At 69.2% G+C, this 57671-nt stretch carries 47 protein-coding genes, 3 rRNA genes and 1 pseudogene (1 of these 51 cut by a window edge); 36 read left to right on the top strand and 15 right to left on the bottom strand.

All coding sequences use genetic code 11. The features are described from left to right. Positions 1-103 precede the first annotated feature (103 nt). Positions 104-979, bottom strand: coding sequence for an HhH-GPD family protein (locus LK06_RS13605; protein ID WP_039654215.1), 876 nt, complete (start codon positions 977-979; stop codon positions 104-106). Positions 980-1169: 190 nt separating this feature from the next. Between LK06_RS13605 and LK06_RS13600 the strand changes: the two genes are divergently transcribed. Next, positions 1170-1955, top strand: coding sequence for a hypothetical protein (locus LK06_RS13600; RefSeq protein ID WP_174673865.1), 786 nt, complete (start codon positions 1170-1172; stop codon positions 1953-1955). Between the two features lie 242 nt (positions 1956-2197). On the opposite strand, the gene disA is transcribed toward LK06_RS13600, so the two are convergent. Both disA and radA read right to left on the bottom strand, forming a co-directional pair. Next, on the bottom strand, positions 2198-3322 hold the full coding sequence (disA, locus tag LK06_RS13595) for a DNA integrity scanning diadenylate cyclase DisA (protein ID WP_039654214.1): 1125 nt from the start codon (positions 3320-3322) through the stop codon (positions 2198-2200). Positions 3323-3402: 80 nt separating this feature from the next. Further along, complete coding sequence (radA, locus tag LK06_RS13590) at positions 3403-4812, bottom strand: DNA repair protein RadA (RefSeq protein ID WP_039654295.1); 1410 nt, start codon at positions 4810-4812, stop codon at positions 3403-3405. 197 nt (positions 4813-5009) lie between these two features. On the opposite strand from radA, the gene LK06_RS13585 reads away from it, so the two are divergent. Continuing rightward, positions 5010-6734 (top strand): BACON domain-containing protein, encoded by a 1725-nt coding sequence (locus tag LK06_RS13585; protein ID WP_043432558.1) that lies wholly within the window; start codon positions 5010-5012, stop codon positions 6732-6734. A 308-nt stretch (positions 6735-7042) separates the two neighbouring features. Here the strand turns inward: LK06_RS13585 and LK06_RS13580 are convergent, their stop codons facing one another. After that, positions 7043-7795, bottom strand: a complete 753-nt coding sequence (locus tag LK06_RS13580; RefSeq protein ID WP_052270031.1) for a DUF3109 family protein — start codon at positions 7793-7795, stop codon at positions 7043-7045. A 176-nt stretch (positions 7796-7971) separates the two neighbouring features. Here LK06_RS13580 and LK06_RS13575 point away from each other — a divergent pair, with 176 nt between their 5' ends. From LK06_RS13575 to ilvD, 4 genes are all read left to right on the top strand, one after another. Further along, on the top strand, positions 7972-8904 hold the full coding sequence (locus LK06_RS13575; protein ID WP_039654211.1) for a Ppx/GppA family phosphatase: 933 nt from the start codon (positions 7972-7974) through the stop codon (positions 8902-8904). Positions 8905-9110: 206 nt separating this feature from the next. Then, entirely contained in the window at positions 9111-9947 is an 837-nt protein-coding gene (locus tag LK06_RS13570; protein WP_043404404.1) for a sugar phosphate isomerase/epimerase family protein, read from the top strand. Next, on the top strand, positions 9944-10618 hold the full coding sequence (locus LK06_RS13565) for a TetR/AcrR family transcriptional regulator (protein WP_052318851.1): 675 nt from the start codon (positions 9944-9946) through the stop codon (positions 10616-10618). Before LK06_RS13570 ends, LK06_RS13565 begins: the two co-directional genes overlap by 4 nt. A 124-nt stretch (positions 10619-10742) precedes the next feature. Beyond that, the gene (gene ilvD / locus LK06_RS13560; RefSeq protein ID WP_043432560.1) at positions 10743-12596 is read left to right on the top strand and encodes a dihydroxy-acid dehydratase; all 1854 of its coding nucleotides are present in this window, start codon (positions 10743-10745) and stop codon (positions 12594-12596) included. Positions 12597-12642: 46 nt separating this feature from the next. Here ilvD and LK06_RS13555 read toward each other — a convergent pair whose 3' ends face one another. Continuing rightward, entirely contained in the window at positions 12643-14856 is a 2214-nt protein-coding gene (locus LK06_RS13555; protein WP_043432562.1) for a serine/threonine-protein kinase, read from the bottom strand. 179 nt (positions 14857-15035) lie between these two features. On the opposite strand from LK06_RS13555, the gene LK06_RS13550 reads away from it, so the two are divergent. From LK06_RS13550 to proC, 6 genes are all read left to right on the top strand, one after another. Then, positions 15036-15362 carry an SH3 domain-containing protein gene (locus LK06_RS13550; protein WP_039654208.1) on the top strand — a complete coding sequence of 109 codons (327 nt, stop codon included), beginning with the start codon at positions 15036-15038 and terminating at the stop codon, positions 15360-15362. Between the two features lie 138 nt (positions 15363-15500). After that, complete coding sequence (locus tag LK06_RS13545; RefSeq protein WP_043432564.1) at positions 15501-16019, top strand: hypothetical protein; 519 nt, start codon at positions 15501-15503, stop codon at positions 16017-16019. A gap of 293 nt (positions 16020-16312) precedes the next feature. Further along, positions 16313-17110, top strand: a complete 798-nt coding sequence (locus tag LK06_RS13540; protein ID WP_039654292.1) for a class I SAM-dependent methyltransferase — start codon at positions 16313-16315, stop codon at positions 17108-17110. Between the two features lie 88 nt (positions 17111-17198). Continuing rightward, positions 17199-17999 carry an ABC transporter ATP-binding protein gene (locus tag LK06_RS13535; protein WP_039654206.1) on the top strand — a complete coding sequence of 267 codons (801 nt, stop codon included), beginning with the start codon at positions 17199-17201 and terminating at the stop codon, positions 17997-17999. Beyond that, positions 17996-18784, top strand: a complete 789-nt coding sequence (locus LK06_RS13530; protein WP_039654205.1) for an ABC transporter permease — start codon at positions 17996-17998, stop codon at positions 18782-18784. Before LK06_RS13535 ends, LK06_RS13530 begins: the two co-directional genes overlap by 4 nt. 69 nt (positions 18785-18853) lie before the next feature. Then, on the top strand, positions 18854-19666 hold the full coding sequence (proC, locus tag LK06_RS13525) for a pyrroline-5-carboxylate reductase (RefSeq protein WP_039654204.1): 813 nt from the start codon (positions 18854-18856) through the stop codon (positions 19664-19666). A gap of 81 nt (positions 19667-19747) precedes the next feature. Here the strand turns inward: proC and trpS are convergent, their stop codons facing one another. Beyond that, positions 19748-20776: a tryptophan--tRNA ligase gene (trpS, locus tag LK06_RS13520; RefSeq protein ID WP_039654291.1), complete on the bottom strand. Its 1029-nt coding sequence runs from the start codon at positions 20774-20776 to the stop codon at positions 19748-19750. 821 nt (positions 20777-21597) lie between these two features. Between trpS and LK06_RS13510 the strand changes: the two genes are divergently transcribed. The 12 genes from LK06_RS13510 (at position 21598) to LK06_RS13455 (ending at position 34638) form a co-directional block, all read left to right on the top strand. Next, positions 21598-23124: ribosomal RNA gene (locus LK06_RS13510) — 16S ribosomal RNA — on the top strand. A gap of 307 nt (positions 23125-23431) precedes the next feature. Then, positions 23432-26553, top strand: a 23S ribosomal RNA gene (locus LK06_RS13505). Positions 26554-26623: 70 nt separating this feature from the next. Beyond that, positions 26624-26740, top strand: a 5S ribosomal RNA gene (gene rrf, locus LK06_RS13500). The 16S, 23S and 5S rRNA genes sit together here, the layout of an rRNA operon. Positions 26741-26812: 72 nt before the next feature. Then, positions 26813-27457, top strand: a complete 645-nt coding sequence (locus LK06_RS13495) for an HAD family hydrolase (protein ID WP_039657243.1) — start codon at positions 26813-26815, stop codon at positions 27455-27457. Positions 27458-27549: 92 nt separating this feature from the next. After that, a complete protein-coding gene (locus tag LK06_RS13490; RefSeq protein ID WP_052270284.1) occupies positions 27550-28299 on the top strand; it encodes a VC0807 family protein in 750 nt (249 codons plus the stop codon). 93 nt (positions 28300-28392) lie between these two features. Further along, positions 28393-29637, top strand: coding sequence for an MFS transporter (locus LK06_RS13485; RefSeq protein WP_086083321.1), 1245 nt, complete (start codon positions 28393-28395; stop codon positions 29635-29637). After that, positions 29588-30760, top strand: coding sequence for an acetoin utilization protein AcuC (locus LK06_RS13480; RefSeq protein WP_039657242.1), 1173 nt, complete (start codon positions 29588-29590; stop codon positions 30758-30760). The genes LK06_RS13485 and LK06_RS13480 overlap by 50 nt, the downstream gene beginning before the upstream one ends. A gap of 101 nt (positions 30761-30861) precedes the next feature. Then, entirely contained in the window at positions 30862-31677 is an 816-nt protein-coding gene (locus tag LK06_RS13475) for a phosphatase (RefSeq protein WP_039657247.1), read from the top strand. A gap of 130 nt (positions 31678-31807) precedes the next feature. After that, complete coding sequence (locus LK06_RS13470; RefSeq protein WP_039657240.1) at positions 31808-32020, top strand: helix-turn-helix domain-containing protein; 213 nt, start codon at positions 31808-31810, stop codon at positions 32018-32020. A 135-nt stretch (positions 32021-32155) separates the two neighbouring features. Beyond that, positions 32156-32254 carry a 30S ribosomal protein bS22 gene (locus LK06_RS13465; protein ID WP_003948845.1) on the top strand — a complete coding sequence of 33 codons (99 nt, stop codon included), beginning with the start codon at positions 32156-32158 and terminating at the stop codon, positions 32252-32254. 246 nt (positions 32255-32500) lie between these two features. Next, the gene (locus tag LK06_RS13460; RefSeq protein WP_043433709.1) at positions 32501-33562 is read left to right on the top strand and encodes an NAD-dependent epimerase/dehydratase family protein; all 1062 of its coding nucleotides are present in this window, start codon (positions 32501-32503) and stop codon (positions 33560-33562) included. A 14-nt stretch (positions 33563-33576) separates the two neighbouring features. Continuing rightward, a complete protein-coding gene (locus tag LK06_RS13455) occupies positions 33577-34638 on the top strand; it encodes a lysophospholipid acyltransferase family protein (protein ID WP_039657238.1) in 1062 nt (353 codons plus the stop codon). Between the two features lie 157 nt (positions 34639-34795). Here the strand turns inward: LK06_RS13455 and LK06_RS13450 are convergent, their stop codons facing one another. The 3 genes from LK06_RS13450 to LK06_RS13440 form a co-directional block, all read right to left on the bottom strand. After that, positions 34796-36049 (bottom strand): DUF5667 domain-containing protein, encoded by a 1254-nt coding sequence (locus LK06_RS13450; protein ID WP_039650953.1) that lies wholly within the window; start codon positions 36047-36049, stop codon positions 34796-34798. Positions 36050-36298: 249 nt separating this feature from the next. After that, on the bottom strand, positions 36299-37078 hold the full coding sequence (locus tag LK06_RS13445) for an ECF subfamily RNA polymerase sigma factor, BldN family (protein WP_039650955.1): 780 nt from the start codon (positions 37076-37078) through the stop codon (positions 36299-36301). Positions 37079-37540: 462 nt separating this feature from the next. Continuing rightward, positions 37541-38485, bottom strand: a complete 945-nt coding sequence (locus LK06_RS13440) for an HAD family hydrolase (protein WP_071659235.1) — start codon at positions 38483-38485, stop codon at positions 37541-37543. 128 nt (positions 38486-38613) lie between these two features. Here LK06_RS13440 and LK06_RS13435 point away from each other — a divergent pair, with 128 nt between their 5' ends. From LK06_RS13435 to LK06_RS13415, 5 genes are all read left to right on the top strand, one after another. Continuing rightward, entirely contained in the window at positions 38614-38895 is a 282-nt protein-coding gene (locus LK06_RS13435; protein ID WP_174673863.1) for a glutaredoxin family protein, read from the top strand. Between the two features lie 281 nt (positions 38896-39176). Next, positions 39177-39941, top strand: a complete 765-nt coding sequence (locus tag LK06_RS13430) for a redox-sensing transcriptional repressor Rex (protein WP_039650960.1) — start codon at positions 39177-39179, stop codon at positions 39939-39941. Continuing rightward, positions 39938-41671 (top strand): glutamyl-tRNA reductase, encoded by a 1734-nt coding sequence (locus tag LK06_RS13425; RefSeq protein ID WP_039650962.1) that lies wholly within the window; start codon positions 39938-39940, stop codon positions 41669-41671. Before LK06_RS13430 ends, LK06_RS13425 begins: the two co-directional genes overlap by 4 nt. Further along, positions 41668-42627: a hydroxymethylbilane synthase gene (gene hemC, locus LK06_RS13420; protein WP_039650964.1), complete on the top strand. Its 960-nt coding sequence runs from the start codon at positions 41668-41670 to the stop codon at positions 42625-42627. The genes LK06_RS13425 and hemC overlap by 4 nt, the downstream gene beginning before the upstream one ends. Further along, positions 42624-44333 carry a bifunctional uroporphyrinogen-III C-methyltransferase/uroporphyrinogen-III synthase gene (locus LK06_RS13415; RefSeq protein ID WP_039650965.1) on the top strand — a complete coding sequence of 570 codons (1710 nt, stop codon included), beginning with the start codon at positions 42624-42626 and terminating at the stop codon, positions 44331-44333. Before hemC ends, LK06_RS13415 begins: the two co-directional genes overlap by 4 nt. Positions 44334-44394: 61 nt before the next feature. On the opposite strand, the gene LK06_RS13410 is transcribed toward LK06_RS13415, so the two are convergent. Beyond that, positions 44395-45189, bottom strand: a complete 795-nt coding sequence (locus LK06_RS13410) for a DUF397 domain-containing protein (RefSeq protein WP_324618353.1) — start codon at positions 45187-45189, stop codon at positions 44395-44397. Positions 45190-45227: 38 nt separating this feature from the next. Here LK06_RS13410 and LK06_RS13405 point away from each other — a divergent pair. Continuing rightward, a pseudogene (locus LK06_RS13405) lies at positions 45228-45595 on the top strand (ATP-binding protein). A 153-nt stretch (positions 45596-45748) separates the two neighbouring features. Here LK06_RS13405 and LK06_RS13400 read toward each other — a convergent pair. Further along, positions 45749-46744, bottom strand: coding sequence for a phospholipase D-like domain-containing protein (locus tag LK06_RS13400; protein ID WP_043431898.1), 996 nt, complete (start codon positions 46742-46744; stop codon positions 45749-45751). 384 nt (positions 46745-47128) lie between these two features. Here LK06_RS13400 and hemB point away from each other — a divergent pair, with 384 nt between their 5' ends. Beyond that, entirely contained in the window at positions 47129-48121 is a 993-nt protein-coding gene (gene hemB / locus LK06_RS13395; RefSeq protein ID WP_043431899.1) for a porphobilinogen synthase, read from the top strand. Between the two features lie 285 nt (positions 48122-48406). Beyond that, positions 48407-48763: a DUF805 domain-containing protein gene (locus tag LK06_RS13390; protein ID WP_039650973.1), complete on the top strand. Its 357-nt coding sequence runs from the start codon at positions 48407-48409 to the stop codon at positions 48761-48763. Between the two features lie 57 nt (positions 48764-48820). Here LK06_RS13390 and LK06_RS13385 read toward each other — a convergent pair whose 3' ends face one another. Continuing rightward, positions 48821-49639: a DUF4253 domain-containing protein gene (locus LK06_RS13385; protein ID WP_039650975.1), complete on the bottom strand. Its 819-nt coding sequence runs from the start codon at positions 49637-49639 to the stop codon at positions 48821-48823. Between the two features lie 479 nt (positions 49640-50118). Further along, the gene (locus LK06_RS13380) at positions 50119-50505 is read right to left on the bottom strand and encodes a VOC family protein (protein ID WP_039650977.1); all 387 of its coding nucleotides are present in this window, start codon (positions 50503-50505) and stop codon (positions 50119-50121) included. Positions 50506-50577: 72 nt separating this feature from the next. Here LK06_RS13380 and LK06_RS13375 point away from each other — a divergent pair, with 72 nt between their 5' ends. After that, positions 50578-51603: a helix-turn-helix transcriptional regulator gene (locus LK06_RS13375; protein ID WP_078858677.1), complete on the top strand. Its 1026-nt coding sequence runs from the start codon at positions 50578-50580 to the stop codon at positions 51601-51603. 74 nt (positions 51604-51677) lie between these two features. Continuing rightward, complete coding sequence (locus tag LK06_RS13370) at positions 51678-52580, top strand: SAM-dependent methyltransferase (RefSeq protein ID WP_039650979.1); 903 nt, start codon at positions 51678-51680, stop codon at positions 52578-52580. 70 nt (positions 52581-52650) lie between these two features. On the opposite strand, the gene LK06_RS13365 is transcribed toward LK06_RS13370, so the two are convergent. Continuing rightward, positions 52651-53376 (bottom strand): SDR family oxidoreductase, encoded by a 726-nt coding sequence (locus tag LK06_RS13365; protein ID WP_039650981.1) that lies wholly within the window; start codon positions 53374-53376, stop codon positions 52651-52653. A gap of 104 nt (positions 53377-53480) precedes the next feature. Here LK06_RS13365 and LK06_RS13360 point away from each other — a divergent pair, with 104 nt between their 5' ends. Then, complete coding sequence (locus LK06_RS13360; RefSeq protein ID WP_039650983.1) at positions 53481-54341, top strand: LysR family transcriptional regulator; 861 nt, start codon at positions 53481-53483, stop codon at positions 54339-54341. 98 nt (positions 54342-54439) lie between these two features. On the opposite strand, the gene argS is transcribed toward LK06_RS13360, so the two are convergent. Then, complete coding sequence (gene argS / locus LK06_RS13355) at positions 54440-56203, bottom strand: arginine--tRNA ligase (protein WP_039650985.1); 1764 nt, start codon at positions 56201-56203, stop codon at positions 54440-54442. A gap of 150 nt (positions 56204-56353) precedes the next feature. Here argS and lysS point away from each other — a divergent pair, with 150 nt between their 5' ends. Beyond that, on the top strand, positions 56354-57671 hold the 5' portion of the coding sequence (gene lysS / locus LK06_RS13350; protein ID WP_039650987.1) for a lysine--tRNA ligase. The gene runs 422 nt beyond the window's last position; 1318 of the gene's 1740 nt are visible here — the first part of the coding sequence; it begins with the start codon at positions 56354-56356; its stop codon lies off the right edge, out of view.

Genomic DNA, 57671 nt, shown 5'->3' with positions numbered 1-57671 from the left:
CAGAAAATGGGTAAAGAGGATGCCCCTTGTGCTCCCTTTCATCATGGATTATCCGTACGGATACTCCGTAACGGTGGCCGGAAGGCTGTGACTTGGCTTTTCGTCAGCTGAGCGGCAGCCGGTACAGGCCACCCGGCAGCGGCTCCACCAGACCGTCCGTGACGAGCCCGTCCAGCGCGCGGGCGCGCTGCACCGGCTCGTGCCACACCCGGTCCAGCACCGGCTGCGCCACCGGCGCGTGTGCCTCCCGCAGGACGGCGAGGAGCTTGCCGCGCACCTGCCGGTCCGTGCCGGCGTACGTCTGCCCCCGGCGCGGCGGCCCGGTGTGCTCCGGCTTGCCGGCGAGTCGCCAGGCGCACTGGGCGGCGATCGGGCACTGCCGGCAGCTCTCGTTCCTCGCCGTGCACACCAGCGCGCCCAGTTCCATGGAGGCGGCGGCCCACCGGGCGGCGGTCCCCTCGTCCTCGGGCAGCAACTCCCGGGCGAGTCGCCGCTCGGCGGCCGTGGTTGCGTTCGGCGGGTACTGCACACCGGTCACCGCCCGGGCGAGGACCCGGCGCACATTGGTGTCCAGCACCGCGTGCCGCTGGCCGTACGCGAACGAAGCCACCGCGGCGGCCGTGTACTCACCGATCCCGGGCAGTGCAAGCAGTTGTGAGTGGTCCGTGGGGACGTCACCGCCGTGCCGTTCCGCTATGGCGACCGCGGCGCCGTGCAGCCGCAGGGCGCGGCGCGGGTAGCCGAGCCGGCCCCAGGCGCGAACGGCCTCTCCGGGTGCCTCCTTCGCTAGGTCGGCGGGGCGTGGCCAACGGGTGAGCCACTGCTCGTAGACGGGTAGCACCCGGTTGACCGGGGTCTGCTGGAGCATGAACTCGCTGACCATCACACCCCACGGGCCGGCCTCCGGGCGGCGCCAGGGGAGGTCGCGGGCATGGGCGTCGAACCAGGCGATCACGGGGCTGTGAAGCTTCTCAGTCATGGCCTTCCGATCCTGCCACGGGTTGGCGGACCGGAGGGGACATGACGGGTGACGGCGCGGCCACCGTGCGTGGTCGAGGGTGAAGAGGCCTGCCCGTGAAGGTAGTTGCCGGGATGATGATCCGGAAAAGTTGGTGTCCGTGCGGCGGGTGACGCAAGCAAGCGCGACGATCTCTCGTACAGTTTGCGCCGTGGGATCTCTGCGCAATCCGGTCGGGCCGCTTCCCTCCTCCATCTACTGGCGTCGGAGGGTCGTCATGCTGTCGGTGGTCGCCGTGTCGGCGCTGCTGGTCACATGGATCGTCGTCGCCGGCGGCGGGGGCGGCAAGAAGAGCGTCGATCGGTCCAACGGCAAGAATCCCGTGCACACGATCACTCCTGGGCCGACGCCGTCCGGCTCCGCGATCAGCCAACATCCTGGCGGGCGCGACGAGTCGGGTGGCGGGGACTCCAGCGGCAGTGGTTCCGGTTCGGGTGACGGTTCCTCCGGGGCCGGCGGGGTGGGCGGCCGCTCGGAGTCCGGCGGCGGTGGCACCGTCAGTAGGGGCGACACGCTTCCGGCCTCCTCCACGCTGCCCGACTGCACTTCCGGTGCGGTGTCGCTGAGCCTACGGAGCCTGCACAACACCTACTCGCCGGATCAGACGCCGGCCTTCGACGTCACGGCGAAGAACACGTCGTCCGCTGACTGCAAGGTGGATCTCGGGCCCCGGAATGCGGTGTTGACGATCACGCCGGCGGACGGGGACAACGCCTACTGGTCGTCGGCCGACTGCCCCAAAGGCGCGCGGAGCCTGGTGTTCCGGGTGCCTGCGGGCGGGAGCATCACCTATACCGTGAAGTGGGACCGGAAGCCGAGCGTCCCGCAGTGCGGCACGCCTTCCGGGGGTTCGGCGAAGGCGGGGACCTACTTGTTGGAGGGGAAGGCGCCGGGTTTCCGGAAGATGCAGGCGTCCTTCGTGCTGTCCGCCGACTAGAAGGCTCCTGAGCCCTCCAGCAGTGTTTCGAAGGTCCTGTGCGGCGAGGGTGCGTGCCGGGCGCCGTGGGTGCTGTGCGGGACCCTCGAAAAACCCCCGAGTGCCGCGGGAACGTCGCCCCTTGCGACGCTAGTGCCGCAACGGCAGGGCTTGCCGGTGGCCGAGCATCCCCGGGGCGCGGTCACCGCGCGATCGGCCGGTCGTCGCCCGCTGTGGCCGCCGGGCCCGGTGGCCCGGGAGGATCAGACGTACCGCTCCAGGATGGAGGACTCCGCCAGTCGCGACAGGCCCTCCCGCACGCTCCTCGCCCGGGCCTCGCCGACGCCGTCCACGGTCTGGAGGTCGTCGACGCTCGCGGCCAGCAGTTTCTGCAGGCCGCCGAAGTGTTCCACCAGGCGCTCGATGATCGCGCCCGGAAGGCGCGGCACCTTGGCCAGCAGGCGGAAGCCACGTGGGGAGACCGCCGAATCGAGGCTCTCGGGTGAGCTGGTGTAGCCCAGTGCACGTGCCACCGTGCCGAGTTCGAGGAGTTCCGCGTGGGTCAGGGCGTCCAACTCGGACAGGGCCGCCTCTACCGTGCGGGAGCGCTTGGCCGTCGGCTCGGGGACGTAGTCCCGGACCACGAGTTCGCGGTCGGGCTCGACACCGGCGATCAACTCCTCCAGTTGGAGGGCGAGAAGCCGGCCGTCGGTGCCCAGTTCCACCACGTATTCCGCGATTTCGGTGGCGATGCGCCGAACCATCTCCAGCCGCTGGGCGACGGCGGAGACATCCCGGACCGTCACCAGATCTTCGATCTCCAGGGCCGACAGGGTGCCCGCGACCTCGTCCAGCCGGAGCTTGTACCGTTCCAGTGTGGCCAGCGCCTGGTTCGCGCGGGAGAGAATGGCCGCGGAGTCCTCCAGGACGCGGCGCTGACCGTCCACGTACAGGGCGATGAGGCGCATCGACTGCGAGACCGAGACCACCGGGAAACCGACCTGCTTGCTCACCCGGTCCGCCGTACGGTGCCGGGTGCCGGTCTCCTGCGTGGGGATCGTCGGGTCAGGGAGCAGCTGGACGCCCGCGCGCAGGATCTTCGACAGGTCCGACGACAGCACGATCCCGCCGTCCAGTTTGCACAACTCGCGCAGCCGGGTGGCGGTGAACTCGACATCCAGGACGAAACCCCCCGTGCACATCGCCTCGACCGTCTTGTCGGAGCCGAGGACGATGAGCCCGCCGGTGTTGCCGCGCAGGACCCGCTCAAGGCCGTCGCGCAGGGGCGTACCGGGTGCTACGGCGCTCAGCGAGGCGCGCATCAGGCCATCGGAACCGGCACTCCCACCGGACTTTCCGGGAGCTGCTGCCCGGTCGTTGGCTGCCACTGCACTCCTCCGGTCGCAGGTTCTGACGCGCCCCCGTACCCGCACTCGGTTCGTACGGACGGGCGAGACCTGGGCAAAGTCTACCGGCGCTGCTCCGCCTCCCGCGGGGCCTCTCGGCTACGGGACCGAGGCAGCACCCGCAGCGCGTCCCCCATGTCGGCGACCTCCAGGACCTTCATCCCGGGCGGCACCTTGCCCGGATCCGTGGGCACGAGTGCGTGGGTGAAGCCCAGTCGGTGTGCCTCGGCGAGCCTGCGCTGCACGCCCGTGACCCGTCTCACCTCGCCCGCAAGGCCCACCTCGCCGATGGCCACCAGGTTCTTGGGCAGCGGGGTGTCACTGGCGGCCGAGGCCAGCGCGAGCGCGACCGCGAGGTCGGCGGCTGGTTCCGACAGTTTCACGCCGCCGACCGTCGCCGAGTAGATGTCCCGCTTGCCCAGCGCGTGGATCCGGCCGCGCTGCTCCAGGACGGCCAGCATCATCGATACCCGGGAGGTCTCCAGGCCCGAGGTGGTGCGGCGCGGGGAGGGGATCTGCGAATCGACGGTCAGCGCCTGCACTTCGGCCACCAGCGGGCGGCGGCCCTCCAGGGTGACGGTCAGACAGGTACCCGGAACCGGTTCGTCACGGCGGGTCAGGAACAGGCCGCTCGGGTCGGCGAGACCCGTGATGCCCTCGTCGTGCAGCTCGAAGCAGCCGACCTCGTCCGTCGCGCCGTACCGGTTCTTCACACCACGCACCAGGCGCAGACGAGCATGCCGGTCACCTTCGAAGTGCAGGACGACGTCCACCAGGTGTTCCAGGAGGCGGGGCCCGGCGATCGCCCCGTCCTTGGTGACGTGGCCCACCAGCAGCGTGGACATGCCGCGTTCCTTGGAGGCGCGGATGAGAGCTCCCGCCACCTCCCGGACCTGGGCCATGCCCCCGGGCGCACCCTCGATCTCCGGGGAGGCCACGGTCTGCACCGAGTCGAGGATCAGCAGGGACGGCTTGACCTCGTCCAAGTGACCGAGCACCGCGGACAGGTCGGTCTCGGAGGCCAGATACAGGTGGTCGTCGAGGGCACCGATGCGGTCGGCGCGCAGCCGCACCTGGCTCGCGGACTCCTCACCGGTGACGTAGAGGGTGCGGTGTTCCGCGCTCGCGGACTTGGCGGCCACGTCCAACAGGAGGGTGGACTTGCCGACGCCGGGCTCGCCCGCCAGCAGCACCACCGCGCCGGGTACGAGACCGCCGCCGAGCACCCGGTCCAGCTCGGGCACACCGGTCGAGCGGGCGGTGGCCTGCCGGCCGTCGACCTGTCCGATGGGCAGCGCGGAGGAGGTGACCCGACCCGGTGCCGTCGTACGGACCGCGGGTGCGCCGTACTCCTCGACTGTGCCCCAGGCCTGGCATTCGGGGCAGCGGCCGAGCCACTTGGCCGTCTGCCATCCGCACTCGGTGCAGCGGTAGGACGGGCGGTCCTTGGTGGACTTAGAACGGGCAGCCATGCGGAAACCGTAGCCCGCCACACTGACAACGGAGACCGAGGCCACCTGTGGGTGGCCTGGAACCGGCCACCATCCGTTGGGTTCCGGTCACGGAATGAAAGCCCCCTGTCCCCTTATGAGGGATCGTTTCACCCGTACGGATTAAAAGTGCTCAAGGTTCCAGAAGGGGCACTCCGCCGCCGCCTACGGTCGCACGGGTGATGAGCAGCAGTCCGGAGACCACGACCCGCACCACTGGTGCGCACAGGGCGCACCGCGAGGCGCGCGATCGAGCCGCCGCGCGCACCGTAGCCCAGCGGCCGCCGGCGCGCTACGAGCCGTACCTGGACGGTCTGTTCACCTACTGTCTGTCGGTGCTGTGCGACCACGACACGGCCACGGCGGCACTCGGTGACGTCCTCGCCCTCGCCGAGCGGCGCGGGCACCGCGTCCCGGAGGACGCCGGGGACCGCAGGGCCTGGTTGTACGCGCTGGCCCGCTGGGCCTGCCTGCGCAAGCTGGCCGAGGCCAAGCAGAAACGTCAGGCCAGCCACGCGGCGGGTCGTCCGGCCGCCGGGAAGGGAGGGGACCCGCGGCCGGCGGTCGCCTCCGAGGTCCAGGAGCAGCGGCGCCGCGAACTCACCCTGTTGGCCTGGCCGGAGGCGGCCGGCACCACACCCGAGCAGCGTGAGGCCCTGGAACTCGCCGTTCGTCACCATCTCGCCGCCCACGAGGTCGCCGCCGTGCTCGGTATGGACCCCACCGCCGCACGCGAGCTGCTGGCCTCCGCCGCCTGCGAGGTCGAGCGCACCCGTGCGGCTCTCGCCGTGGTCCAGACCGGCGGCTGCCCGAGCGTGGCCCACCTCACCGGCGACAGCAGGCTGGTCCTCAGTGCCGCGCTGCGCCGGGAGCTGGTCCGGCACGTCGACGACTGCCCACGCTGCCGCCGCACCGCCGAGCGCGCCTTGCCCGGCAACTGGCCCGGCGCCATGCTCACCCCCGCCGAACTTCCCGTGCTGGAAGCCCCCCGGGCGGCGCTGCACATCGCCCTGACCCACCACCCACGTGTGCGGGGCGCCGCCGTCCCGCGTTTCGACCGGCGCGGTTTCCCGATGGATCCCAAGGACCGCGCGGCGCGCCGCGACCGCATGCGCGCGCGTGCCGTGACCACGACGGTCGTCGCCACGGTCGTGGCCGCGCCCGTACTCGCCCTCTGGGCCGCCTACCGGGGCGCCCCGACGAGCGACGAGGACGGCCACCCCGCCACCGCGAGCGAGGCGCAGGGCCCCGACGTCCTCGGCGGTGACACGGCCGGTGGTTACGAGAACGCGGGGAACGCCAGCGCGAAGCCCGGCACCGGACTCGACAAGGACGGCAAGGCGGACGTCTCCGTGGAGGTCGTCAGCGTGGCCGGAACCGGCAAGACGGGGCCCGGGCAGCTCGCGGTCGACGCCGCCAACGACGACGAAACGACCCTGATCACGCTCACCGCCTCCGGCTCCTCCCCGGTCCGCTGGTCTGCGTCCACCCCGGCGGCCTGGCTCTACCTCAGCCAGTCCTCGGGAACCCTCGACCCCGGTGAATCGCTGACCGTCAAGGTGTACGTCGACCACCTGCGCGAGCCTTCCGGCCACTGGACCGCGCAGGTGGCCATCTCTCCGGCGGGCACCGTGGTCTCCATCGACGGCTACGGCACCGCACCGAGCCGTCCTGCGTCCCCGCCGTCGTCATCGAGCCCCGTCCCCACGCCGTCCAGCTCGCCGTCCAGTGAGCCGCCCGCCACCCAGTCCCCGTCCCCGACCGACCCGTCTGACAGCCAGTCGGCCCCGCCCCCGTCCGGCTCCGCCCCGCCCTCCTCCTCGCCGCCCTCCCCGTCCTCCCCGTCCTCCTCTTCCTCCCCCTCCTCGTCCGGCGACGGCACGCCGAGCCCCTCCGGAAGCTAGGGCGAAGCGGAGGGGGACGAGAGAGTGGCAAGGGGGCGCGGGAAGTCCGGACAGGGCCCACCGGTATGCCCGCGGGCGGGGGCCCGACCGGACCGTTCTGGACCGTTCCGGACCGTTCCGGACCCACGGTGCCGAAGGGCCAGGGGGCGTGGGAAGGATCGGGAGGCGCCAAACGGGAGGGCGGAAGACCCCTGCGGACTGGAAGCGCCCTGAAGGGGCGCCAGAGACGGCGCGACCGACCACGGCGCCGCCGTGGACGATCGGCGGTACGGCCGGCGCTGTGCAGTGCGGCGCCCTCGGTGGAGTGCCTAGTCCGCGGGATCCGCCGGATGCGGTGCCACCAGCGGCAGCTGCGATGCCAGGCGCTGCTCGCACAGCTCGGCCAGACGGTCGTAGCCGGCCTTGCCCATCAGCTCGGTGAGCTCGGCCCGGTAGGAGACGTAGACCGGATCGCCCGCGCCATGCGCCGAGGTCGCCGAGGTGCACCACCAGTGCAGGTCGTGACCGCCAGGACCCCAGCCCCGGCGGTCGTACTCTCCGATGGACACCTGGAGTACGCGCGTGTCGTCCGGCCGGTCGATCCAGTCGTACGTCCGTCGGACCGGTAGCTGCCAGCACACGTCCGGTTTGGTCTCCAGCGGTTCCCGGCCCTCCCCGAGGGCGAGGATGTGCAGCGAGCAGCCCGCGCCGCCCGGGAACCCGGGCCGGTTCTGGAAGATGCACGACCCCCGGAAGGGACGCGTCTGCCGGGACCCGTCCTCGTCCTCGGAGACCCAGCCGTTGCGGGTGCCCTCCTCGTGGTGCTGCCAGATGTCCGGGGTGAGCCGTGCCACATGCTCGGCGACCCGCTTCTCGTCGTCCTCATCGGAGAAATGGGCGCCCAATGAACAGCACCCGTCGTCCGCGCGGCCCGCCTGGATGCCCTGGCAGCCGCTGCCGAAGATGCAGTTCCAGCGAGAGGTCAGCCATGTCAGATCGCAGCGGAATACCTGCTCGTCGTCCGCCGGATCAGGGAACTCCACCCAGGCGCGCGCGAAGTCGATCCCCTTCTCGTCGCTCACCTTCGACCCCTTGGGAGATGTGGCGCCCTTATGAACCTTGTCCGCCTTTTCGGCTTTCTCTGGTTTCTCGGGTTTCTCGGGTTTCGCCTTTTTCGTCTTTGGCACCTGTCCAGGGTAAGTGGCCGAAAGCCACTCCGGGGACCGAGCACCGAGGTTCTGGCAGTAGCGTTCCGTACATGAGACTCGGTGTCCTGGACGTGGGTTCGAATACGGTGCATCTGCTGGTGGTGGACGCTCACCCCGGCGCGCGCCCGCTGCCCGCGCATTCGCACAAGGCCGAACTTCGGCTTGCCCAACTCCTCGACGACAGCGGTGCCATCGGTGACGAAGGCGTCGACAAGCTGATCGCCGTCGTACGGGACGCGCTCCAGGCCGCCGAGGACAAAGGGGTGGAGGACCTGTTGCCGTTCGCGACCTCCGCCGTGCGGGAGGCCTGCAACGCCGATGACGTCCTCGCACGGGTGGAGGCCGAGACCGGCGTACGGCTCCAGGTCCTCAGCGGCGAGGAGGAGGCCCGGCTGACCTTCCTCGCGGTCCGCCGGTGGTTCGGCTGGTCCGCAGGAAGACTGCTGGTCCTGGACATCGGCGGCGGTTCCCTGGAGATCGCCTACGGCATAGACGAGGAGCCGGATGCCGCCGTCTCCCTCCCGCTCGGCGCCGGCCGCCTCACCGCCGCCTGGCTGCCCGGCGACCCGCCCGCCCCGGAGGACGTCCGCGCCCTGCGCCGCCACGTCCGCGCGCAGATCGCGCGGACGGTCGGTGAGTTCAGCCGCTTCGGCGCTCCTGACCACGTGGTCGCCACATCCAAGACCTTCAAGCAACTGGCCCGCATCGCCGGTGCTCCCCGCAGCGCCGAAGGGCTCTACATCCAGCGCGAGCTCAAGAGGGAGTCCTTGGAGGCCTGGGTCCCGCGGCTGGCCGGCATGACCACGCAGCAGCGCGGCGAACTCCCCGGCGTCTCGGACGGCAGGGCGGGCCAGCTGCTCGCCGGCGCCCTGGTGGCCGAGGGCGCGATGGACCTGTTCGGCGTGGAGAGCCTGGAAGTCTGCCCCTGGGCGCTCAGGGAGGGGGTCATCCTCCGGCGTCTCGACCACATGGGAAGCGACTGACGCGTCTGGAGTGGCTGACGCGTCTGGAGTGGCTGGAGCAGCCGAGGGGGCCGAAGCAGCGTCAGGGTGCGGGGGTGCGCAGACCTGTGGCTCTCCTGCGCGGACGCCGGCACTCCGCCGCGACCCGCAGCCGCCCGGATGGCAAACCTCACAACGGCGAACAGGCACCCGGCGCCTTCACTGTCCGACCCCGTAAGGTGACGGACGTGGCTGAACCAAGGGACGTGCGCGTCGCCCTGTCGACGGCCTCCGTGTACCCGGAGTCGACGGCGACGGCCTTCGAGATCGCCGCGCGCCTCGGTTACGACGGCGTCGAGGTCATGGTGTGGACCGATCCGGTCAGCCAGGACATCGAGGCGCTGCGCCGGCTGTCGGACTACCACGGCATCCCGATCTTGGCCGTCCACGCGCCCTGCCTGCTGATCACCCAGCGGGTCTGGTCCACCGACCCGTGGATCAAGCTCCAAAGGGCCCGGACCGTCGCGGAGCGGCTGGGTTCCTCGACGGTCGTCGTGCACCCTCCCTTCCGCTGGCAGCGGCAGTACGCCCGCGACTTCGTCGACGGGATCTGGCGGATGGAGAACGAGACGGATGTTCGGTTCGCCGTCGAGAACATGTATCCGTGGCGCTACCGAGACCGCGAGATGCTCGCCTACGCCCCCGGCTGGGACGTCACCCAGGACGACTACCGGCACTTCACGATCGACCTCAGCCACACGGCGACCGCCCGCACCGACGCGTTGGACATGATCGAGCGCATGGGGGACCGCCTCGGCCACGTCCACCTCGCCGACGGCCGGGGTTCGGCCAAGGACGAGCACCTGGTGCCCGGCCGCGGCACCCAGCCCTGTGCCGAGTTGCTGGAACGTCTCGCGGTCACCGGCTTCGGCGGTCATGTCGTCATCGAGGTCAACACCCGGCGGGCGATGTCCGGCGCCGAACGGGAGGCCGACCTCGCCGAGGCCCTGACCTTCACGCGCAAGCACCTGGCCTCGGCGGCACCGGTCCCCGGGACGTCGACGAGCCCGGGCCCCCGGCGATGAACGAGCCCAGGCCACCGGGGAGCAACGAGCCCGGAACACCGGCGGCGAGCCGGACCAAGGCCTCCGCGAGCGAGAGCTCCCCCCGCCGTCGTGGCCGGCCGCCGCGCGCCGAGTCCGCCGACACCCGCGACCGCATCCTCACCGCGGCCCGCGAGGAGTTCTCCGAACGCGGGTACGAGAAGACCTCCGTACGCGGTATCGCCAAGGCGGCCGGGGTCGACTCGGCGCTCGTCCACCACTACTTCGGCCCCAAGGAGCAGATCTTTGAAGCGGCCATCGCGGTCGCCTTCGCGCCCGCGCTGTCCGCACCGAACGCGGTGGCCGAGGGCCCGCTCGACGGGGTGGGGGAGCGGCTGACCCGCTTCGTCTTCGGCGTCTGGGACAACCCCACGACGCGTAAGCCGGTCCTCGCGATCGTCCGGTCCGCCGTGAACAACGAGACCGCCGCCGCCGTCTTCCGCCGTCTCATCGTCTCCCAGCTGCTGCGCCGCATCGCCGCCCAGCTGGAACTGCCGGACGCGGAGCTGCGTGCCGAGCTGGCGGCCTCGCAGTTGGTCGGCGCGGTGATGATGCGGTACGTGATCCGGCTGGAGCCGCTGGCCTCGGCGGACCTGGAACAGCTCATCGCCCGGGTGGCACCGGTGGTGCAGAGTCACCTGACGGCTCCGTAACCCCAGACGGAGGTGAAACACGCGTCCCGCATCCCGGACGACCGTGTCCAGGGTTTGGAGCGGCGGCGTAGGCTCGGGGGAGTCAGAACTCTCTGGCAGAAGGTCTTCGAAGGAGCGAGCGACGATGCCCGAGCTGAGGTCCCGCACAGTCACCCACGGCCGCAACATGGCGGGCGCCCGCGCCCTGATGCGTGCCTCCGGTGTACCCAGTGTGGACATCGGCCGGAAGCCGATCATCGCCGTCGCGAACTCCTTCACCGAGTTCGTGCCCGGCCACACCCACCTGCAGCCGGTCGGCCGGATCGTCAGCGACGCGATCAGGGAGGCCGGCGGCATCCCGCGCGAGTTCAACACGATCGCCGTGGACGACGGCATCGCGATGGGCCACGGCGGCATGCTGTACAGCCTGCCGTCCCGCGACCTGATCGCCGACTCGGTGGAGTACATGGCCGAGGCCCACTGCGCCGACGCCCTGGTCTGCATCTCCAACTGCGACAAGATCACCCCGGGCATGCTGATGGCGGCGCTGCGCCTGAACATCCCGACGGTCTTCGTCTCGGGCGGTCCCATGGAGTCCGGCCGCGCCACCCTCGTCGACGGCACGGTCCGCACGCTCGACCTGGTCGATGCGATCTCCGACGCCGTGAACGACAAGATCTCGGACGAGGACATCCTGCGCATCGAGGAGAACGCCTGCCCGACCTGCGGCAGCTGTTCCGGGATGTTCACCGCCAACTCGATGAACTGCCTCACCGAGGCCATCGGCCTCTCCCTGCCCGGTAACGGCTCGGTCCTCGCCACCCACACCGCCCGCAAGCAGCTCTACGTCGACGCGGCCCGTACGGTCATGGACCTCACCCGCCGCTACTACGAGCAGGACGACGACTCGGCCCTGCCCCGCAGCATCGCCTCCCTCCCGGCCTTCGAGAACGCGATGGCCCTGGACATCGCGATGGGCGGCTCCACCAACACGATCCTGCACCTGCTGGCCGCAGCCCAGGAGGCGGGCGTGCCCTTCGGCCTGGAGCAGATCGACGCGGTCTCCCGCCGCGTCCCCTGTCTGGCCAAGGTCGCCCCGAACGTCGGGAAGAACCGCACGTACTACATGGAGGACGTGCACCGGGCCGGCGGCATCCCCGCCCTCCTCGGCGAACTGCACCGCGCCGGTCTCCTCAACGAGGACGTCCACGCGGTCCACAGCCCCTCTCTCGCGGACTGGCTGAAGACGTGGGACGTCCGTGGTGGCTCCCCGTCCCCCGAGGCCGTGGAGCTGTGGCACGCGGCCCCCGGCTGCGTCCGCTCCGCCGAGGCGTTCTCCCAGTCGGAGCGTTGGGAGGCCCTGGACGACGACGCCGAGAACGGCTGCATCCGCTCGGTCGAGCACGCGTACTCCAAGGACGGCGGCCTTGCCGTGCTCAAGGGCAACCTGGCCACCGACGGCTGCGTGGTGAAGACGGCCGGCGTCGACGAGTCCATCTGGACCTTCGAGGGCCCCGCCGTGGTCTGTGAGTCCCAGGAGGAGGCCGTGCAGCGGATCCTCACCCAGGAGGTCAAGGACGGCGACGTGGTCGTCATCCGCTACGAGGGTCCCAAGGGCGGCCCCGGCATGCAGGAGATGCTGTACCCGACCTCGTACCTGAAGGGCCGGGGCCTCGGCAAGAGCTGCGCGCTGATCACCGACGGCCGCTTCTCCGGTGGTACGTCCGGTCTCTCCATCGGCCACGCCTCCCCCGAGGCGGCCTCCGGCGGAACCATCGCCCTGGTCCAGGACGGTGACCGCATCCGCATCGACATCCCCGGCCGCACCATCGCGCTGCTCGTCGACGAGGCGGAACTCGCTCGGCGCGAGCACGCCCTGAACGGCGTGTACGCCCCCAGGAACCGCGACCGCAAGGTCTCCGCCGCGCTCCGTGCCTACGCGGCGATGGCGACCAGCGCGGACAAGGGCGCGGTGCGCGACGTGAGCAAGCTGGGCTGAACCGCTCCGAGCGAGGGGGCCGCCCCAGGGCGGCCCCCTCGCCGCGTCACCAGGCCGACGGGGTGCGGCCGTCCACGCAGAAGACGGTGCCGTCGGGGGCGGTGGCGTAGACGCGGTCACCGACGACCACCGGTTTGGCGGGTGCTCCCGGGACCCGGTCCGAGTCCGCCCCCAGGAGCGCGCGGGTCTGCCCGACCAGCGTCCCCTTGCGGGCGTCGACGGCGAGGAGACGTCCGTCACCGGCGGTGAAGTAAACGAGCCTGCCGTCCGTGACCGGCGGTGAACCGCGGCTCACGGAGGTCTCCAGGTGCCACAGCCGCCTGCCGGTGGCCATGTCCACGGCTTCCAGCGAGCCGCCGAAGGCCAGGATGTGGACGGTGTTCCCCCGCACGGTGGCATGGGCGTCCGCGAGCGCGACGGGCAGCGTGACGCGTCGCGTCGCCCCGGTCGTCGGGTCGTAGCGGACGACGGCCTTCGCCTCTCCGTAGACTCTGTCGACGGAGAGGAAGAAGACGGTTCCGTCCTCGATGCCGAACGGCTGCAGCCGGCCGCTCAGCCGGGCGTCCCATCGCATCTCGCCCGTGCGCGGGTCGACGGCGGTCACCTGCGTACTCGATCCGTCGGCGGACACCCGGGCCGCGTACGCCTTCGAGTCCCCCGGGAAGGATCCGAAGGCCGGCGCGCCCTGGCCGGGGAACCCACGGTGCCACTTCGTGTCTCCGGTGGCGCTGTCCACTCCGGTGACCGTTCCATCGGGATCGCTGAGCAGGACCATGCCGCCGACGCACCGGGCCGTCGTACCCGTCGGCAGCTGCCGCTCCCAGACGGTCCGGCCCGAGTCCGGATCGAGTGCCCTCAGTCGTGGGTCGCCGCCGGTGCAGGGCTGCACCAGACCACCCGAGAAGACCGGCGGTGCGCTCGTGATCCCGGTGGTCGTGGAGTGCCGCCAGAGCAGCCGTCCGTCGACGGGAGAGAGGGCGAAGACCACTCCGGGCCGCGCGCAGAACAATTTTCCCGCACCGTAAGAGCACTGAGGCATCCCCGCTTCCTTGCCCACGGCCTTCGCCCGCCAGGCGGTGAAGGCGACCGCCTCGGTGCGCGCGTCGGACGCCTTCGGTGGCGGGTGCGCGTCCCCGCTGAGGGACCGGATCGAGGCGAACGCACCGGACACGACGAGACCGAGCCCCCCGACCACTAGCGCGGCCTTCCTGCCCGCTCGCCCCCGCGACGGCTTCCCCGCGCGCTGTTCCTGTTCCTGTTCCTGTTCCTCGCCCTCGCCCTTCCCCTTCCCCTTCCCCTTCCCCTTCCCCTTCCCTTTCCCCTCGGCCTGGCCGCCGCCCTCGCCCCTGTTCTCTCCCTGCACACCGGCGGTCTCCGGAGCCGGGCCGTCACCCGGCCGCTGTGCCGGTATGAATGCCTGCGTGTCATAGGAGGCCGCCACCGAGCGCAACTCCCGCATCAGCTCGTCGGGGGTTGGCCGGTCCGCGGGATCCTTGGCGAGGCAGTGCCGCACCAGCGGTGCGAGCGTCTCCGGTACCCCGGTGAGGTCCGGTTCGTCGTGCACCACCTGGTAGGCGACGATGTACGGGCTGTCGGCGTCGAACGGCCCGCGCCCGGTGGCCGCGTGCACCATCACGGAACCGAGCGCGAAGACGTCCGCCTCCGGGCCCACCTCCCGCGGTCGTCGGAACTGCTCGGGTGCCATGAAGGGCGGCGTACCGATCAGCTTGCCGGTCTCGGTGCGCAGTTCGCTGTCCTTCGGCCGGGAGATGCCGAAGTCGATGACCTTCGGCCCGTCCTCCGAGAGGAGCACGTTGCTCGGCTTCAGATCCCGGTGCACGACCCCCACACGGTGGATGTCCCGCAGCGCCTCCGCCAGCCCGGCCATCAGCCGCCGCACCTGGGGAACGTTCATGGTCCCGTTCCGCTTGACGTGCTCGGAGAGCGTCGGCCCGGGGATGTACAGCGTGGCCATCCAGGGCCGCCCAGACTCGGGGTCGGCATCCACGACGGACGCGGTGAAGGCACCGCTCACTCGCCGGGCGGCAGCCACCTCCTGCCGGAAACGGCCCCTGAACTCGGGGTTCCTGGCGAACTCGGCATGCACGACCTTGACCGCGAGCTTCCTTCCCGAGGTGCTTCGAGCCAGGTGCACCACGCCCATGCCGCCCGACCCCAGGCATGACTCCAGACGGTAGTGGCCGGCGTACTCGGGACGTTCCGCTTCTGCGCCCGCCCCGATGTTGCGCTGTGGCGTCATGGACCACCCCCGTGCTGTTCGTCCGCGCGCGCGACGCACGGAGCCTAGTCGATGACTCGTACGGGACGGAGGCGGCTTGCTAGCGTCTGCGTACGAGTGGCGCACTGGTATTCGACGGTGTGCGACAAGGAAAGTGACGGGATCCGTGCCAGCCATGGGTCCGACGGGGGAGGTTCCAGATGTCCGTTGAGCGTGCCGGAGATGTCCACAGCGGTGCGGAGAGCAGGGGTGAGACCGCGGCGGCCCAGTCCATGGCCCTGAGTTACTACTCGGTCGCCCCCGGCGTCCGACTGCACGTCCGCAGCGGCCCCGGCACCGGCTACGACATCCTGTACGTCCTGCCCGAGGGCGCGAAGGTCGCGATCTACTGCCAGACATCGGGTACGACGGTCACCGGCCCGTACGGCACGTCCCGGGTCTGGGACAACATCGGCAACGGCCAGTACGTCTCCGACGCCTACGTGTACACGGGCAGCGATGGCTACGTCGCCCCGCGTTGCGGCTGACGTCCCCCTCGACGAGGGCGGCCGGGCGGTGCCGACGATGCTCCGCAGTGGACCGACAGGTCCCGGGAGCTCCCACAGCTGGCCGTCGCGCCCGACCCCCACCGGAAGCCCGCCCCCGCCCGGCGCCATAATCGTCCCGTGAGCGAAGAAACCGGCACCCCGGATACCCGGGCGGGCTCCACGGGCGGCTCGTCCCGGGGCGGGCCCCGCCCCGAGCCCCTGCGCTTCTTCGGTACGTCCTGGGTGAACCGCGACAACGGCTACCCCGCCCGCCGTGTCGGTGTGGCCGTCGGTTCCCTGGCCGCCACGGCCGCCTCCTGCCTGGTGCTGCGCTTCGCCTACGAGGGCATTCGGATCGCCGACACCGGCGCCTTCGTGACCGTGCTGATCATCGCCATGTTCGGCATCAGCACCGCGCTCGCCTTCCGCAACACCTGGGAGGGTTTCGGCAAGCGCCACGACCCCCAGCGCCAGGCTTCCCTGCGCGGCCTGCTCGCCATCGGTTTCGTCGGCTCCCTGGCGGCCTACTTCCTCCGTTCCCTCACCGAGGCCCCGGGGGAGAGACTGCACCGCGAGGAGTACGAGAAGGCCCGCGAGGCGCACGAACGCCGTTCCACCCGCCGCACCGGCAACCCCGGCAAGAAACGCCGCCGGTAGCCACTGGTGCTCAGTGGCACGGTTCGCGCCCTCCGCCGTCCGCTCTGCACGCCCCGCCGTCGTCCGCTCCGGCCGATCGGTCCCGCCCGCTGGCCGGACGCCGCCGTGCACCGCTCGCCGCCCGGCACCCGCGTCCACGCCCGCCGCTCCGGCCCGGAAACCGCCCCGGCGAAGCCGTGACCGCGCCGTCGGTGCACTCCGGCGTCGTCCCGCCCGTGCTGCCGCTTCCGGTGTCGGTACTCCGCCGCGGGAATCCGCTGTCGCCGCGGCTTCCGGCTCCCCATCATGGCCACATGACCACGACGACCGAACTGTTCGAGCCGGAACCGCCCTCGACCGCCGCCCGCGCCCGCTCCTTCGACTCCGCCGCCGCCCAGTACGCCGCGAACCGCCCCTCCTACCCCTCTGCCCTCTTCGATGCCGTCGAGGACCTGGCTGGCCGTTCCCTGTCCGGCGCCTCGGTCGTGGACGTCGGCGCCGGCACCGGCATCGCGACCACCCTCCTGCACGCTCGCGGTGCCGACGTCCTCGCGGTTGAACCCGGTCCGGGCATGGCCGCCGAGTTCCGTCGCGGACTGCCGCACATCCCCCTCGTCCGGGGCAACGGCAACGCCCTGCCGGTCGCCGACGGCCAAGCCGACTTCCTCACCTACGCCCAGGCCTGGCACTGGACCGACCCCGCCCACTCGGTTCCGGAAGCGCTGCGCGTGCTGCGGCCGGGCGGTGCACTGGCGTTGTGGTGGAACACCGAGGCCCTCGACGTCGACTGGATCGCCGCGGAGGCCGACCGCACCGCTCGCTTCTTCGGCGTGGACGGCGCCACCGAGAAACGCCGGGCAGGAGGGATCACCGACCGGGCCGATCCCAGCGGACGCCTCGCCTTCACCCGGCGCGAGATCCGCTGGAGCCGCCGGGTCCCGGTCGACACCCACCTCGCCAACATCGGCAGCCACTCCCTCTTCCTCGTCACCGCGCAGGACCGCGGGGCCGCGTTCCTGCAAGAGGAGCGCGCCCACCTGTTGGAGGTCTTCCCGGACGGCATCGTGGAGGAGACGTACGACGTGCTCCTGCTCGTCGCCACCAGGCCCTGATCCGCAACCCCTCCGTCCGGTGAGCCGCCACGCCAGGTGGCCCTTCTCCCCTTGACGCCCGCAGCTCTTCCGGCGGATTATTCAGCACATGATGAATTACGCGCCGGATCCGCCCGACACGGCCTCCGCCCCCGCGGTGCAGGCCGATGACCTCACCGTCGTCCGTGGTTCCCGAAGGGTCCTGCGCCACCTCCGCTTCACCGTCCCGCCCGGCCAGATCACCGGCCTGCTCGGGCCCTCCGGCTGCGGCAAGTCCACGCTCATGCGTTCCGTCGTCGGCACCCAGGCCAAGGTCACCGGCACCCTGAACGTCCTCGGCCGCCCGGCCGGCCACCCCACCCTGCGCAGCCGCATCGGTTACGTCACCCAGGCCCCGTCCGTCTACGACGACCTGACCGTCCGCCAGAACCTGGAGTACTTCGCCGCGATCCTCGACCCCGGCCGCGCGGCAGCCGAGCGCCGCCGCGAACTCGTCACCCGGGCCATCGCCGACGTCGACCTCACCAGTCACGCCGAGGCACTCGCGGGCAACCTCTCCGGCGGACAGCGCAACCGCGTCTCCCTCGCCGTAGCCCTCCTCGGCACTCCCGAACTCCTCGTCCTCGACGAACCGACCGTCGGCCTCGACCCCGTCCTGCGCCGCGATCTGTGGGACCTCTTCCACGAACTCGCCGCCACTCGCGGCGCCACCCTCCTCATCTCCTCGCACGTCATGGACGAGGCCGAGCGCTGCCACCGCCTCCTCCTCATGCGCGAGGGCGAGATCCTCGCCGACGACACTCCGGACGCCCTGCGCTCCCGCACCGGAAGCGACACGGTCGAGGCCGCCTTCCTGCACCTCGTCGACCAGGCCGTCACGGCGGACCGCGCCAAGGAGAGCACCCGATGAACACGACCGCCCCCGCACGCGCGCACGTACCCGCCTCCACCCGGGCGTTCAGCGGTGCGCGCACCGTCGCCACGGCCGCCCGTGTCCTGCGTCAGCTCCGCCACGACCCGCGCACCATCGCGCTGATGATCCTCGTCCCCTGTCTGATGCTGGTCCTGCTGCGCTACGTCTTCGACGCCAGCCCCCGCACGTTCGACAACATCGGCGCCTCGCTGCTCGGCATCTTCCCGCTGATCACGATGTTCCTGGTCACCTCCATCGCCACCCTGCGCGAGCGCACCTCCGGCACCCTGGAACGCCTCCTCGCCATGCCCCTCGGCAAGGCCGACCTCATCGCCGGCTACGCCCTGGCCTTCGGCGCCGTCGCCGTCGTGCAGTCGGCCCTCGCCACCGGACTGGCGCTGTGGGTGCTCGGCCTCGACGTCACCGGGTCCCCTTGGCTGCTCCTGCTCGTCGCCCTCCTCGACGCCCTGCTCGGCACGGCCCTCGGCCTCTTCGTCTCGGCCTTCGCGGCATCGGAGTTCCAGGCGGTCCAGTTCATGCCCGCGGTGATCTTCCCCCAGCTCCTGCTCTGCGGCCTGTTCACCGCCCGGTCCAACATGCACCCGGTCCTGGAGGCCATCTCCGACGTCCTGCCGATGTCCTACGCCGTCGACGGCATGAACGAGGTCATGCACCACGCCGACATGACGACGATCTTCGTGCGTGACGTCCTGATCGTGGCCGGCTGTGCAGTGCTGGTGCTGGCGCTGGGTGCGGCGACCCTCAGGCGCCGCACGCCGTAGCGGCGCCCGCGACGTTCCGCCTGCCGGACAACCGCCCGCACCCCCCAGAGCCGGTGCGAGGATGACCCCATGAGCCAGAAAGTCGCAGTCCTCGGCACCGGCAAGATCGGCGAAGCCCTGCTCAGCGGAATGATCCGGGCCGGCTGGGCAGCCGCCGACCTCCTGGTCACCGCCCGCCGTCCCGATCGGGCCGAAGAACTCCGCTCCCGCTACGGAGTCACCCCGGTCAGCAACACCGAGGCCGCCAAGACCGCGGACACCTTGATCCTCACGGTCAAACCGCAGGACATGGGCACCCTCCTGGACGAGCTCGCCCCGCACGTCCCCGCCGACCGACTGGTCATCAGCGGGGCCGCCGGCATCCCCACCTCCTTCTTCGAGGAGCGCCTGGCCGCGGGCACCCCAGTCGTCCGAGTCATGACGAACACGCCCGCCCTCGTCGATGAGGCCATGTCGGTCATCTCCGCCGGCAGTCATGCCACCGCCGAACACCTGGCCCACGCCGAAGAGATCTTCGGCGCCGTCGGCAAGACCCTGCGCGTCCCCGAGAACCAGCAGGACGCTTGTACCGCCCTGTCCGGCTCCGGCCCGGCGTACTTCTTCTACCTGGTTGAGGCCATGACCGACGCGGGCATCCTGCTCGGCCTGCCCCGCGACAAGGCCCATGACCTCATCGTCCAGTCAGCCATCGGTGCCGCCGTGATGCTCCGCGACAGCGGCGAACACCCCGTCCGGCTCAGGGAGAACGTCACCTCCCCGGCCGGTACGACGATCAGCGCCATCCGCGAACTGGAGAACCACGGCGTCCGGGCCGCGCTCATCGCCGCCCTCGAAGCCGCCCGGGACCGCAGCCGCGAACTCGCCTCCGGCAAGAAGGACTGACTCGGCTCCCGAACAGGCGACCACCCCGGGGTGGGGCGGGCGTCCACCGACGGCCGGCCACCCCACCCGGACCCGTGTTGCTCAGCGGCCGGCTGCGTTCAGCGCCGTATCGAACACCGGCGGCAGCAACCCGATCGCCCGGTACGCGGCGTCGACGGTCGGTCGCGCCATCGCCCGGGCCTTCTCCGCACCCTGCCGGAGCACCCCCTCCACCTGGGTGGGATCGGCACACAACTCCCGGTGCCTGGCCTGCACGGTCCCGAGAACCTCGACCACGGCCTCCGCGGTGTCCTCCTTCAAAGCACCGTACGACTCGTACGCACCGGCCAGCGCTCTTGGATCGCCGCCCGTGCACGCCGCGAGGATCTCCAGCAGGTTCGTCACGCCGGGGCTCGTCTCCCGGTCGTATTCGACGTCCCGCCCGCTGTCGGTCACCGCCCGCATGATCTTCTTCCGCACCACGTCCGGCTCGTCCAGCAGGTAGACGATCCCCGGACCCGAGTCGTCCGACTTCCCCATCTTGGACGTCGGGTCCTGCAGATTCATCACCCGCGCCGCAACCCCAGGACGCGCTGCCCTGGGCACGGTGAACGTGTGCCCGTAGCGCTGGTTGAACCGCACCGCCAGATCCCGGGTCAACTCCACGTGCTGTGTTTGGTCGTCCCCCACGGGGACTTCGTCCGTGCCGTACGCCAGGATGTCCGCCGCCATCAGCGCCGGATAGGTCAGCAGCGACAGCCGCATGCTCCCACCGCGCTCACGTTCCCGCGCGGACTTCTCCTTGTACTGGATCATCCGCCGCATCTCGCCGTCGCTCGCCACGCACTCCAGCAGGTACGACAACCGGGTGTGTTCGTCGACGTGGCTCTGTAGGAAGACGGTGCACACCTCCGGGTCGAGCCCGGTCGCGAGCAGCAGCGTCGCGGCCTGCCGGCTGAGCCTGCGCACCCGCGCCGGATCGTGGTCCACGGTCAGCGCGTGCAGGTCCACGATGCAGAACAGCGAGTCCGCCCGGTGCTGGTCCACTTCTGCCCAGTGCCGCATGGCCCCCAGGTAGTTCCCCAGGGTCACGTGTCCGGTCGGCTTGATGCCACTGAAGACCCGAGTCATCTCCACTCCATCTCCTGATCGGGACCGCCGCCCTGCGGCCGGTCCCCCGGAGCTCCGGAGTGGGAGACGCAAACGGCCGCCGAGGCGGCGGCCGTTGAGTGCATACGTGAGTACGGCCGCCGTCAGGCGGCCCACCAGAACTGGGTGCACGTACGCGTGGTCACGTCGGTCAGCCTACGCCTCCGGGGTGCGCCAGGGGCGCGAGTTGACACACCCCAGGCCGATGCGTAGTGTCCTGCGGGTTGTCCGACGTGAGCGCCGACTCCGGTCGGTCCCCGGACAGCCATTCCGCAGGTACCACCATCATCGACGCTTCGGCATCGACTGCTTTGGCATGCGTGCTCGCGAAATGTGGATTCCGCGTTCGAAAGGCGCAGGCCCCGATTAGCTCGGGAGCCAGGAATCCGCTAAAGTCTCACTCGTCGGAACGGCCCAACGGCCGGGAAGGCACACCCTCCTGACTGGGAGTCAGACGCCGAAAGGATCTGATAGAGTCGGGAACGCCGGAAAGGGAAACGCGGAAGCGGGAACCTGGAAAGCACCGAGGAAATCGGATCGGAAAGATCTGATAGAGTCGGAAACACCGAAGGGAAGCGCCCGGAGGAAAGCCCGAGAGGGTGAGTACGAAGGAAGCGTCCGTTCCTTGAGAACTCAACAGCGTGCCAAAAGTCAACGCCAGATATGTTGATACCCCGTCTACCGGATTATTCCGGTGGCGAGGTTCCTTTGAAAAACACACAGCGAGGACGCTGTGAACGGTCGGGGTTATTTCCCCTGATTGTTCCGCTCTCGTGGTGTTCACCCCGATGACGGGGAAAGCATTCACGGAGAGTTTGATCCTGGCTCAGGACGAACGCTGGCGGCGTGCTTAACACATGCAAGTCGAACGATGAACCTCCTTCGGGAGGGGATTAGTGGCGAACGGGTGAGTAACACGTGGGCAATCTGCCCTGCACTCTGGGACAAGCCCTGGAAACGGGGTCTAATACCGGATATGAGTTCCTACCGCATGGTGGGGGCTGGAAAGCTCCGGCGGTGCAGGATGAGCCCGCGGCCTATCAGCTTGTTGGTGAGGTAATGGCTCACCAAGGCGACGACGGGTAGCCGGCCTGAGAGGGCGACCGGCCACACTGGGACTGAGACACGGCCCAGACTCCTACGGGAGGCAGCAGTGGGGAATATTGCACAATGGGCGCAAGCCTGATGCAGCGACGCCGCGTGAGGGATGACGGCCTTCGGGTTGTAAACCTCTTTCAGCAGGGAAGAAGCGAAAGTGACGGTACCTGCAGAAGAAGCGCCGGCTAACTACGTGCCAGCAGCCGCGGTAATACGTAGGGCGCAAGCGTTGTCCGGAATTATTGGGCGTAAAGAGCTCGTAGGCGGCTTGTCGCGTCGGTTGTGAAAGCCCGGGGCTTAACCCCGGGTCTGCAGTCGATACGGGCAGGCTAGAGTTCGGTAGGGGAGATCGGAATTCCTGGTGTAGCGGTGAAATGCGCAGATATCAGGAGGAACACCGGTGGCGAAGGCGGATCTCTGGGCCGATACTGACGCTGAGGAGCGAAAGCGTGGGGAGCGAACAGGATTAGATACCCTGGTAGTCCACGCCGTAAACGGTGGGCACTAGGTGTGGGCAACATTCCACGTTGTCCGTGCCGCAGCTAACGCATTAAGTGCCCCGCCTGGGGAGTACGGCCGCAAGGCTAAAACTCAAAGGAATTGACGGGGGCCCGCACAAGCGGCGGAGCATGTGGCTTAATTCGACGCAACGCGAAGAACCTTACCAAGGCTTGACATACACCGGAAACATCCAGAGATGGGTGCCCCCTTGTGGTCGGTGTACAGGTGGTGCATGGCTGTCGTCAGCTCGTGTCGTGAGATGTTGGGTTAAGTCCCGCAACGAGCGCAACCCTTGTCCCGTGTTGCCAGCAGGCCCTTGTGGTGCTGGGGACTCACGGGAGACCGCCGGGGTCAACTCGGAGGAAGGTGGGGACGACGTCAAGTCATCATGCCCCTTATGTCTTGGGCTGCACACGTGCTACAATGGCCGGTACAATGAGCTGCGATACCGTGAGGTGGAGCGAATCTCAAAAAGCCGGTCTCAGTTCGGATTGGGGTCTGCAACTCGACCCCATGAAGTCGGAGTCGCTAGTAATCGCAGATCAGCATTGCTGCGGTGAATACGTTCCCGGGCCTTGTACACACCGCCCGTCACGTCACGAAAGTCGGTAACACCCGAAGCCGGTGGCCCAACCCCTTGTGGGAGGGAGCTGTCGAAGGTGGGACTGGCGATTGGGACGAAGTCGTAACAAGGTAGCCGTACCGGAAGGTGCGGCTGGATCACCTCCTTTCTAAGGAGCATTTCTAGCCGGGTTTTTGCCTGGTTCAGAGGCCAGTACATCAGCGAGTGTCTGATGCTGGTTGCTCATGGGTGGAACGTTGACTATTCGGCACAGTGGGTCTGTATGGGATCGCTAGTACTGCTTCGGCGTGGAACGTGATGGTCATTGGCTGGCTGTGTCGGGCATGCTGTTGGGTGTCTGAGGGAATGATTTTCCTCGGTTGCCGGTCCCAGTGTACTTGGGCTCCTTGTGGGGGTTCGGGGTGATGGGTGGCTGGTCGTTGTTTGAGAACTGCACAGTGGACGCGAGCATCTGTGGCCAAGTTTTTAAGGGCGCACGGTGGATGCCTTGGCACCAGGAACCGATGAAGGACGTGGGAGGCCGCGATAGTCCCCGGGGAGTCGTCAACCAGGCTTTGATCCGGGGGTTTCCGAATGGGGAAACCCGGCAGTCGTCATGGGCTGTCACCCGCTGCTGAACACATAGGCAGTGTGGAGGGAACGAGGGGAAGTGAAACATCTCAGTACCCTCAGGAAGAGAAAACAACCGTGATTCCGGGAGTAGTGGCGAGCGAAACTGGATGAGGCTAAACCGTATGCGTGTGAGACCCGGCAGGGGTTGCGTATACGGGGTTGTGGGAGTGAGCTTCAGTCGTCTGCCGGCGGCTGGGTGAGTCAGAAACCGTTGCGGTAGGCGAAGGGCATGCGAAAGGCCCGGCGTAGAGGGTAAGACCCCCGTAGCTGAAATCGTGACGGCTTGCTTGTTCATTTCCCAAGTAGCACGGGGCCCGAGAAATCCCGTGTGAATCTGGCGGGACCACCCGCTAAGCCTAAATATTCCCTGGTGACCGATAGCGGATAGTACCGTGAGGGAATGGTGAAAAGTACCCCGGGAGGGGAGTGAAATAGTACCTGAAACCGTGTGCCTACAAGCCGTGGGAGCGTCGGAAGCACTTTGGTGTTTCTCGTGACTGCGTGCCTTTTGAAGAATGAGCCTGCGAGTTTGCGGTGTGTTGCGAGGTTAACCCGTGTGGGGAAGCCGTAGCGAAAGCGAGTCCGAATAGGGCGGTGGAGTAGCACGCTCAAGACCCGAAGCGGAGTGATCTAGCCATGGGCAGGTTGAAGCGGAGGTAAGACTTCGTGGAGGACCGAACCCACCAGGGTTGAAAACCTGGGGGATGACCTGTGGTTAGGGGTGAAAGGCCAATCAAACTCCGTGATAGCTGGTTCTCCCCGAAATGCATTTAGGTGCAGCGTCGTGTGTTTCTTGCCGGAGGTAGAGCACTGGATAGGCGATGGGCCCTACCGGGTTACTGACCTTAGCCAAACTCCGAATGCCGGTAAGTGAGAGCGCGGCAGTGAGACTGTGGGGGATAAGCTCCATGGTCGAGAGGGAAACAGCCCAGAGCATCGACTAAGGCCCCTAAGCGTACGCTAAGTGGGAAAGGATGTGGAGTCGCAGAGACAACCAGGAGGTTGGCTTAGAAGCAGCCACCCTTGAAAGAGTGCGTAATAGCTCACTGGTCTAGTGATTCCGCGCCGACAATGTAGCGGGGCTCAAGCGTACCGCCGAAGTCGTGTCATTGCAGTATGTACTCCTAACGGAGGCTGTGATGGGTAGGGGAGCGTCGTCTGCCGGGTGAAGCGGCACTGGAAGGTAGTCGTGGACGGTTGACGAGTGAGAATGCAGGCATGAGTAGCGATACAAACGTGAGAAACGTTTGCGCCGATTGACTAAGGGTTCCTGGGTCAAGCTGATCTGCCCAGGGTAAGTCGGGACCTAAGGCGAGGCCGACAGGCGTAGTCGATGGATAACCGGTTGATATTCCGGTACCCGCTGTGAAGCGAAAAACATTGAATCCAGTGATGCTAAGCCCGTGAAACCGCCCGTTGTCGGCTTTGCCGTCAGGGGGAGTGGTGGAGCCGGTGATCCGAGCTGGTAGTAGGTGAGTGATGGGGTGACGCAGGAAGGTAGTCCATCCCGGGCGGTGGTTGTCCCGGGGTAAGGGTGTAGGCCGTGAGGTAGGTAAATCCGCCTTGCATGTGGTTGAGACCTGATGCCGAGCCGATTGTGGCGAAGTGGATGATCCTATGCTGTCGAGAAAAGCCTCTAGCGAGTTTTATGGCGGCCCGTACCCTAAACCGACTCAGGTGGTCAGGTAGAGAATACCGAGGCGTTCGGGTGAACTATGGTTAAGGAACTCGGCAAAATGCCCCCGTAACTTCGGGAGAAGGGGGGCCATTTCTGGTGAGGGGATTTACTTCCTGAGCTGGGGGTGGCCGCAGAGACCAGCGAGAAGCGACTGTTTACTAAAAACACAGGTCCGTGCGAAGCCGTAAGGCGATGTATACGGACTGACGCCTGCCCGGTGCTGGAACGTTAAGGGGACCGGTTAGCTCACTTTCGGGTGGGCGAAGCTGAGAACTTAAGCGCCAGTAAACGGCGGTGGTAACTATAACCATCCTAAGGTAGCGAAATTCCTTGTCGGGTAAGTTCCGACCTGCACGAATGGCGTAACGACTTCTCGACTGTCTCAACCATAGGCCCGGTGAAATTGCACTACGAGTAAAGATGCTCGTTTCGCGCAGCAGGACGGAAAGACCCCGGGACCTTTACTACAGTTTGATATTGGTGTTCGGTTCGGCTTGTGTAGGATAGCTGGGAGACTTTGAAGCGGGCACGCCAGTGTTTGTGGAGTCGTCGTTGAAATACCAGTCTGGTCGTGCTGGATGTCTAACCTGGGTCCGTGATCCGGATCAGGGACAGTGTCTGATGGGTAGTTTAACTGGGGCGGTTGCCTCCTAAAGAGTAACGGAGGCGCCCAAAGGTTCCCTCAGCCTGGTTGGCAATCAGGTGTTGAGTGTAAGTGCACAAGGGAGCTTGACTGTGAGACCGACGGGTCGAGCAGGGACGAAAGTCGGGACTAGTGATCCGGCGGTGGCTTGTGGAAGCGCCGTCGCTCAACGGATAAAAGGTACCCCGGGGATAACAGGCTGATCTTCCCCAAGAGTCCATATCGACGGGATGGTTTGGCACCTCGATGTCGGCTCGTCGCATCCTGGGGCTGGAGTCGGTCCCAAGGGTTGGGCTGTTCGCCCATTAAAGCGGTACGCGAGCTGGGTTTAGAACGTCGTGAGACAGTTCGGTCCCTATCCGCTGTGCGCGTAGGAGTCTTGAGAAGGGCTGTCCCTAGTACGAGAGGACCGGGACGGACGAACCTCTGGTGTGCCAGTTGTTCTGCCAAGGGCATGGCTGGTTGGCTACGTTCGGGAGGGATAACCGCTGAAAGCATCTAAGCGGGAAGCCTGCTTCGAGATGAGGACTCCCACCCACTTGATGGGGTAAGGCTCCCAGTAGACGACTGGGTTGATAGGCCAGATATGGAAGCCGGGTAACCGGTGGAGTTGACTGGTACTAATAGGCCGAGGGCTTGTCCATTGATGCTCGCGTCCACTGTGTTGGTTCTGAAACCACGAACAGCCTTCGGTTGTTGATTGTTTCATAGTGTTTCGGTGGTCATAGCGTGAGGGAAACGCCCGGTTACATTTCGAACCCGGAAGCTAAGCCTCACAGCGCCGATGGTACTGCAGGGGGGACCCTGTGGGAGAGTAGGACACCGCCGAACAGTTTTTGAGAAAACCCCCGCACCCTTCCGGTGCGGGGGTTTTCTGCGTTTGCGTCGCCTACGCTCGTAGCCATGCGCTACGAGCTGATCATTTTTGACAACGACGGGGTCCTCGTCGACAGCGAGCCTCTTTCCAACCGCCATCTGGCCGCCTATCTGACCGAACTGGGCCATCCGACCTCGTACGAGGAGTCCGTCCGGGACTACATGGGGTCCGCGATGCACCGGATTCATGAACTGGTGCTGGAGCGGACGGGCCGGCGACTGCCCGAGGACTTCGACGACGTCTTCCACGCACGCGTGTTCGCCGCGTTCGAGCAGGAGCTGCGGCCCGTGCCCGGAGCGACCGGCGTGCTCAAGGAGTTGGCCGCGGACCAGGTGCTCTACTGCGTGGCCTCCTCCGGGAGCCACGAGCGGATCAGGGTCGGGCACCGGACCACGGGACTCGACCAGTGGTTCACACGGGAGAGGATCTTCAGCTCGGAAGACGTGGGACGGGGGAAGCCCGCCCCCGATCTCTTCCTGTATGCGGCCGAACGCATGGGAGTCGCTCCCGAGCGGTGTGCTGTCGTGGAGGACTCTCCGCTGGGCGTCCAGGCGGCCGTGGCGGCAGGGATGGACGTGTACGGGTTCACCGCGATGACGCCGGCGGAGAAGCTCGCCGGGGCGAACCAACTCTTCTCCACCATGGGTGAGTTGCCTGACCTGCTGATATGACCTGAGCCATCGGCCAGCGACTGACAAGTGTCATACGGACCTCCGGACGATCGTTCCTACCGCGGGGCCCCGCCGACGGCGAACCTAGGGGTATGACGAAGAACGCGGGGAACCACAGCCGTAGCAAGCAGCTGAAGCAGAACCCAAGCGTGCTGGACAACTTCAAGCCGCTGCTGGTCGATGTGGCGGTTCCGCTCGGCTCGTACTACCTCGTCAAGGACGCCTTCGGCCTGAGCACCTTTGCGGCGCTCGTCTGGAGCAGCGTACTGCCGGCCGCGCGCACCGTGTGGAGTCTGGTCAAGGAACGGCGCACCAACGCGCTGGCGGGACTCATCCTGGTGGTGAACGTCGTCTCGCTGCTGCTGAGCTTCGTCTCCGGGGACCCGAGGCTGATGCTCGCCAAGGACGGCGGGGTCAGCAGCACCATCGCCCTCGGCATCCTGGTGTCGGTGTGGCGCGGGAGGCCGATGATGACGGCCGGCATGAAGCCCTTCCTCGTGAAGGGGGACACGGCCAAGGAAGCCGCCTGGCAGCGGCTCGCCTCCGGTGCTGCAGCCCGGTCCGCGGCCTTCCGGCGCAAGGAGAGCGCGTTCTCCGTCGTCTGGGGTGTGGCACTGCTCGCCGAGTGTGTCGCGCGGGTCGTGGGCGCCTACACCGTCCCCGTGGACACGATGGTCTGGCTCGGCTCGGTCTTCCTGGTCGTCGCCATGGTGATCGGCTTCGTGGTCGGTGGTGGGCTGGTCGTGGCACCGATGGAGCGGATGCTGGCCGCTGAGGTCGAGGCCGGTGCGACCGAACGGCCCGCGCGGCCCGTGCAGTGCGCACGCGCCGTTGCCATCTGACGGTCTGGCCGCGGGGGAGCCAAGCAAAGTTGAAGGAAATTCATCTTTGGCTGGATCTACCCACAGGTAGCCCGGGGCTCTACGCTCGCCGCCATGACTGATGTGCTGCGGCGCGGTAGGGCCTCGCTGGCGTTCAGCTTCTTCGCCCAGGGAGTCGCCTTCGCCCTCCTGGTGACACGTATTCCCGCCATCCAGGACCGGTACGCGATCTCCGACGCGCTGCTGCCGGTTTTCCTGGCCGCCGTACCGGTCCTCGCCGGTGCCGGCAGTGTGGCCACCGAGCAGCTGGTGCGGCGGCTGCGGCCCAGTCGGCTGCTGCGCTGGTCGCAGCCCGTGGTGCTGCTGGCGCTGCTCGGCGTGGGCGCCGGCGGGGAGGGGCGGGTGGCCGCGCTGGGAGTGGCGTTGGGCGCCTTCGGGCTGGCCGTGGGTGTGCTGGACGCCTCCATGAACATGCTCGGGGTCAGCCTGCAGCGGACGTACGGGCGCAGCATCATGCTCAGCTTCCACGCCGCCTACAGTCTGGGCGGGATCGTGGGTGCCTCGTTGGCCTGGGCCGGGGCGCACTGGCAGCTCGCGCTGTGGGTGTCGTACCTGCCGGTGGTGGTCGTGCTGCTGCCGGCGACGCTGGTGGGCAGCCGGTGGTACGTCGACGGGGGCGCCGCGGCCGGCGGCACGCCGGGGGGGACGGTCGGCGAGGGGGAGGCACCAGGCGGGGGCGGGACCGTGGTCTTCCGGCTGCTGTTGCCGTTGTGCCTGGTCATGACCTTCACCTACATCGGGGACTCGACCGTCTCCAACTGGAGCGCCAAGTACCTCAAGGACGTGCTGGGCAGCTCGGAGCAGATGGCGACCCTGCCCTACAACGTGTACATGGTGACCACGTTGGTGGGGCGGGCCATCGGGGACCTCGGGGTGCGCCGGTTCGGGGCGGTGGCCTTCGTGCGGCTGGGCGCGCTGGTGGCGGCCGGGGGGTTCGTGGTGGTGGCGGTGGCGCCCGGTGCATGGGTCGGGATGCTCGGGTTCACCCTGCTGGGGCTGGGACTGTGCGTGATCGTGCCACAGACGTTCGCGGCTGCGGGGAGGTTGTTCCCGGGGGCCTCCGACGCGGCCGTCGCACGGTTGAACATCTTCAACTACGTGGGTTTCCTCGTGGGTTCGCCGTTGGTGGGGGCCCTCGGGGACGCCTGGAGCTACCGCTGGGCCATGCTGGTGCCGATGGCGTTGGTACTGGTGACGTTGGGGTACGCCAGGTCGTTCGCGGCTCAACCGGCCCGATACGGTGGCGGGCATGAGCGGCCGCGCACAGTTGATGTGGGACCAGGCAGTAGCGGACTATGACTTCGGGCCGGACCATCCGATGGATCCGGTCCGGCTGAAGCTGACCCGGAAGCTGGTGGACGCCTTCGGGCTCGACCGGGAGCTGGAGGTCGTCGCGGCGAAACCGGCGGGGGAGTCGACGTTGCGGCTGATCCACCGGGAGGACTACATCGACGCCGTGAAGGCCGCGTCCGCCGATCCCGCGCGGGCCGACGGACGGTACGGACTCGGCACGGTCGACGATCCCGCGTTCGCCGGGATGCACGAGGTGTCCGCGCTGATCGCGGGGCAGTCGGTGGCCGCCGCGGAGTCGGTGTGGCGGGGAGACACCGAGCACGCGGTGAACTTCGCCGGTGGGCTGCACCATGCGATGCCGGGGAGCGCGTCCGGGTTCTGCGTGTACAACGACGCCGCGCTGGCCATCGCCCGGCTCCTGGAGCTGGGGGCCGAACGGGTCGCCTATGTGGACGTGGACGTGCACCACGGGGACGGCGTGCAGGCTGCGTTCTGGGAGGACCCGCGGGTGCTGACCATCTCGCTGCACGAACATCCCCGCACCCTGTTCCCGCAGACCGGGTGGCCGGAGGAGACCGGCGCGGCCGCGGGTGAGGGGGCCGCCGTGAACGTGGCGCTGCCAGCGGGGACGGGGGACGCGGGGTGGCTGCGGGCGTTCCACGCGGTGGTGCCGGAGCTGCTCGCGGAGTTCCGGCCGCAGGTCCTCGTCACACAGCACGGTGCGGATACGCACTTCGAGGATCCGCTGGCGCATCTCGCCGTGTCGCTGGACGCACAGCGGGCGGTGCAGGTGGCGTGCCACGAACTGGCGCACGCGTACGCGGGCGGGAAGTGGGTCGCGCTGGGCGGCGGCGGATACGCAGTGGTGGAGGTCGTGCCGCGGTCGTGGACGCATCTGGTGGGGATCGCGGCGGGACGCCCCGTCGCCCCGGAGACGGTCATCCCCGAGGAATGGCGGCAGAACGTGTTCGCGCTGACGCGGCAATGGGGGCCGCAGCGGATGACCGACGGGCGGTGGCCGGTGAACTGGGCGCCCTGGGAGTCGGGGTACGACCCCGCGGACCGCTTGGACCAGGCGGTGCTGGCGACCCGGCGTGCGGTGTTCCCGCTGCGGGGACTGCTGGCGTAAGTGCCGCTCGTCGCGGCCGGGTGGGTATCCGTTGGGCCAACCGTGCGACATTCCCCGGGTTCTTGTCCCGCCCCCCTCCCCAGTGGGTCACCATCGCACCCGTGCTGACCCCCGCCGAGCTCCGTGCGTATCTGGTGGCCGTTCGGTTGGCCGGGGTGGTGGGAACCTCACGGGAGGACAGCCTGCGCAGTTATCGGCTCTTCGCTGCGCGGGACCCCCGGATGCTGATCGGGATCGACCCTGAATGGTCCTGGAACCAGCGGGACCTGCTCGCTTTGATGGCGGACAGGTGTGGAGTTTCAGCCGATCCGCAGCACACTTCCGGTCCGGACGTGATCGACCCGGAACGGACGCTGGCCGCGCTGGACGCCTTCGCGGAGCGGGTCCAGGAGGTCGCCCGACGGGGTGCGCCCGTGCTGTTCGGTACCGGGCATCCGCAGCGGCTGCTCGGGTTCTACGGCGGGTTGGCGGACGCGCTCTCGGCGGCGGGGTGTGAGGTGCTCACACCGGCGCATGGTCGCTGTGTCGACATATTGACCCGGTTCGGTCTACGCACTCACCACCTCGACTACGTACGAGGGGTTGCCTTGGTGCGGGAACCGGGAGTCGAGCGCCCCGGTGGTGAGCCGGGTGCGCACAGCCATTCGCCGCTGCCGGTCCGTGTCGCCCTGGAGGCCGCGGCGGAGCGTGGAGGGCCGCTGCCGGAGCTGGTCGTGGGGGACCACGGGTGGGTCTGCGGTGCTGGTCAGCTGGGGTTCGAGGCGATCGGCCTGGCCGACACCGATGATCCCGCGCCCTTCGTGGGGGAGGCCGAGGGGCGGGTGTCCGTCGTCGTTCCGGTCGATGACGCGGTACCGTCTGGGTACTACCGACCACTCACCCGCTACGTGCTCAAACGAGCGTGTCTGTCACATTAGGCCGCCGACGGGTGCACCTCTTCCCCACTCGCATCACCCGCCCCTACATTGGGGAGTGAGCACGCAACGACGAAGAGTCACCGGAAGGGGAAGCCGGCGGCCCGTCGAGTGCGGAAGGTTCAGGTGTGTCATGACTGCAGCTGATCAGAGGCCTCTGAACGAGGTTGTGTTCCTGACCGTGGCGGAGGTCGCCACGGTGATGCGAGTGTCGAAGATGACCGTGTACCGGCTGGTGCACAGCGGTCATCTGCCCGCGATCCGGGTCGGACGATCCTTCCGTGTCCCGGAGCAAGCGGTCCACGAGTACCTCCGGGACAGCTATGTGGGGGTGGAGACGGCCTGACGGTGCTTCCGGGTAACCCCGGGAACACCCCTCGATTACGACCTCGGCGCTCGGTTGGGTAGGCTAGCCCCTCGTAGGTCGTGTGGGCCCATGGCGCCCAAACAACCGAGTGATGAGAAGTGAGCGAGGGTAGTCGTGGGCTCTGTTATTAAGAAGCGGCGCAAGCGGATGGCCAAGAAGAAGCACCGCAAGCTGCTCAAGCGCACGCGCGTTCAGCGCCGCAACAAGAAGTAAGCGGCGCCGCGAGAGCGTGTACCTGTGGCCCCCCATCGACAGCGATGGGGGGCCACAGGCATGTTCGGCGGGTGCGTCCTGGGTACCCGGCATATTCCGATCAGGGAGTTTCGGTCACTTCATGCATCGGGCGGTCATCACAGTGCAACATCGACCCGCTAAGTTGGCCGCACGCGGGGAACGCGGGATGCGGGTCGGAACACGGGTATGCGGAACACGGGTATCGCGGGAAGGAAGGCGCTGATCTTGGGGAAGGTCGTGCTCGTCACCGGAGTGGCCCGGCAGCTGGGCGGCCGGTTCGTGCGGCGGATCCAGCGGGACCCGGAGGTCGACCGCGTCATCGCCGTGGACGCGGTGCCCCCGGCGCACCATCTGGGTGGGGCGGACTTCATCCAGACCGACATCCGGCACCCGACCGTCGCCCGGGTGCTCGCCGAGACGGGCGCCGACACGGTCGTCCACATGGACGTGACGGGCACGGCCCTGGGCAGCGGCAACCGGACCACGGTCAAGGAGACCAACGTCATCGGCACCATGCAGCTGCTCGGTGCCTGTCAGAAGTCGCCGGCCGTGAAGCGGCTGGTGGTGAAGTCCAGCACGAATGTGTACGGTTCGGCATCGCGGGATCCCGCCGTGTTCACCGAGACGACCCCGCCGAAGTCGCTGCCCAGCGGCGGCTTCGCGAAGGACGCCGTCGAGGTCGAGGGGTATGTGCGCGGGTTCGCCCGGCGGCGCCCGGACGTCGCCGTGTGTGTGCTGCGGTTCGCCAACATCCTCGGCCCGACCGCGGACACCACGCTCGCCTCCTACTTCACGCTGCCCGTCCTGCCGACCGTGTTCGGCTACGACCCCCGACTGCAGTTCGTCCACGAGGACGATGTCATCGAGGTGCTGAGGATCGCCTCGCACGAGCCGCGCCGGGGCACTCTCAACAGCGGTACGTTCAACATCGCTGGGGACGGCGTGCTGCTGCTCTCGCAGTGTTCCCGGAGGCTGGGCCGCCCCACCGTGCCGCTGCTGCTGCCCGCGGTCACCTGGGCCGGCTCCCTGGTCCGTACGCTGGGTGTGACGGACTTCTCGCCGGAGCAGATCCGGCTGCTCACCCACGGACGGGTGGTGGATACCGTCCAGATGCGCGAGACGCTCGGTTTCACACCCAAGTACACGACGGCCGGGACGTTCGCGGACTTCGCCCGCGGCCAGGGCCCCGGGCTGCTGCCGCCGGAGGCCCTCGCCCGGACCGTCGACCGGATCGCCGTACTGGCCGCGAAGGGCAGCGGCCGGCCCACGACGGACAGCGCCAACTGAGGAGCGCAGCAACGATGGCGGACGCCAAGGTCATTCCGTTCGACGACGACCGGTCCCGCGGGAGCGCGGCGCAGCGCCCGGTGCGGCGCCGGAGCACGGGGAGCCGGCGCACGGGCGGTGAGAGCGGGGAGATCGGCGAGGTCCAGCCGCTACCGGGCCGGGCGCGGACGAACGATGACGGGCCTGTGGGCCGCGGGGACGAACCGCTGCAGCAACAGCGGGCAGACGGGCGCGACGGAGGCCTGGAGCGGCGTGTGGCGGCCGGGCTGGCCTTCCTGCGGCGCCGGCTGACCGGCGACTACGAGGTCGACGACTTCGGTTACGACGAGGAGCTGACCGACCAGGTCCTGATGTCGCTTCTGCGGCCGCTGTACGAGCAGTACTTCCGGGTCGAGGTGAAGGGCGTCGAGAACATCCCGGCCGAGGGCGGGGCGTTGATCGTCGCCAACCACTCCGGGACGCTGCCGCTGGACGGCCTGATGGTGCAGGTCGCCGTGCACGACCACCACCCGGCCGACCGGCATCTGCGGTTGCTCGCGGCCGACCTGGTCTTCGTGCTGCCGGTGGTCAACGAACTGGCCCGCAAGCTGGGACACACCCTGGCCTGCACGGAGGACGCCGAACGGCTGTTGAGCCAGGGCGAGCTGGTCGGGGTGATGCCGGAAGGCTTCAAGGGCATCGGGAAGCCCTTCAGCGAGCGGTACAAACTGCAGCGGTTCGGCCGCGGCGGCTTCGTCTCCACGGCGCTGCGCCAGGGCGTGCCGATCATTCCCTGTTCGATCGTCGGGGCGGAGGAGATCTACCCGATGATCGGCAACGCGAAGACGCTCGCCCGGCTGCTGGGCTTCCCGTACTTCCCGCTGACGCCGACCTTCCCGTGGCTGGGGCCGCTGGGTGCGGTCCCGCTCCCCACGAAGTGGACGATCCAGTTCGGTGAGCCGATTCCGACGGATGGCTATCCGCCGGAGGCGGCCGAGGACCCGATGCTGATGTTCAACCTGACCGACCAGGTCCGCGAACAGATCCAGCACACGCTGTACAAGTTGCTGGTGCAGCGCAGGTCGGTCTTCTTCTGAGGACTGCGCACCCGTGTGAGGCCCGTGCGCCCGCGAGGGCCCGTGCACGTGTGCCCTGGACGGGGACGACCGTGTGCCCCGGACGAACAACGACGGCGGGGGCACCCCGCTCGGGAGGGGTGCCCCCGCCGTCGTTGTTCTGCGTCGCCGGAGAGGTTCAGCCCGCGTCCTCGCTGTCGATGCCCAGACCGGGCAGCAGGCCCGGGAGGAGCGGCGGGAGAGTGACGTCGGGTTGGTCCGTCGGAGACGCGCTGGTGGACGGCGTGTCGCTGCCGGTGCCGGTCTTGGGCGGTTCCAGCAGGCCGCCGGTGCTGCCTCCGAGGAGGCCGTCGCTGCTGGTGGTGGCCGTGCTGCTCGGGTCGCTGGTGCTGCCACCGGTGTTCGGCGCGTACTCACCGGCGGACGGGGTGCTGCCGTCGGAGCTTGGGGGGGTGGACCGGCGGGTGCCGGAGGCACCAGAGGCGCCGGTGGTCGGGCCGGTGCTTGCCCGCCGCTCGTCGCCGCCGCCTCGGGCGGGCGGCCGCGGAAGCTGGGACTGCAGCGGGGCGACCTCTTCGTCTATGGCGTCGAAGACTGACGACACCTGCTGTTTGACGTCTCCGAGCTGCACCGGAAGCCTGTCGCTCAGTGTGCTCCAGGCCTCGCGGTGGGACTGGGAGAACGTGGACAGTGCCTGGATGGGGCCCAGGGATTCGGGGTCGGCTTCGTAGGCCGCGTGCAGCAGACGGTGTCCCTCAGTCACATCACGCTGCATGCCGGACAGGGTGCGGCGGATCTCGCCGATCGACTCGTGGTCCAGGTGGCCGCTGCGGCCCCGCTCCATCAGCCGACGGGCCTCGCTGAGCCGGGTGGAGGCCTGGTCGAGGTACGTCTGGCCGCGCTGGTCGTCGCCATCGGCCAGGTAGTTGAGCCGGAAATCCTCTATGCCGCGTTTCAGGCCGTACAGCGAATCGCCCGGGAGGGCGTTGGAGCTCGCCGCGGCGACTCCGCCGAAGGCTCCTGCGGCCACGCTGACGCTGAGGCCGCCCGCGGCGAGCCCCTTGGTCAGTCTGGAACGCGGACGGAGTTTTCCGAGCGGGCTCGCCCGGTGCGCGGCCTTCGCCCGGTGGGAGCGCTGCTCGGGTACCGAAGCATCCGCCGCCCCGGTTCCCTCCTGGAGCATTGCCTCCATCGCGGCCACCAGCTGGGCGCGCTGGACGATCTTGACCTCGGGGTCAAGCTGCGGCTTGGGCAGCGAGTCGAGACCTGCCGCCAGGGCCAGTAGTCCGCCCTGCTCGGTCTGTTCCTCGGTGGTCGGCGGTGACCCCGCCGGTGCTGCGGACTGCTCGGCCGCCGTGTCCCGGTCGGACTGCTCCTCCAGAGCCAGGGCGAAGGCGTTCGCCCGCCGGTGCGCCGATACGTTCGCGATCACTGGCGGCACCTCCTCTCGTCATGACGGTCGACTCCCCAGGGGGTCCTGAGGGTTGCACGCCCACGACCACTTCCACACGATCGGGCGATCAGGAGCGGCCGGGACGCGACCACAGGGAGCCTGTATCCCGCACAACGACTGGCGCGGCACTTGGGTTACGGACGGCGGATGATCGGATCAGAAAGGCAACAACGTTTCACTGACCATGAATTGAGAGTTGCCGTGTGTGGTGATGGCGCGGGCCGTGGCTCAGCGGGCGTCGTCCGGCAGGAGCCGGGCCAGGGTGCGGACGGCGCGGTACTGCAGGGTCTTGATGGCGCCCTCGTTCTTTCCCATGACCCGGGCGGTCTCGGCGACCGACAGGCCCTGGAGGAAGCGGAGCGTCACGCACTCCTGCTGCTGCGGGTTGAGGCGGCGTACGGCGTCCAACAGGGCAGCGTTCGACAAGGACTCCAGGACGGAGTCCTCGGGGGAACGCTCGACCTCGTTGGCGTCCAGCATCTCGCCGGTAGTGACCTCCAGCCGGAAGCGGCTGGACTTGAAGTGGTCCGCGACCAGGTTCCGGGCGATCGTGACCAGCCAGGCGCCGAAGTCGCGGCCCTGCCAGGTGAAGGTGCCGATCCTGCGGAGTGCCCGCAGAAAGGTCTCGCTGGTGAGGTCCTCGGCGGTGGCCCGGCCGCCGACGCGGTAGTAGATGTACCGGTACACGGTGTCGCTGTACTGGTCGTAGAGCCGGCCGAAGGCCTCGGCCTCACCCGCCTGGGCGCGTTCTACGAGGTCCAGCATCCGGGCGCTGTCGCTGTCCGCCGCCGGACGGCGGGTGGTGGTGGCGCTGGCGGAGCGCCCCCGTCTGCCCACCGCGGCGCCGCCGTCGGCCAGTGCGTAGCACGGGCCGACGGGTGCGGCGGTGGCTAGGGCGGGGACGGCGTACGCGGTGGGGACGAAGCCGCGCAGCGTCTCTTTGACCGTTGCGACTGTTGCGCGCAGCGTAGCCAGGCCCGAGGCGTCAACCCCGACGTGTGGGTACACGGGACTCCCAGAGGCAGAGCTTCCATCACGTGCAGTGCGGAACCTTTCACCCGTCGCAGCGACGGAAGGGTGCCGGTTTGCGTCTGAGGAGAATAACGCTTCGTGCAGGCACTGCTACACCGGGTTGCTCAAATCACCGATTGCGTCGCTTCCGTAACTGATTGGCGTCGGGTTAAGTGTCGCAGAATGATCGATTGTTGAACGGAAAGGTGTGGGATTCGGCGAAGTGCGGGGCGTGGGGGGGCGGGCATCATCGCGCGACAGGCGGCACGTTTCCGCAGACGCCAGGTGCCGTGACGGGGCCGCGGCCTGGTGGATCGGCCTGTCCGCACCCCTGCGGCGGGTGCCGGGAGGCCGTACGGCCGGCCGCCCGCTGTCGGCGGCGCGCGATGTCCATGGCGGGGGCCGCCACACGGCGGGCTGCCTCCGGGTCGGGGCCGTCCGCTGCCGCGTGCGGGGGTGCTACCGGCGGCGCCGGCTGAACGCGATCGCCGCCGCCGTGCCGCCGGCGACCGCCCCCACGCCCGCCGCCGCCGGAATGCCGACCTTCGCCGCCTTGCGGCCCGTGCGGTAGTCGCGCAGGCGCCAGTCCTTCTCCCGGGCGTGTTTGCGGAGCTTGGCGTCCGGGTTGATGGCGTACGGGTGGCCGACCAGGGACAACATGGGGATGTCGTTGTGGCTGTCGCTGTAGGCCGCGCAGCGGGAGAGGTCCAGCCCCTCCGCCGCGGCCAGGGCGCGCAACGCCTCGGCCTTCGCCGGGCCGTGCAGCGGTTCGCCGACGAGCTTGCCGGTGTAGACCCCGTCGACCGATTCCGCGACCGTGCCGAGCGCGCCGGTCAGGCCGAGGCGACGGGCGATGACCTGGGCAATCTCGACCGGGGCCGCGGTGACGAGCCACACCTTCTGGCCCGCGTCCAAGTGGGCCTGGGCCAAGGCGCGGGTGCCCGGCCAGATGCGCTCGGCCATGTACTCGTCGTAGATCTCCTCGCCGATGGTCTTGAGTTCGGCGACGCGATGGCCCTTGACGATCGACAGGGCGGAGTCGCGGGCGTCCTGCATGTGCTCCGGGTCCTCGACGCCGGCCAGCCGGAACCATGCCTGCTGCCAGGCGAACTTGGCCAGGTCACGGGTCTCGAAGAACTTCCGCTTGTACAGGCCCCGGCCGAAGTGGAACAGCGCGGCGCCCTGCATCACGGTGTTGTCGAGGTCGAAGAAGGCGGCCGCCTTGACGTCGCCGATCACCGGGAATTCCGGTTCCTCCTCGGCGAGCTGCGCCTCCTGTGCCTCCTCCGCCTCCTGTGCCTCCTGCGAGGACTTGCGGGCAGCCTCCGCCGAGGCCTCGCCTGCCAACACGCTTCGCGCCGTGGCGGAGCGCCTACGGGGAGTGAGCCATCCGAGAGCGGCCATGCGGTGAGCATAGCCAGTCTGTTCGGGGCTCCCGGAGCCGAGAGGTTCGAAGGGCGTGAACTCTGCGCGGCCGGGCCGTTAAGCGGAGCTGTTGAACAGGCCGGGGGAAACGGAGGGGAGGCGGGAGAATGGCCGGTATGAGTCCTCTCTTCCGGCGCAAGGCCGCTCCGCACGAGCGGCTGGTCACTCTCATCCGCAAGCCCGGCTGCCATCTGTGCGATGACGCGCAGGTGGTGATCGAGAAGGTGTGCGGCGACCTCGGTGTCCCCTTCGAGCTGAGGGACATCACGCATGACCAGGAGCTCCACGACCAGTACTGGGAGCAGATCCCGGTCGTCCTGGTAGACGGTGAACAGCACACCTTCTGGCGGGTGAACGAGGAGCGACTTCTGCGGGCACTGACCGACTAGTACAAACCGGCCCGGCGAGTCGCTTAGGATCGATGGCGGCTTGATCTCGGGGGCGGGATTCGTGAGGAGAGGGTGCGGCTTTGCCCCCAGTAATGAAGGGACGCCGGTGTGTATGTGCCGGTTCCCGCCGAAGGTCCCGAAGGTGCGTGACCCCGGTCACTTCTGCCGGGCAAATCGGACACCATCTTTGTGCACGCGTTCACAAAGACATAGCCTGCTGTCGACGGGGCGGTCCGGGAACGTATGGCCGCCCGCAGCCCCGCTCTACCCGCAGGAGCACCGTGGCAACTGGCCGAACACACCGACCGGCGACCCGTAGCCGAGGGATTCCCGAGGCCACCGTCGCCAGGCTTCCGCTGTACCTCCGAGCCCTGACCGCGCTGTCTGAGCGCTCGGTGCCCACGGTCTCCTCCGAGGAGCTGGCCGCGGCGGCGGGGGTCAACTCCGCCAAGCTGCGCAAGGACTTCTCGTACCTGGGTTCCTACGGAACGCGCGGTGTCGGCTACGACGTGGAGTATCTCGTCTACCAGATCTCCCGTGAACTCGGCCTCACCCAGGACTGGCCGGTCGTGATCGTCGGCATCGGTAACCTCGGCGCCGCCCTCGCCAACTACGGCGGCTTCGCCTCCCGTGGCTTCCGGGTGGCCGCGCTGATCGACGCCGATCCGGCCATGGCGGGCAAGCCCGTTGCCGGAATCCCGGTGCAGCACACGGACGACCTGGAAAAGATCATCAAGACCAACGGGGTGTCCATCGGTGTCATCGCCACCCCCGCCGGCGCAGCCCAGCAGGTCTGCGACCGGCTCGTGGCCGCCGGGGTCACCTCCATCCTGAACTTCGCGCCGACCGTGCTGTCCGTGCCGGACGGCGTCGACGTGCGCAAGGTCGACCTCTCCATCGAGCTGCAGATCCTCGCCTTCCACGAGCAGCGCAAGGCCGGCGAGGAGACCGCGCCCGGCGAAGGCGCCCTGCCCGCCGCCACCGCCCGCGACGATTCCGCAGACCAGGGGCCCGACGGGGACGTACCCGCCGTGATGCCGGCGTGAGTCTCCTAGTCGTCGGGCTCAGCCACCGCAGCGCCCCGGTCAGCGTGCTGGAGCGGGCCGCGTTGGCCGTGGACGCCCAGGTCAAGCTGGTGCAGGACACGGTCACCGCCGAGCCCGCCACCGAGGCCGCGGTGCTCGCCACCTGCAACCGCATCGAGCTCTACGCCGACGTGGACAAGTTCCACGCCGGTGTCGCCGAGCTGTCCACGCTGCTCGCCCAGCACAGTGGGGTCGGCCTGGAGGAGCTGACGCCCTACCTCTATGTGCACTACGAGGACCGAGCCGTCCACCACCTGTTCTCGGTGGCCTGCGGCCTGGACTCGATGGTCGTGGGCGAGGGGCAGATCCTCGGGCAGATCAAGGACGCCCTGGCCCGCTCCCAGGAGCTGCACACGGCCGGAAGGCTCCTGAACGACCTGTTCCAGCAGGCCCTGAGGGTCGGCAAGCGCGCGCACTCCGAGACCGGTATCGACCGTGCCGGGCAGTCCCTGGTCACCTTCGGCCTGGAGCAACTGGCCGGGGGCGGAGACGTCCAGGTGTGGGCGGCGGACCGCACGGCGCTGGTCATCGGCGCCGGATCGATGTCCTCGCTGGCCGCGGCCACGCTCGCGCGGGCCGGGGTCACCGAAGTCGTCGTCGCCAACCGCACCGTCGAGCGCGCCGAACGGCTCGCACAGATATTGACCGAGGGTCAGGACACCGCCGTGACCGCGCGCGCGGTGGCGATGGACGCGGTGCCGGCCGAGCTGACACGTGCCGACGTCGTCGTCTCCTGCACCGGGGCGACCGGCCTGGTGCTCACGGCGGACGCGGTCCTCCGGGCGGCTGAGGGCCGCGCCGGACAGGTGACCGCCGGTACCGGTTTCCCGGCCGCGAGGCCGGAGACTCCCTGGCCCTCCACCAGCGCCGGCACCGAGGAGAACTGCCCGCTGGACCTGGCCGCCGTGCAGGGCGCGACGGGCTTCTCCGTGCACGGCGAGGCCGCCGTGGCCGGCATGGACGCGGCCACCCTGGAGCAGCACGCCGCCTGGGTCGGCACGGGCACCTCCCGCTTCGAGCGAAGCCGGGAGCCCGGCGGAGGCACCGCCGCGGATCGCGGGGAACGCCGCACCCCGGAGGCGGACGCCGAGCTGATCACCGCGCTCGCCGCGACCGTCGCCACCGTCGGCCGCGTCCCCGAGCGGCGCAAGCCCGAGCCGGTGGCGGAGATCCCGCGCCCTGACCCCTCCCTGTTCCTCCTCGACCTGGCCATGCCCCGCGACATCGACGCGGCCGTGCACCGGCTGGCGGGGGTGCGGCTGGTGGACATCGAGTCGCTGGCGGAGGTTTCCGCCGACGCTCCCATGGCGGCCGACGTCGACCAGGTGAGGCGTATCGTCTCTGACGAGGTGGCGGCCTTCGGAGCGGCCCAGCGGGCAGCGCGCATCACGCCCACCGTGGTCGCGCTGCGCTCCATGGCCGCCGACGTCGTCGCCGGTGAGATCGCGCGACTCGATGGCCGCCTGCCCGACCTGGACGAGCGCCAGCGCGGTGAGATCCGGCAGGCCGTGCACCGGGTCGTCGACAAACTGCTGCACGCGCCGACCGTGCGGGTCAAGCAGCTCGCGGCCGAGCCCGGCGGCGCCGGGTACGCGGACGCGCTGCGCACCCTGTTCGACCTCGACCCCGAGACGGTCGCCTCCGTCTCCCGGGCCGGGGACAGCACAGACGAGAAGGACCGACCAGCATGACTGAGAAGGCACTGAGGCTGGGGACCAGGCGGAGCAAACTCGCCATGGCCCAGTCCGGGCAGGTGGCGGAGGCCGTCCGCCAGGTGACCGGGCGACCCGTCGAGCTGGTCGAGATCACCACGTACGGCGACACCTCCCGCGAGCACCTGGCGCAGATCGGCGGCACCGGCGTCTTCGTGACGGCGCTGCGCGACGCGCTGGTGCGGGGCGAGGTCGACTTCGCGGTTCATTCGCTCAAGGACCTGCCGACCGCGCAGCCCGAGGAGCTGGCCCTGGCGGCCATACCGGTGCGCGAGGACCCGCGGGACGTGATCGTCGCGCGGGACGCCCTGAAGTTCACCGACCTGCCGCGCGGGTCCCGCATCGGCACCGGTGCGCCGCGCCGCATGGCGCAGCTGAACGCGTACGCGCGCGTCCACGGCCTGGACATCGAGACGGTCCCGATCCGCGGCAACGTCGACACCCGGATCGGGTACGTTCGCAACGGCGAACTGGACGCCGTCGTGCTGGCCGCCGCCGGACTGAACCGGATCGGCCGGATCGACGAGGTGACCGACTTCCTGTCGGTCGACACGGTTCTGCCCGCCCCCGGCCAGGGGGCCCTGGCGATCGAGTGCGCCGCGGACAACGCGGACCTCATCGCGGCGCTCGGCGAACTCGACGACCCGTTCACGCGGGCCGCCGTGACGGCCGAACGGTCACTGCTCGCCGCCCTGGAGGCCGGCTGCAGCGCTCCCGTGGGTGCGCTGGCCGACCTTCTGGCCGACGGGCAGTTTGTCAAGGAAATGCGCCTGCGCGGCGTCGTCGGCACGACCGACGGCACCCGCACGGTGCAGCTGTCCACCACCGGTCCCATGCCCCAGACGCATGACCAGGCGACGGCACTCGGTCGCGGACTCGCCACCGAGATGCTTGCCCAGGGCGCGGCCGGTCTGATGGGGGAGCGAGCACATTGAGCCCCACCACCCTTCCCGCCGCCGGTCCGGAACACGGGCACGTCACCTTCCTGGGTGCCGGACCCGGAGATCCGGGACTGCTCACTCTGCGCGCCGTGGAGGCGCTGTCGAACGCGGATGTCCTGGTCGCCGAGCACGAGGTGCTCGACGTGATCCGGACGCACGCACGACAGGGCGTCTCCGTCGTGCAAACGGACGCGGATCCTTCCTCGGGCCCGCTTCCGGGCACGGGCACGCCCCAGCTGGCGGTCGTTGACGGCACGTCAAAAACCGCCGCTGTCCCGGTGGTGCGGGATGCCGCCCATCTTGTCATGGAGGCTGCCCGGGGCGGCAGGCGGGTCGTCCGTGCGGTGTCCGGGGACCCGGGACTAGATACGTACGCGGCCGAGGAAATGCTCGCCTGCGCCTCCGCCGGGGTGCCCTTCGAGGTCGTTCCCGGCGTCGCGGCGGCGGTCGGCGTGCCGGCCTACGCCGGTGTGCCGCTGCGGGACGCCGAGGGCACGGACGTCCGGTTCGTGGACGCCCGTACCGCTTCCGACCGCTGCTGGACGGAGGTGGGCGCCTCGGACGGCACGGTCGTCGTCTCCACCACCCTGGACGCGGTGGCCGCCGCCGCGGGCGAACTGGTGTCCGCGGGCCGCAAGCCGGACACCCCGCTGTCGGTCACCGTCGCCGGTACGACGACCCGTCAGCGCACCTGGACGGCCACGCTCGGCACGATCGCGCAGACGCTGAAGCAGGCCAAGGTGCTGCCGTCGCCGGACGGCGGCCGGCCGGTGATAGCCGTGGTCGGTGAGCGCTCCGCCGCCGCCCGGCGTGACCAGCTCTCGTGGTTCGAGTCCAAGCCGCTGTTCGGCTGGAAGGTGCTCGTGCCGCGCACGAAGGAGCAGGCAGCGTCGCTCTCCGACCAGCTGCGCTCCTACGGCGCGGTGCCGCACGAGGTGCCGACGATCGCCGTCGAGCCGCCGCGCACGCCCCAGCAGATGGAACGTGCCGTCAAGGGTCTGGTGACGGGCCGCTACGAGTGGATCGCCTTCACGTCCGTCAACGCGGTCAAGGCGGTCCGGGAGAAGTTCGAGGAGTACGGCCTCGACGCCCGGGCCTTCGCGGGCATCAAGGTGGCCGCGGTGGGCGAGCAGACCGCCAAGGCGCTCATCGCCTTCGGCGTGAAGCCGGACCTGGTGCCGAGCGGCGAGCAGTCGGCCGCCGGTCTGCTGGAGGACTGGCCGCCCTACGACCCGGTCTTCGACCCGATCGACCGCGTCTTCCTGCCCCGCGCCGACATCGCCACCGAGACCCTCGTCGCCGGCCTGATCGAGCTGGGCTGGGAGGTCGACGACGTCACCGCGTACCGGACCGTACGGGCCTCGCCGCCCCCGGCCGAGACACGGGAGGCGATCAAGGGCGGCGGCTTCGACGCCGTGCTCTTCACGTCCTCGTCCACGGTGCGGAACCTGGTGGGCATCGCCGGCAAGCCGCACAACGTGACGGTGATCGCCTGCATCGGCCCGGCCACGGCCAAGACCGCCGAGGAACACGGTCTGCGGGTCGACGTCATGGCTCCGGAGCCGTCCGTGCACCGGCTGGCGGAGGCGCTGGCCGAGTTCGGCGCCAAGCGGCGTGCCGCCGCGCTGGAGGCCGGGGACCCGGTCACCCGGCCCAGCGAGCGCCGGCCGGGGGCGCGGCGACGGCGGTCGACGACCTGACGCAAGCGGCACACCGGAGCGCACCGCGTGGGAACGCGGTGCGCTCCGTCCCGGGCTCAGGTCAGCTGCCGGAGGCGTACGGCAGGAAGCTCGTCCACGCGGTGGGGGTGAGGGCGAGGCGGGGGCCCTGGGGGTTCTTGGAGTCGCGGACGAGGACGGTGTCGGGGACGGCGGCGACTTCGACGCAGTCGGGTCCGTCGGCCGTGCTGTAGCTGCTCTTTATCCACTCCACGCTGGCGTCCGTGTCTCCTGAGGCCTTAAGCGTCATGTCTTCTGTCTCTCCCAGTACCTTTTCGATGAAGGCCAAGGACTCCCGAGGGCTGAGAGCCTGGGCTCGGATGACCCCATAACGAATGTCCAGGACTGTCGTCTCTTTGGGGTTGGTCATGACACGGCTGCTGAGTGGTGCTTCGCTGAACGCGACCGTGGCTCCGTCGGTGAGTTTGAGGAGCCTGAATGAGCCGTCGGTGCCCGAGTTCTCCTCGCGGTTCAGGGGCAGGACCTGGAGGTCCACGTTGCGTAGCCGCCCCACCTCCAACACTCGTTCGAGTTGCCGTCGCATGACGATCCTTCCCCCAATAGGGCGCCGAAGCGTCGACTCACACTGAACAAAGCTGAAAACACGTCGGCTTGCTCCGGGATCGAGGATCTCTTGGCGAGCCAAGCGTGCCGTCACCTGCTGCTCCACCTCTCCTTCGGTGAAAGCGGGTCGACGGACGTTGAAGATGGCCCGCGCGTACTCCTCGGTCTGCAACAGCCCATGGAGGACGGAGTTGTTGTACGCGCACAGCTCCACCGCTTCCGCCTCCAAGCGCTTCAGGTCCCGCACCTTCTTCGGGTACCGGACCTCGGCCACGTCCCGCTTCATCACCGCACCCGGCGCGCCAGTTCTGCGTGCCCCTTTCCCCGACCCATCGCGGCGCGCGTCTCGCCCGGCTGCTCGCGGTCGAGCAACTGCACGCATGGGACCTGCCGTTGGACCCCGCCCGGCTCATCGTCGCCGAACTGGCGGCGAACGCCGCGTTCCACGGCCGGGTGCCCGGCCGGAGTTTCCGCCTCGTGCTCTCGGTCACCGCGTGGCGGCTGCTGCGGATCGAGGTGACCGACACCCGGGCGATCACCTGCCCGTCCGTGGGGCCGCGGTCGGCTTAGCCGCCGAGTCCGGCTACGGACTGTTGCTGGTGGAGGAGTTGGCGGACCGCTGGGGTGTGCGGTGCGGGCCGGTGCCGTGCAAGACGGTGTGGGCGGAACTGGACCTGTGACGGACGGGCGCGAAGGTGCCGTCCGCTCGCCGGAGCCTGGCCGTCACCTGTGATTGCCGCTCGCGCCCGTCGCATCACGGCCGGTGCTCTCGTGCGGCCCGGGACCGGCGGGGGCACGGGACGCACCCGGGCCCCCGCCCGTCACCCTCACCGTCAGGCGGCCGTGCCGCCCGCGTAGTCGCTGTCGAACGTCGTCTCGATGGTGGTGGCCACCGGTTCGGCGACGCCCGTGCCCTTGAGGACGATGCCCAGCTCGCGGTTGTTGTCCAGCGAGTTGCTGCTGATGTTGATGGAGCCGGCCTCCACCGCCTGGGTGGACAGGCCGTAGTCGGCGACCATCGCCTTGGCATGGATGTAGAAGCCGTAGTAGTCGGAGTAGCCGACGACGGTGCCGCCGGCGGCCTCGATGGCGGAGACCTCGCTGGAGTAGGAGGAGGGGTGTTCCAGGACCACCCGTACGGTCACGCCCGCCTCGGCGCGCGCCACGATGGCGTCGACGACCGCGCTGTCGCTCAGCTCCAGTTCCTCGACGTCGAGGGTGGTGGTGGCCGAGTCTATGAGGGACACCAGGCGGTCGCGGGAGTCGGTGGGGGACCACAGCAGGTGGTCGCCGTCGGTGGGGGTGATCGGGGTGTCGTCGTAGTCGGCGTTGAAGACCTTCTCGATGGACGCCACGTCCCGGGTGTCGTCGGTGAAGACGCCGTAGTCACGGCTGGTCGTGTAGTACTGGGCGGTGAGGTTCCCGGTCATGATCAGGGACTTGGTGCCGTCCACCGTGATCGTCTTCTGGTGGGTGTAGACGAAGCGGGACGAGGACCAGACGACGCCCACGCCCGCGTTCTTCAGGGCGGTGTACGCCGAGTTGTTCGCGCTCTTGTGCCGTCGGTCCAGGACGACCCGGACGGTGACGCCCTTGTCCTGCAGGGCTACGAGGTTGTCGACGGCGGTGGTGTCCTCCAGCTCGTACATGGTCATGTCGAGCGTGCTGGTGGCGGAGTTGATGAAGTCGTAGACGGTGGTCTGACCGTTGCCGCTCTGGGAGAAGGCGAAGGCGTTGTAGCTCGCGGCGTTCGCGGGGGCGGCGGTGGCGAGGACGGCGGTGCCGGCCGCCAGGGCGACGCCCGCACGGCCGAGGACCTTCCACAGCATGCGTGACTCCTAGTCGGTGAGGAGAACTCCCTCGGGGGGTGGCCCTGAGGGTGGCGCGTGCATGACACCACGCGCGTAGAACGTTGAGGAAGGGTGGCGGAGTGAACGCGTGGTGACCAGTCGGCCGGAAGAGCGGGCGAAGCGGACAACGTGCTGATGGGAGGCGGTTCGAGAGAAGGTCAGTGGTCCGCAAAATCTCGGTATGCCGGTACCGCCGCGGGCGCCGGTGCGGGCATCGGCGCGGGTCTGCGCGGTCCTGTGCGAGCCTCATTGCGGGCGGTACCGGGAGGTGGTTCCGGGACGGGCGGGTCGGCCGCCGCGCGACCGGGGCGGCCGACAGGGAGTCGGCAAAGGGGCGGGTCCCGCGGGCGTAGCGTAGGGGGCATGACGAAGTACGGATCCTTCCCCGGCACGCGACCCCGGCGGCTGCGGACCTCGCCCGTCATGCGGCGCATGGTCGCCGAGACACGGCTGCACCCCGCCGACTTCATCCTTCCGGCATTCGTTCGGGAGGGCGTGAGCGAGCCGGTGCCGATCGCCGCCATGCCCGGTGTCGTGCAGCACACCCGGGACAGCCTGAAGAAGGCCGCGCTGGAGGCCGTGGAGGCGGGGATCTCCGGGATTATGCTGTTCGGCGTGCCGGAGGAGTCCAAGAAGGACGCCGTGGGCACGCCGGGCACCGACCCGGACGGGATCCTGCAGGTCGCGATCCGGGACGTGCGGGCCGAGGTCGGGGACGACCTGCTCGTCATGTCCGACCTGTGCCTGGACGAGACCACCGACCACGGGCACTGCGGCGTACTGGATGACCGGGGGCGGGTCGACAACGACGCCACCCTGGAGCGGTACGCCGAGATGGCGCAGGTGCAGGCCGACGCCGGCGCCCACGTCGTCGGCCCGAGCGGGATGATGGACGGTCAGATCGGCGTGGTCCGGGACGCGCTCGACCAGATCGGTCGGGAGGACGTGGCGATCCTCGCCTACACGGCCAAGTACTCCTCCGCGTTCTACGGCCCCTTCCGCGAGGCCGTCGCCTCCTCACTCCAGGGCGACCGCAAGACCTACCAGCAGGATCCCGCCAACTGGCGCGAGTCCCTGCGGGAATTGGAGCTGGACCTGGCCGAGGGCGCGGACATGGTGATGGTCAAGCCGGCCGGACCGTACCTGGACATCCTGGCGCGGGTCGCGGACAGCGTCGACGTGCCGGTCGCCGCCTACCAGATCTCCGGTGAGTACTCGATGGTCGAGGCCGCCGCGGAGAAGGGCTGGCTGGACCGCGACCGGGCCATCTTCGAGACGCTGACCGGCATCAAGCGGGCCGGAGCGCGCACCATCCTCACCTACTGGGCGACCGAAGCGGCCCGGAAGCTGGCCTGACGGAAACGGTTCGAGATCATTCCGGTACCGAACCGGCGGCGGAACGGGATCGACCTGCCTTCGGTTCGGCAACGGAACGGACGCGGTTGCGGGAACCGCCGGTGTTTGTCCCGTGAGGAGACCGTGATCCTGGGCGTATCTGTCTGAAAAGCGATGTTTGGAGTGCGCCCAAAGCCCTGTTCGGCTGCGGCCTGCGCGGAGTGACGCGAGCTTGCAGAGCCCTTAGTGTCTGCGCCTGACCTTGATCCGTTCGCAAGGTCTGAACGTCGATACCTGGGGGTTGTAGTGAGCTGGTTCATCGAGGCACTCAAGAAGTACGCGGTCTTCGGCGGGCGTGCGCGCCGCAAGGAGTACTGGCTGTACACCCTGTTCCTGGAGATCATCTACGGCGTCTTCGGGATCCTCGGCTATGCGGCCCACGCGCCCTACCTCATAGCCATCCCCGTGCTCGGGTTCCTGCTGCCCACCCTGGCCGTCGCCGTGCGCCGACTGCACGACACGGGTCGCTCGGGCTGGTGGTTCCTCTTCGAGCTCGTCCCGGTCGTCGGTCCCATCACCCTGCTGGTCTTCTACTGCCTGGACAGCCAGCCGGGCGTGAACAAGTTCGGTCCGAACCCTAAGGAGGCGCCGGTGTTCGCGTGATGACGTCGCGCCGACATCCGCTCTCCTGAGGAAGCCCGGGCTGGTGCCCGGGCTTCCTCAGTCCCACCAGAAGGTCCAGGTGTGGGCGCCGACGAGGTCCTTGGCGTAGGCCTGGAGGCTTTCCCGGTCGCCTTGGCCGATGGTGTCGGGGCAGAGCGCGAAGTGTTCCGCGGCCACTGCCTCGGCTTCCGCCCGGGTGGCCGGCGGGGCCGCGACGGACACGACGAGGGTGTCCAGGCCGAGGGCTACGACCCGTATGCCGAAGCGGTCCTCCCAGGAGCGCAGGACGGCGCACAGCCGGGCCACGTCGCACTCGTAGTTCACCGGGCCGGCCCAGCCGATCGCCGCCGGGATGTCGGCGGACCGCCGGGCCGGGACCAGCGCGAGGTGCGGCTCCTCGATCAACGGATCCGGGTTGCCGGCCAGCATGTCGGCGACCTGGGCGGCCCGTGTGTCCGGGTCGGCGGTGAGAGCCGCAGCGGGCGCGAGGCCGGGCCACTCGACCCCGAACGGCTCGATGTCCGCGGCGGCTTCGCCGCCCTCCGTCTCCTCCCACCAGTACTCCGCGAGGACGTCCTCGGCGTCGTGGTCCCCCGGATACGAGGTCTCGCCGGGCAGCAGACCCCAGTCCCGCAGGCCACCTGCGGAGCCGCCCAGGTCCACGATCACCGGCAGCAGGCCGACGCGCGACGCCGGAGCGCCCAGGGCCTTCCAGGTGCCGGGCGCGGCCTGCTTCTGCGCGTGCCACAGGAGCGGTTCGTGCCAGGGGCCGTCGTCGGTCAGGTCGAACAGCTGGCCGGGCGGAAGTTGCAGCCCGACGGCGCGCCCGCTCGGATCGGTGATCAGTTGGGGCAGCGGGTTAGGAAGAGTCGCCATGCCGGTGACTGTAAGGGGACCCACTGACAATGGTGTTGACCTGCCTTTTCGGTCAACGCCCTTGCCGGTACGGCTTTTCTAGTGCCGCCCAACGCCGCGCACACGCCCGCATCCGCAGCGAGAAAGGCACCGCTGGGGCGGACGCCCCCTTGCCGCCGCAGCTTGAGGCTTTGCCCGTGGGAGAGGGACTCACCGGCGATGTCGCTTGGGGAACAGTGCGCTGAGTGTCGCGCACACGATCGCCCCGAACAGCAGCCCGCCCCACGGCATTGCAGCAACCGGGTGATGCCTCACCACTGCGTAAACGAAGAAGCCGAGTCCGCCGCCAACGACGAAGCCCAGCACAGCGCGAAGCGCGGACCACCATCTTGGACGGGCTATGTCTGAGGTCACGGGTGCATTATCCACACATGGCGATACCGGCCAGGCCTACAGGGCCGATTGCTCCAGCATGCCGGTGAACCTATGCGGTCACAGCACTAGACGAGTGAGCTGATGCAGAACGGGTGGCCAGCCGGGTCCAGCAGAACCCGCCATCTGTCCGGGGCAGGCTGGAAGGCGGGTTTGGTGGCTCCCAGACCGAGCAGTCGTTTCTCGGCGGCGTCCAGGTCCGCCACGCCCAGCTCGATGTGGGCCTGCTTCTCCTGGGCGGGGTCCGGCCAGGTGGGCGGACGGTAGTCGGCCAGTCGGTTGAAGCCCAGGCCGGCTTCGCCCTCCTTGCCGATCAGCGCGAAGTCGTCGTTGCTGAAGATCGTCGGGTGGCCAAGCAACTCACTGTAGAAACGGGCTAGTTCTGCAGGATCGGGGCAGTCGAAGGTGACGGCGACGTAGCGGAACTCGGGTGTGGAAGTGGTGTCCGTGCTCATGGTGAGGACGCTAGGGCACGACCAGGACAGTTCCGGTCCTGGTCGTGCCGGACATGTGCCAGACTCCGAGCCGTGATCAGCGCATCCGCCCGCCTGCTGCGGCTGCTGTCCCTGCTGTCCTCCCGGCCGTCCTGGACCTGTGCCGAACTGGCCGGACGTATGGAGGTCACCGACCGCACGGTCCGGCGGGACATCGCCAGACTCCGGGAACTCGGCTACTGCGTCGACTCCGACGCAGGACCCTGGGGCGGCTACCGCCTCCGCGCCGGCTCGCGGGTGCCGCCGCTGATCCTCGACGACGAGGAGGCCCTCGCCGTCGCCGTCGGGCTGCGGGAGGCAGCACTGAGCGACGCCCTCGGCAGCGACCAGGCGGCCCTGTCCGCTCTGCTGAAACTGCGCCAGGTACTGCCTCGGCGCATCGCGGACCGCCTTGGCGACCTGGACGACGCCTTCGTACGCCTCCCCGGGGCCCACGGGCCGCAGATCAGGGCGGGCCTGCTGCTGGAGCTGGCCGTGGTCTGCCGGCGGGGTGAGCGTGCCCGGCTGTCGTACACCGACGGGCAGGGGCGGACCGCGGTCCGGGACGTCGACCCGTACCGCCTCGTCCACACCGGACGGCGCTGGTACTTCGTCGCCCGGGACGTGTCGCGACGGCAGTGGCGGACGTTCCGGGCCGACCGGGTCGAGTGGCTCCGGTCCACCGGAGAACCGGCGGACCTCACCGACCTGCCGGACCCGGGGCTGCTCGTCTCCCGCAACATCGCCAACGGCCCGTACCCGCTGTCCGCGACCATCCGCCTCCCGCTCCCCATGGACCAGGCACTTCGGCTGATCCCGGCGACGGTCGGAACACACCGCCCGGACGGGCCCGACGCCACCGTCGTCGACATCGGTGGCCCCGACCCGGACGGCCTCGCCCGCTACCTCCTCGGCCTGGGCACACCCCTGCGGGTGCTGGAGCCTCAGGCCGTGCGGGAAGCCTTGCTGAACCGCACCCGGGAGCTCCTCGCGGAGTGCGCGAACACCTCCGGTCACGCGGACGTGCCCGACGGAAACGGCGGCCACGGACCGGGGTCAGCGGTGGGCGCCGCCAAGTAGACCCAGCCGTTAGGTTGTTGACGACTAGGTTGTTGACGACGAACGATCCGTCGGACTTTTCAGGGAGACACGCCATGCCGGGTGACGCGCTCAGCCCCGATTCCGCCGAGTTGCGGAGGAGGATCGACTCCACCAAGCCGCACCCGGCCCGGGTCTACGACCTCTTCCTCGGCGGCAAGGACCACTATCCGGTCGACCGGAAGGCGGCTGCCGCGGCCATCGCCAACCACCCCCGCGGATTCCTCACCGCCCGGCACAACCGGGACTTCCTGCGCCGTGCGGTCACCGCGCTTGTGGAGGAGGAGGGCGTCCGGCAGTTCCTGGACATCGGTGCCGGCCTGCCGACCGCGCAGAACGTCCACCAGGTCGCCCAGCGCATCGCCCCGGAGTCGCGGGTGGTGTACGTCGACAACGACCCCATCGTGCTCGCGCACGCACGTGCCCTGCTCACCAGCGGACCCGAGGGGCGGACCGACTACATCGACGCCGACCTGCGCGACCCCGGCCGCATCCTGCACGAGGCGGCCCGGTCACTCGACTTCGCCCAGCCCGTCGCGTTGTGCCTGGTGGCCGTGTTGCACTTCATCGAGGACGAGGTGGCCTACGGCGTCGTCCGGGACCTGCTCGACGCGTTGCCCCCGGGGAGCTGGCTCGTGCTCAGCCACCTGGCCGACGACCTCAATCCGGAGGGGACAGCGAAGGTGGTGGAGTCCTTCAGACGGAGCGGACTGACCTTCGTGCTGCGCTCCAAGGACGGAGTGGAACGGTTCTTCGCCGGAAACGGGCTGACGCCCGCCGAGCCCGGGGTGGTCCCCGTGCACCGGTGGCGGCCCGACGGCGCGGCGCCCGTGCTTCCGGCCCCGGGCCCCGAACTCCTCGCCTCCCTGGACTTCATCGACCGGATCAAGTACCAGGACATCAACGAGGTCACGGACGCCGACGTCAGCGTGCACGCGGCGATCGCTCGCAAGCCGTGACCGCCTCGCCGCCGGCCGGGTCCCGCCGTGGCGAACCCGCCCCACGCGGCGGATGGCCATCACCGCGCGGTCACCAGGGCAACCGCCCCGTTTCGTCGAAGAACCCGCCGGTCGGGCCGTCATCCGGCAGGGTCGCGAGCCGGATCGCGATCGCCGCACCCTGCTCCGGGGTGCGGACGCCACGAAAGCCGTTGAGGTCGGTCGCGCAGTAGCCGGGGCAGGCGCCGTTGATCAGGATGCCGGTGTCGCCCAGTTCCTTGGCGTACTGGACCGTGACGGCGTTGAGGAACGTCTTCGACGGCGCGTAGGCGCCCGAGATCGGGCCCGTTTCGGCGCCCGGAGTGGTCTGCAGGGTGAGTGAGCCGACCGTGCTGGACATGTTCACGATCCGCGGCGACGCCGAGCGGCGCAGCAACGGCAGCATCGCGTTGGTGACGCGGATGACACCGATCACGTTGGTCTCCACCGCCGCCAGCACCGTCGCGGGGGCGACCGTGGTGGGTGTCTGCGGCAGTCCGCCGGTTATCCCGGCGTTGTTGACGAGCGCGTCGAGGCGTCCGGCGCGGTCCTCGACCAGACCGGCGGCGGTCGCCACGCTCGCGTCGTCCGTCACGTCGAGAGGCACGCCGAACGCGTCGGTGCCGAGCGCCCGCAGCTTCGCGACGGCGCCCTCGCGGTGTGCCTCGTTCCGGGCGCCGACCCCGACCCGCCAGCCGAGGGCACCCAGACCGGCCGCGATCTCGTACCCGATGCCCTTGTTCGCGCCGGTCACCAGCGCGATCTTCTGTTCGCTCATACGAACGATCCTGTCCCGGGCCCGGCGAAGCAGGCCAACACCGATCGGGTGGGCAGCGATACCGCTGCGGTATCGCACCTGGCCGGGCGCTCTACCATGCCGGTGTGGAGACACGGGAGTTGCGGTATTTCGTCGCTGTCGCCGAGGAGTTGCACTTCGGGAGGGCCGCGCAACGGCTCGGGATCGCGCAGCCCCCGCTGTCGCGGGCGATCCGTCAGATCGAACGGCGTTTCGGGACGGTGCTGTTGGAACGTACCAGCCGCGCGGTCACCCTGACCGAGGCCGGGGCGGTGCTCCTGCGAGAGGCCCGGGCGGCGCTGGATGCCGTCGAGGCCGCCGAGCGCCGGACCCGCCGCGCCGCCCTCGCCGCAGCCGGCCATGCCGGCGTGGTCCTTGCCGCGAAGGCCGGGGCCTCCACCGACCTGCTGGCGAAACTGCTCGACGCCTACGCGGCCGAACCCGATGCGGTCGCCGTCGACGTGCTCCTGTGCGGGATCGGTGAGCAGGCGGGGCTGCTGCACGACGGTCGGGCCGACGTGGCCCTGCTGCACCGGCCGTTTGACGCGTTGACCGGGTTCGACGCCGAGGAACTCTGCTCGGAGGGGCAGGTCGTGATCCTGCCGGCCGGGCATCCCCTCACCAGCCGGCCCCACGTGCGGATGGCCGAGGTCAGCGAGCTGCCCGGGCTGCCGATGCCGCGCTGGCCCGGCCCGGGCGGGACGTACCCGGACGGTCCCGGTCCGCAGGCCCGGGACCACGGGCAGCTGACCCAGCTGATCGCGCTGGGCCGGGCCTGCTGGATCGCGCCGGAGTCGTGCCGGGCCCAACTGCGCGGCGACCTCGCCGCCGTGCCGGTCCTGGACGCGCCGACGGTCACGACGGTGGTCGCGTGGCCACCGCACAGCCGGTCCCGGGCCGTCGCCGGCCTCGTTCGGACGGCGACGCGTCTCCACCAGTCGAACTGAGGGAGACGCAATCCTCCGGCCCGGCGCCGGACTTCCTCAGGGGGCCTGCGGAGAAAGGGCCTGCGGAGACGGTCTCCGCAGGCCCTGAGGGACGTGTGTCAGAGCTTCTCGGGCGTCCTGATGCCCAGCAGCTCCATCCCCTGGTGGAGGGTGCGGGCGGTGACGTCGCACAGGAAGAGGCGGTTCTCCACCTGCGCCGGCGTCTCTGCCTTCAGGACCGGGCACTTGTCGTAGAACGAGGTGTAGTGGGACGCCAACTGGTACAGGTACGCGGCCAGCTTGTGCGGGGCGTACTCCGCCGCCGCCTCCGCCACCGTCTGCGCGAACGCGTCGACGTGCAGGCCGAGGGCGCGCTCGGCCTCCGTCAGGTCCAGCTCGGGGTGGGCGACCGGACGGACCTCGCCGGCCTTGCGGAGGATCGACCGGATACGGGCGTACGCGTACTGGAGGTACACGGACGTGTCGCCGTTGAGCGAGACCATCTGGTCCAGGTCGAACTTGTAGTCCCGGTTCGCTGACGTCGACAGGTCCGCGTACTTCACCGCGCCGATGCCCACCTGGGCGCCCCGCTCGGCGATCTCCTCCTCCGACAGCTCCTGGGCCTTCTCACGGACCACGGCCGACGCCCGGTCGATCGCCTCGTCCAGGAGGTCGACCAGACGGACCGTCTCACCCTCACGCGTCTTGAACGGCTTGCCGTCCTTGCCGAGGACCGTGCCGAAGGCCAGCTGGTGCGCCTTGACGTCCTCGTTCAGCCAGCCGGCCCGGCGGGCGGTTTCGAAGACCATCTTGAAGTGCAGGGCCTGCCGGGCATCGACGACGTACAGCAGGGTGCTGGCCTTGAGGCCGAAGACGCGGTCACGGATCGCGGAGAGGTCGGTGGCCGCATAGCCGTAGCCACCGTCCGACTTCTGCACGATCAGCGGGACCGGGTTGCCGTCTGGACCCTTGATGTCCTCGAAGAAGACACAGAGGGCGCCCTCGGAGCGGACCGCGACACCCGACTCCTCCAGGAGGCGGCAGGTCTCCGCGAGCATGTCGTTGTAGCCGGACTCGCCGACGATGTCGGGGTCGCGGACCTCCATGTCCAGCTTCTCGAAGACGGAGAAGAAGTAGATCTTCGACTCGTCCACGAACTTCTGCCAGATGGCGAGCGTGTGAGGGTCGCCGGCTTGCAGGTCGACCACCCGGCGGCGGGAGCGTGTCTTGAACTCCTCGTCCGAGTCGAACTTCTTCCGCGCGGCCTTGTAGAGGCGGTCGAGGTTCGACATCGCCTCCTCGCCCGTCACTTCGGCGGCCTTGTGGTCCAACTCGTGCGGGTGCTCGTCCAGGTACTGAATGAGCATGCCGAACTGGGTGCCCCAGTCGCCGATGTGGTGGCGCCGGATCACGTTCTCGCCGGTGAACGCGAGAAGCTGCACCACCGAGTCGCCGATGACCGCGGACCGCAGGTGGCCCACGTGCATCTCCTTGGCCACGTTCGGCTGCGCATAGTCGATCACCGTGGTGCCGGGGTGCGCGGCGGTCGGCACGCCGAGGCGACCCGTCTCGTCCGCGTACCGCGCGGCCAGGTTCCCGGTGATCGCCCGGTCCGCGACCGTGATGTTGAGGAAGCCGGGGCCGGAGACCTCGACGTCCTTGATCACGTCACCGGTGCCCACCTCGGAGACGACCTGGGCCGCCAGCTCCCGGGGGTTCGCCTTCGCCTTCTTGGCCAGGGCCAGGATGCCGTTGGCCTGGAAGTCGGCCCGGTCGCTTCGTCGCAGCAGCGGGTCCGCGCCGGCGGCCTCCGGCAGCGTGGCCGAGAGGGCGGACGCGAGGTGCTGCTGGACGGAATCGCTGAGGGACGTGACCGAGGCCATAGGAATGGGTGCCGTTCTCCTCGTGGGGATGGATAGACCCGATCAGTATCCCATGGGGGGTAAAGCCGTTTTTCGCGTGCGCGGCCGTCTGGGAGTATGGAGGGGCCAATACACGTATCCAGATTCACTGGGTTCAGACACCAAGAGGACGTGCCGATCGTGGCTCAGAGCACCGAGACCACCGACTGGGTCTCCCGTTTCGCGGATGAGGTCATCGAAGAGTCGGAGCGCCGGGCCCCGGGCAAACCCGTCGTCGTCGCGTCCGGACTCTCTCCGTCCGGTCCCATCCACCTGGGCAACCTCCGTGAGGTGATGACCCCGCACCTCGTCGCCGACGAGATCCGGCGGCGCGGGCACCAGGTCCGGCACCTGATCTCCTGGGACGACTACGACCGGTACCGGAAGGTGCCGGCGGGTGTGGCGGGGGTCGACGAGACCTGGGCCGAGCACATCGGCAAGCCGCTCACCTCGGTACCGGCGCCCAAGGGCTCCGCGTACCCGAACTGGGCCGAGCACTTCAAGGCCGCGATGGTCGAGTCCCTGGCCCAGTTGGGCGTCGAGTTCGACGGGATCAGCCAGACCGCGCAGTACACCTCCGGCGCCTACCGCGAGCAGATCCTGCACGCCATGAAGCACCGCGGTGACATTGACGCGGTCCTCGCCCAGTACCGCACCAAGCCGAAGCCGGCCAAGAAGCAGCAGAAGCCGGTGGACGAGGCCGAGCTGGAGGCCGCGGAGGGCTCCGGCGCCGCGGCTGAGGACGACGGTAGCTCCGGCTCCGCCGGGTACTTCCCGTACAAGCCGTACTGCGCCCACTGCGAGAAGGACCTGACCACGGTCACCTCGTACGACGACGACTCCACCGAACTGTCGTACACCTGCACCGCCTGCGGCTTCGCCGAGAAGGTCCTGCTGAGCGAGTTCAACCGCGGCAAGCTGGTCTGGAAGGTCGACTGGCCGATGCGGTGGGCGTACGAGGGAGTCGTCTTCGAGCCGAGCGGCGTGGACCACTCGTCTCCGGGGTCCAGCTTCCAGGTGGGCGGCCAGATCGTCGGCATCTTCGGCTGGCAGCAGCCCATCGGTCCGATGTACGCCTTCGTGGGCATCAGCGGGATGGCGAAGATGTCGTCCTCGCGCGGCGGGGTCCCGACTCCGGCGGACGCGCTGAAGATCATGGAGCCGCAGATCCTGCGCTGGCTGTACGCCCGCCGCAGGCCGAACCAGTCCTTCAAGATCGCCTTCGACCAGGAGATCCAGCGGCTCTACGACGAGTGGGACAAGCTGGCGGGGAAGGTCGCGGACGGCTCCGCCCTGCCGGCGGACGTGGCCGGTTACACGCGGGCCGTCGGCACTGCCGCCGATGAGCTGCCCAGGACGCCGCATCCGTTGCCGTACCGTACGCTCGCGTCCGTCGCCGACATCACCGCCGGGCACGAGGACCAGGCCCTGCGCATCCTCTCCGAGCTGG

The sequence above is a fragment of the Streptomyces pluripotens genome (assembly GCF_000802245.2).
GTDB classification, from domain to species: Bacteria; Actinomycetota; Actinomycetes; order Streptomycetales; family Streptomycetaceae; genus Streptomyces; species Streptomyces pluripotens.
Note: the sequence above shows the minus strand (reverse complement) of the source record. Positions and strands in the feature narration are given on the sequence as shown.

What these genes read in the sequence shown, in the direction of transcription:
- LK06_RS13605 (WP_039654215.1), bottom strand. Translation starts at nt 979, where the DNA reads ATGACTGAGAAGCTTCACAGCCCCGTGATCGCCTGGTTCGACGCCCAT.
- radA (WP_039654295.1), bottom strand. Translation starts at nt 4,812, where the DNA reads ATGGCTGCCCGTTCTAAGTCCACCAAGGACCGCCCGTCCTACCGCTGC.
- LK06_RS13575 (WP_039654211.1), top strand. Translation starts at nt 7,972, where the DNA reads ATGAGACTCGGTGTCCTGGACGTGGGTTCGAATACGGTGCATCTGCTG.
- LK06_RS13565 (WP_052318851.1), top strand. Translation starts at nt 9,944, where the DNA reads ATGAACGAGCCCAGGCCACCGGGGAGCAACGAGCCCGGAACACCGGCG.
- ilvD (WP_043432560.1), top strand. Translation starts at nt 10,743, where the DNA reads ATGCCCGAGCTGAGGTCCCGCACAGTCACCCACGGCCGCAACATGGCG.
- LK06_RS13555 (WP_043432562.1), bottom strand. Translation starts at nt 14,856, where the DNA reads ATGACGCCACAGCGCAACATCGGGGCGGGCGCAGAAGCGGAACGTCCC.
- LK06_RS13550 (WP_039654208.1), top strand. Translation starts at nt 15,036, where the DNA reads ATGTCCGTTGAGCGTGCCGGAGATGTCCACAGCGGTGCGGAGAGCAGG.
- LK06_RS13540 (WP_039654292.1), top strand. Translation starts at nt 16,313, where the DNA reads ATGACCACGACGACCGAACTGTTCGAGCCGGAACCGCCCTCGACCGCC.
- LK06_RS13535 (WP_039654206.1), top strand. Translation starts at nt 17,199, where the DNA reads ATGATGAATTACGCGCCGGATCCGCCCGACACGGCCTCCGCCCCCGCG.
- LK06_RS13530 (WP_039654205.1), top strand. Translation starts at nt 17,996, where the DNA reads ATGAACACGACCGCCCCCGCACGCGCGCACGTACCCGCCTCCACCCGG.
- proC (WP_039654204.1), top strand. Translation starts at nt 18,854, where the DNA reads ATGAGCCAGAAAGTCGCAGTCCTCGGCACCGGCAAGATCGGCGAAGCC.
- trpS (WP_039654291.1), bottom strand. Translation starts at nt 20,776, where the DNA reads ATGACTCGGGTCTTCAGTGGCATCAAGCCGACCGGACACGTGACCCTG.
- LK06_RS13495 (WP_039657243.1), top strand. Translation starts at nt 26,813, where the DNA reads ATGCGCTACGAGCTGATCATTTTTGACAACGACGGGGTCCTCGTCGAC.
- LK06_RS13490 (WP_052270284.1), top strand. Translation starts at nt 27,550, where the DNA reads ATGACGAAGAACGCGGGGAACCACAGCCGTAGCAAGCAGCTGAAGCAG.
- LK06_RS13485 (WP_086083321.1), top strand. Translation starts at nt 28,393, where the DNA reads ATGACTGATGTGCTGCGGCGCGGTAGGGCCTCGCTGGCGTTCAGCTTC.
- LK06_RS13480 (WP_039657242.1), top strand. Translation starts at nt 29,588, where the DNA reads ATGAGCGGCCGCGCACAGTTGATGTGGGACCAGGCAGTAGCGGACTAT.
- LK06_RS13470 (WP_039657240.1), top strand. Translation starts at nt 31,808, where the DNA reads ATGACTGCAGCTGATCAGAGGCCTCTGAACGAGGTTGTGTTCCTGACC.
- LK06_RS13455 (WP_039657238.1), top strand. Translation starts at nt 33,577, where the DNA reads ATGGCGGACGCCAAGGTCATTCCGTTCGACGACGACCGGTCCCGCGGG.
- LK06_RS13440 (WP_071659235.1), bottom strand. Translation starts at nt 38,485, where the DNA reads ATGGCCGCTCTCGGATGGCTCACTCCCCGTAGGCGCTCCGCCACGGCG.
- LK06_RS13435 (WP_174673863.1), top strand. Translation starts at nt 38,614, where the DNA reads ATGGCCGGTATGAGTCCTCTCTTCCGGCGCAAGGCCGCTCCGCACGAG.
- hemC (WP_039650964.1), top strand. Translation starts at nt 41,668, where the DNA reads ATGACTGAGAAGGCACTGAGGCTGGGGACCAGGCGGAGCAAACTCGCC.
- LK06_RS13400 (WP_043431898.1), bottom strand. Translation starts at nt 46,744, where the DNA reads ATGCTGTGGAAGGTCCTCGGCCGTGCGGGCGTCGCCCTGGCGGCCGGC.
- hemB (WP_043431899.1), top strand. Translation starts at nt 47,129, where the DNA reads ATGACGAAGTACGGATCCTTCCCCGGCACGCGACCCCGGCGGCTGCGG.
- LK06_RS13385 (WP_039650975.1), bottom strand. Translation starts at nt 49,639, where the DNA reads ATGGCGACTCTTCCTAACCCGCTGCCCCAACTGATCACCGATCCGAGC.
- LK06_RS13380 (WP_039650977.1), bottom strand. Translation starts at nt 50,505, where the DNA reads ATGAGCACGGACACCACTTCCACACCCGAGTTCCGCTACGTCGCCGTC.
- LK06_RS13370 (WP_039650979.1), top strand. Translation starts at nt 51,678, where the DNA reads ATGCCGGGTGACGCGCTCAGCCCCGATTCCGCCGAGTTGCGGAGGAGG.
- LK06_RS13365 (WP_039650981.1), bottom strand. Translation starts at nt 53,376, where the DNA reads ATGAGCGAACAGAAGATCGCGCTGGTGACCGGCGCGAACAAGGGCATC.
- argS (WP_039650985.1), bottom strand. Translation starts at nt 56,203, where the DNA reads ATGGCCTCGGTCACGTCCCTCAGCGATTCCGTCCAGCAGCACCTCGCG.